The organism is Streptomyces sp. NPDC047841 (assembly GCF_040704085.1).
In the GTDB taxonomy this organism is placed as follows: domain Bacteria; phylum Actinomycetota; class Actinomycetes; order Streptomycetales; family Streptomycetaceae; genus Streptomyces; species Streptomyces argyrophylli.
This window is the reverse complement of record NZ_JBEYRP010000007.1, coordinates 235,872-293,542: the sequence shown is the minus strand read 5'-3', so window position 1 is coordinate 293,542 and position 57,671 is coordinate 235,872. Positions and strand designations below refer to the sequence as shown.

Below are 57,671 nucleotides of genomic sequence, written 5' to 3'. Positions count from 1 at the left end.
GTCACCGCCGCCGCCAACGCCGAGCCGGGCTCCGCGTCCGAGGAGACCATCGCCGGGCTGAACCGGCTGCTGCCCGAGTACAAGGGCCTCATCGAGCGGGCCCGGACGTACAACCGGCAGGGCTATCCGGTCGGCGGCGCCTATCTGCGGTACGCCAACGAGAAGATGCAGAAGGAGATGCTCCCGGCGGCGGAGGACCTCTACACCACGGAGAACCGGCGGCTCGACGCGGACTACGCGGACGCCACGCCGTATCCGTGGGTCGCCATCGGGCTCGGGCTGCTCGCGCTGGCCGCGCTCGGCTGGGCCCAGCACCGCACGTACCGGCGCACCCACCGCGTCCTCAACCACGGCCTGGTCGCCACCAGCGCCGCGACGGCCGTCGCCCTGCTGTGGCTGGTCGTGGGCCACATGGTCGCCCGGTCGGGACTCGACGACTCCTACGAGCACGGCGTCCGCTCGCTCAACGTGCTCCACGACGCCCGGATCGCCTCCCTGAAGGCGCGCGGCAACGAGAACCTGAGCCTGGTGGCGCGCGGCGCCGAGACCGTCACGGTCGACGGCACGACGTACGACGCCTACTACCGCGACTTCGACCAGGACATCGCCGTGCTCGGCAAGGGGCTGACCGAGGCGGCGCGGCTCGCCGACGACCAGGGGGGCACCGCACCGGTCGAGGCGGCCGAGGCCGACATGGCGGTGTGGAAGCAGCGCCACGCCACGGCCCGCGCCGAGGACGAGAACGGCAACTACCAGCAGGCGCTGGACAAGGTGATCGGCGCGAAGGGCGCGACCGCCGAGTGCTTCGACGGCGTCGACCGCAGTCTGGCCCGGGCCATCGCCCATGAGCGGGCCGAGTTCCAGCGGGCGGCCGGGAACGGGCGCGACGCCATGACCGGACTGCCGGAGGGAGCCGCCGTCCTCGCCGTGCTGGGCGCGGCAGGCGCCGTCGCCGGCATCGGACGCAGACTTTCGGAGTACCGGTGACAGGGGGCAAGGCGATGGACGTGAGCCGTGCGCGGTCCGCCCTGCGGGGCTGGGGCGGGGTCGCGGCGATGGCGGTGCTGTGCGCGCTGGCGCTGGCGTTCGTCCTGCTGCTGCCGTGCACCCAGCGGACCCCGGACGGCCCGCGGCACGCCGCGCAGAAGACCGCCACGGGCGTCCAGGCCCGCGCCGACGGCTGCGTGGACGCCGAGGCGCACGAGCGGACGCCGGCGCCGTCCGGCGCGGACGGTCCGACGATCGACGCGATCAAGGCACGCACGGGAGCGAAGCGGAAGCTGATCGTCGGCGTCGACCAGAACAGCTACCGCTGGGGCTACCGCAACCCCAACACCGAGGGCGCCCAGCTGGAGGGCTTCGACATCGACCTCGTCCACCGGATCGCCGAGGACATCCTCGGCGACCCGGACGCGGTGCAGTTCAAGGCCATACCGACCAACCAGCGCATCCCGGCGATCGAGGACGGACGCGTGGACATGGTCGTCCGCACCATGACGATCACCTGTGACCGGCTGAAGCAGGTCGCGTTCTCCGCGCCCTACTTCAAGACCGGCCAGCAGGTCCTCGCCCCCAAGTCCTCCCCGATCACGGGGTACGACGCCTCGCTGGCGCACAAGAAGGTGTGCACGGCGGCCGGTTCGACCGCCCTCGCCAAGCTGGAGGCCGACAGGAAGGACGGCCAGCTGCCCGCCACCACCGACCTGTCCACCACCGTGCCGAACCAGCTGGACTGCCTGGTCCGGCTGCAACTCGGCGAGGTCGACGCGGTGGTGACCGACGGCGCGCTCGCCGCCAGCCAGGCCGCGCAGGACCCGACCGTCGCACTGAAGGGCGAGCCGTTCACGACCGAGTACTACGGCGTGGCGATGAAGAAGGACGCCGTCGATCTGGTACGCCGGGTCAACCGCGTTCTGGTGGACTACCGCGCGCACGGCTGGCAGGCGTCGTACGACGACTGGCTGTCGGCGACACTGGGCAAGGACTCGGCCGCGTCGAAGCCGCCCGCGCCGCGTTACCGGCCTGGCGGCTGAGCCGTACCCGACCCGAACAGACAGCAAGCGAGAGGTGATCGATGGGCGTCACGGACCCCGCCGGGCCGGTGATGGACCGGGACGAGGTGGACCGTGCGCTGGCGCGGCTCGGCCAGGAGCACGAGGCGATCGAGACCTCGCTGCTGGCCCTCCAGGACCACGCGGGCCGCAGACTCCTCGAAGGCGCGCGGCTGACCGGTGTCACCCGGGAACGCTGGCAGGCCACGGAGACGCGGATCACCCGGCTGTGGGCGTACTTCGACGCCTACGCGGACGCGCTGCGCGGCGCCCGCGAGATCCGCGCCCGGCGCCGCTGGTCCAGCCGGGAGGACCTGGCGGAGCTGACCGAGCTGCTGCGCGGCGAGTCCGTGACCGTCCCCGGCGGCGAGACCGGCAGGCTGAGCGAGACCTTCTCGCTGTCCGTGCTGGTGGACCGCATGAACGAGCTGTACGCGACGAGCCTGGACATGATCGTCGCCGCCGACGCGGTCTGGTCGGCGCTGCCCGCACGCATCGATTTACTCGCCGCGGAACTCCAGCGCACCCGGCAGCTCGCCCACTCGGTCGGGGTGCGCCCCGGCGAGCACCCGGCCGGTGACGACCTGGAGCGGATCACCCGCACGCTGACCCGGCTGCGCGAGGACGTCGTCTCGGACCCGCTCGCCTTCTGGGTGCCGGCCGAGGGCAGTTCGGCGCCCGGCGGCGGCCGCCCGGACACGACGGTGTACGACCGTGAGGCGCGTGCCCTGGAGGACGTGCGCCGGGAGATCGACGCGGTGCTGACCGTCCGGCAGGACGCGGAGGCGCGGCTGATCCGGCTGCGGGACGTGCTCTCGCGCGCGGACCGCACCCTGGCCGAGGCGCGGACCGCGCGCGGCGAGGTGCTGGCGAAGATCGCGGCGACCGAGGTGCCGGTGGTGAGCGGACCGCCGACCGCGCTCCAGGAGCAGCTGGCCACCGCCGCCGAGTACCGCAGGCAGGCCCAGTGGCACCGGCTGTCCCCGCTGCTGGAGTCGCTGGAGGAGAAGGCGGAGGACGAACTGCTGCGCGCCCGCGAGTCGCTGACCGCGGTCACCGCGCCGCTCGCGGTCCGCGCCGAGCTGCGCGGCAGGCTCGACGCGTACAAGGCGAAGGTCGCCCGGCACGGCCTCGCGGAGGACCCGCTGCTGGTCGAGCGGTACGACGCGGCCCGCCGCATGCTGTGGAGCGCGCCCTGCGACCTGCGCGTGGCGGAGCAGGCCGTGCTGCGCTACCAGCAGGCGGCGGCGGAACTGCTCGGCAGCGCGAGCGCGCCGGAGGACCGTAAGGGGGACGAGTCGTGAGTCAGCCGGGGCAGAGCTGCCAGCGGCCGGGCTGCGAGGGGTCGTACGAGGACGTCGGCGGCGGCGAGCTGTACTGCGACACGTGCGGTCTGGCGCCGGTCGTCTCGGCCGCGGGTACCCCCTCCGGGGGAGGCATGGTGGGCTCGCCGCCCACCGGGGTGGCCCGGGGGGCGTCCGACAGCGGCAGCTCGCGCAGTGCGCGCGGTTCGGGTACGACCTCGCAGTCGTCGAGGTCGCGCCGCTCGGTGTCCGGGCGGCTGTCCCGGTCGCTGTCGGGGACGCCCACGGGCCGCTCGGTGTCGGTGCGCAGCTCGGGATCGTCCTCCGGGGCCTCCTCGCGGGGGCGGCTGGGCGCGGGGCTGGTCTCGGTGCCGCAGGTGCCGCGGCCCGACCCGCGCGCGATGGTGCTGGAGAACCCGGAGGTGCCGGAGCGCAAGCGGTTCTGCTCGCGGTCGGACTGCGGGGCGCCGGTCGGCCGGGCCCGGGGTGACCGGCCGGGCCGCACGGAAGGTTTCTGTACCAAGTGCGGGCACCCGTACTCCTTCGTGCCCAAGCTGCGGGCCGGGGACATCGTGCACGGCCAGTACGAGGTCGCGGGCTGCCTGGCGCACGGCGGGCTGGGCTGGATCTACCTGGCCGTGGACCGCGCCGTCGCCGACCGGTGGGTGGTGCTCAAGGGCCTGCTCGACACCGGCGACCAGGACGCGATGGCCGCGGCGATCTCCGAGCGGCGGTTCCTCGCGGAGATCGAGCACGCCAACATCGTGCGCATCTACAACTTCGTGGAGCACCTGGACCAGCGCACCGGCTCCCTCGACGGCTACATCGTCATGGAGTACGTCGGCGGCAAGTCCCTGAAGGAGATCGCCAACGCCCGCCGGGCGCCCGACGGCCGCCGCGACCCGCTGCCGGTGGAACAGGCGTGCGCGTACGGCATCGAGGCGCTGGAGGCGCTCGGCCACCTGCACAGCCGGAACCTGCTGTACTGCGACTTCAAGGTCGACAACGCCATCCAGACCGAGGACCAGCTCAAGCTGATCGACATGGGCGCGGTCCGCCGGATGGACGACGACGAGTCGGCGATCTACGGCACGGTGGGCTACCAGGCCCCGGAGGTCGCCGAGTCCGGCCCGTCCGTGGCCAGCGACCTCTACACGGTGGCCCGCACGCTCGCCGTGCTGGCCTTCGACTTCCAGGGCTACACCAACGTCTACGCCGACTGTCTGCCCGATCCCGACACCATCGACGTCTTCCGCCGCTACGAGTCCTTCTACCGGCTCCTGGTGCGCGCCACCGACCCCGACCCGGGCCGCCGGTTCGCCTCCGCGCAGGAGATGGCCGAGCAGCTGACGGGGGTGCTGCGCGAGGTGGTCTCGCTCCAGACCGGCCGGGCGCGGCCCGCGCTGTCGACGCTGTTCGCGCCCGAGACCAAGGTCACGGACACGGAGCTGTTCCCCCGGCTGCACGGGGACGTGTCCCGGCTGGGCGCCCGGCCGGTGCGGAAGGCTCCCGCCGCTCCCGCCCCGCCCCCGCCGGCCCTGGTCCGGCCCGTCGACACGCCGGCCGCCGCGCTCGCCCTGCCGGTCCCGCTGGTCGACCCCGGCGACCCCAGCGCCGGTTTCCTCGCGGGCCTGATGGCCTCGGCGCCGGCCGAGCTGATGAGCGCGCTGGCGGCGGCACCCGCGCAGACCGTGGAGACCCGGCTCCGGCGGATCCGCGCCCGGCTGGAGAGCGGCGACCACCGGGGCGCGCTGGCGAGCCTGGCCGAGCTGGACGAGGAACAGCGCGACGACTGGCGGGTGGTGTGGTACCGGGGTGTGGCCGCGCTGGCCGCCGGCGACTTCGAGCAGGCCGCGCTCGCCTTCGACGCGGTCTACGACGCCTTTCCCGGCGAGGCCGCGCCCAAGCTGGCGCTGGGCCTGTGCGCCGAGGTGCTGGGCCAGCTGGACAACGCGGCCGAGTACTACCGCCTGGTGTGGACGACCGACCCGAGCTTCGTGAGCGCCGCGTTCGGACTGGCGCGGGTGCAGCTCGCGGCCGGGGACCGGCGGGGCGCCGTGACGACGCTGGAGTCGGTGCCGGAGTCCTCCATCCACTACACGGCCGCCCGGGTCGCCGCCGTCCGGGCCCGGCTGAGACAGCGCACCGCGAGCGCGGGTGACGTACCGTTCCTGGACGACCTGACGGCCGCCGCCGGTCAGGTCGAGGCACTCCAGGCGTACGGCCTGGACCCGGCGCGGCGCGAGCTGCTGTCGGCGGAAGTGCTCGGCTGCGCGCTGGACTGGATACTCTCCGGGGGCCAGGGCACCGGGCCCGCCGCCGGCGGCCGGGTGCTGCTGGGCAGCGGTCTGGACGAGCGGGGCCTCCGCTTCGGCCTGGAGCGCGCCTACCGCACGCTGGCCCGGCTGGCGCCCGGCGGCGATGAGAGGATCGAACTGGTGGAACGGGCCAACCGTTACCGCCCCCGGACGTGGGTGTAGTCGATGTCGCAGATGCCCCAGCAGGCCGCACTGGCGAAGTGCCCGAGCTGCGCGGAGCCCGTGGAGTCGGGTGACCTGTTCTGTGGAGCGTGCGGATACGACCTTTCGGTGGTGCCCGCACCGCCGCAGGACCATCCGACGCTCACCATGACGGGCCCCGCCGGTCCCGGGGACGGCCCGGCGTGGCCCGCCCCCGGACCGCCCACGGCCTCGTCCGCCCCCCACCTCCCGACGGACCTGCCGGGCACCGACTCGGGCGGCACACCCCTGTCCGGCGACGCCTCCGGGACCACACCTGCGCCGGCACAGGACGGCGCCCCCGCCGCCGGGCCCGCCCCGCTGTCCGGCCACGGCTCCCACAGCACCCCGGCAGCCGCACCGCTGCCCGGCCAGGAACCCGGCGCCCTACCGCCGGCCGCGCACGGGTTCGGGCCCGCCCCGGACAACGCGTCACCGCCCGGCCAGGAGCCCCACGGCACCCCGGGCGGCACACCGCTCCCCGGCCAGGAACCCGGCGCCCTACCGCCGACGGCACATGAGTCCGGGCCCACCCCGGGAGCCGCCCCGCTGTCCGGCCACGGCTTCCACAGCACCCCGGCAGCCGCACCGCTGCCCGGCCAGGAACCCGGCGCCCTACCGCCGGCCGCGCACGGGTTCGGGCCCGCCCCGGGCAACGCGTCAGCGTCCGGCCAGGGGCCCCACGGCACCCCGGGCGGCACGCCGCTGTCCGCACAGGAGTCCGGACCCACACCGGGAGCCGCCCCGCTGCCCGGCCAGGGATCCGGTTCGGGCGGCGCGTCGCTGCCCCCGGGCGGGAACGGTCCCGTCCCGGGTGACGCGGAGCCGGGCGGGCACGCCTCCGGTTCCGGGGTGCGGTTCGACCGGTCGCACGAGCCAGAGGAGTACCCGTTGCAGGCACCGGACCCCCGGCCGGCCTCCGCACCGACCGACCCGGCGCAGCTCTGCGTGGCCTGCCGGGCGGGCCGGGTGGACAGCGACGGCTACTGCGAGAACTGCGGGCACGCCCAGCCGCGGGAACGCGACCACGTGGAGCGGGAGTCGGGCCCGGTCGCCGCCGTCAGCGACCGCGGTCTGCGCCACCACCGCAACGAGGACGCCTTCGCCGTCGGCCACACCACGCTGTCCGACGGCACCCCGGCCGCGCTGGCCGTCGTCTGCGACGGCGTGTCGTCCGCGACCCGCCCCGACGACGCCTCCCTGGCCGCCTCCCGGGCGGCCGGCGACACTCTGCTGGCCGCACTGCCGCGCGGCACCCACCCGCAGGCGGCGATGCACGAGGCGATCGTCGCCGCCGCGCAGGCCGTCAACGCGCTCGCCGAGGAGCCCGCCACGGCCCGCGAGCACGCCCCGCACCAGAACGCGCCGGCCTGCACGATCGTCGGCGCGGTGGTCACCCCGGGGCTGCTGGTCGTCGGCTGGGTCGGCGACAGCCGCGTCTACTGGGTGCCCACCGACCGCACCGCCCCGCCCGCCCGGCTGACCGAGGACGACTCCTGGGCCGCGCAGATGGTCGCCGCCGGCCTGATGAGCGAGGCCGAGGCGTACGCCGACGCGCGCGCCCACGCGATCACCGGCTGGCTCGGCGCGGACGCCTACGAACTGGAGCCGCACACCGCGTCGTTCGAGCCGGACCGGCCCGGCGCCGTGGTCGTGTGCACCGACGGGCTGTGGAACTACGCCGAGACGGCGGAGGAGATGTCCGAGGTCCTCCCGCCCGACGCGGCGGCCCGCCCGCTGCACGGCGCGCGGGTGCTGGTCGGCCACGCCCTGGACGGCGGGGGCCACGACAACGTAACAGTGGCGGTCCTGCCGTTCCCGCTGCCGCCGCAGGGGGCAGGATCGGCCTGAGGGCCGTATCCGACGGGGGAACGGCACGGGGAAGCCGCGGCGGACCGGAGGGGACCGGTCCGCTCACAGTCGTCGCCTCGCGTCGGCGGGGCGTCCGAGGGGGATGCGAGCAAGCATGGCCAATTTCGCGAAGTCGAACGTGCCGCGGTTCTCGGTGGACGTCTACCAGAACGAGTATTTGCCCGAGGGCGGCAGCGAGGTCAACGCCATCGTCACGGTGACCGCGACCGGCGGCGGCACCCTCGGCAGCGCGGTCACCGCGCCGGTGTACCCGCCGGGCGGGGGGCCGTCCGCCGCCGTGGCGATCATGGTGGACTGCTCGGGCTCCATGGACTACCCGCCGGCCAAGATGCTGGGCGCCCGCGACGCCACGGCCGCCGCGGTCGACACCCTGCGCGACGGCACCCGTTTCGCGGTGATCGGCGGCACGCACGTGGCCAAGGAGGTCTATCCGGGCGGCGGGCGGCTCGCGGTCGCCGACGCCACCACCCGCGAGCAGGCCAAGCAGGCGCTGCGCCGGCTGAGCGCGGGCGGCGGCACGGCCATCGGCACCTGGCTGCGGCTCGCCGACCGGCTGCTGTCCGCAGCGGACGTCACCATCCGGCACGGCATCCTGCTCACCGACGGCCGCAACGAGCACGAGTCGGCGGAGGACCTGCGGGCCACGCTCGACGCCTGTGCCGGCCGCTTTACCTGTGACGCGCGGGGCGTGGGCACCGACTGGGAAGTGAAAGAAGTCACAGGGATCGCCTCGGCGCTGCTCGGCACCGCCGACATCGTCGCCGACCCGGCCGGTCTGGCGGCCGACTTCACGCGGATGATGGAGACGGCGATGGGCAAGGAGGTCGCCGACGTCGCTCTGCGGGTGTGGACGCCGGTCGGCACGACCATCCGGTTCGTCAAGCAAGTCGCGCCCGCCGTCGAGGACTTGACCGGCCGGCGTACCGAGGCCGGGCCGCGCGCCGGGGACTACCCGACCGGCTCCTGGGGCGACGAGTCCCGCGACTACCACCTGTGCGTGACGGTCCCGCCGGCCGGACTGGGCCGGGAGATGCTCGCCGCGCGGGTCTCCCTGGTCGTTCCGGAACCGGGAGGAACCGCGCAGAACCTGGGCGCACAGGGGCTGGTACGGGCCGTGTGGACCGACGACATGACCGCCTCCACCGCGATCAGCCCCCAAGTCGCCCACTACACCGGGCAGGCCGAACTGGCGCAAGCCATCCAGAAGGGCCTGGACCTTCGCAAAGCGGGCGATTTCGATGGAGCAACGGCCAGACTGGGGCGGGCGGTTCAGCTCGCGAACGCCTCGGGCAACGCGGATACTGCGAAACTGCTTGCGAAGGTGGTGGACGTGGTCGACGCCGTGACAGGTACTGTGCGGTTGAAGACGAGGGTCGCGGAGGCGGACGAGATGACTCTGGAGACCCGGTCCACCAAGACCGTCCGTGTGAAGAAGTGACCCTCCAGAGCGCAGGAGAAGGGGAAGCACCGACATGCCGACCTGCCCGAACGGACACCAGTCGGGTTCCGACGACTGGTGCGAGGTCTGCGGTCACCGCATGGCCGGTGCCGTACCTCCGCCCCCTCCGCCGCCCCCGGGCGGTTACGGCTTCCCGCCCCCGCAGGGCGGCCAGGCCGGCACCCGGCCCGGCCCGGCCGGCGGGTCCGCCCCGGAGCCGGAGCTGTGCCCGCAGTGCCGTACGCCCCGCGAGGGCGGCGCGCCGTTCTGCGAGGAGTGCCGGTGGAACTTCCTGACCAACACGGCGACCTCCTACACCCCGGCGGCCCCGCGCCCGCCGCAGCCGCGGTTCCAGCCGCCGAGCTCGACGTTCGGCGGGGGTGACGGGTACGAGTACCAGGGTTCGCGGCCCTCGCAGGTGAACCGGCCCGCCGAGCCGCTCCCGTCCTTCCACAGCGAGCCGTCGGGTCCGACGCCGTTCGGCGGCGACCGGGCCCCGTCCGGCCCGCCGACCTCCCCCGGCCCCTCGGGCGCTCCCCCGTTCGGCACCGGCGACCACCGCCCGCCCGGGGCGCCGCAGGGCTTCGGCCAGGGTCCGGGCCAGGGCGGTCCGGGCCAGGGCGGTCCTGGGCAGGGCGGTCCTGGGCAGGGCCCGGGTGCCGGCAACCCGTCCGGTCCCGGCGGCCCCGGAGGTTTCGGCGGCCGGGGCACGGTGCCGGGCCAGGGCCCCGGCGGCCCGGGTTCCGGCGGCCCGTCCGGCTTCGGCGGCGGTCCCGGGCAGGGACCGGGCGCCGGTGGCCCGGGCGGCCCGTCCGGGTTCGGCGGAGGTCCCGGGCAGGGTCCCGGCGGACCGGGCGGCCCGTCCGGCTTCGGCGGTGGCCGGGGGCAGCGCCCGGGTTCGGGTGACGCGTCCGGCTTCGGCGGCCAGGGACCGGGCGGCCCGGGTTCCGGCGGCCCCTCGGGCTTCGGCGGCAACCCGGGTCAGGGTCAGAGTCAGGGGCCGGGGTCCCAAGGCCCCTCCCCCTTCGGCCGTGAGCCCTCCCGTCCCGGTGGCCCCACGCCGTCCGGTCCCTCCGGCTTCGGCGGTGACCCCTCGGGTCCGGCGCCCGGCGGTCCCGGCGGTGCCCCGCAGGCGTTCCAGCCGTCCGGCGCGTCGGCCCCGCCCGCGTTCCCGGGCGAGACCCGCCGGCCCCCGGCCGCCGACGACGACTGGGTGATCTCCCCGCCGTCGTCGACCGGCCCCGGCGGTCAGGGCGGCGGCTACGGCTACCCGCAGTCCGGCGGCACCCAGACCCCGCCGGGACCCGGCGGACCGGGCGGCTTCCCGCAGGCGCCGCACGCACCGCAGGCTCCCCGGTCGGCCACCTGGACCGCGACCATCGGCCCGGACCGCGAGTACTTCATGGCGATGATGCAGCGCTCCGGCCCCGAGGCCGCGGGCCTGAACCTGCCCGCGTACTCGCCCGAGCAGCAGCGCACGCTGACCGGCAACCAGGTCACCATCGGCCGCCGCCGGCACTCCACCGGCGACACCCCCGACATCGACCTGTCGGTGCCGCCGGAGGACCCGGGTGTCTCGCACCAGCACGCGGTGCTGGTGCAGCAGCCGGACGGCAGCTGGGCGGTCGTCGACCAGAACTCGACGAACGGCACCACGGTCAACATGTCCGAGGAGCCCATCCAGCCGTTCGTGCCGGTCCCGCTCCAGGACGGCGACCGGGTGCACGTGGGCGCCTGGACGACGATCACCGTCCGCCGGGGCTGACCGCGCTCAGGGCAGGGGCCAGGCGTACGGCCCCTGCGGGTCGTCCAGCCACGCCCAGGTGTCCTCGCCGGCGACCGTGACGCCGTACCGTCCGCGCTCCGGCTCGCCCTCGCGGTCCCACAGGGCGTACGCCTCCTGCGGGCCGAGGGCGCCGCGGGTCAGCGTGAGCAGGAAGCGGAACGACTCCTGCTCGCGGGCCCGGCTGGGCAGCCCGGCCAGTGAGACGCCCTCGGGCATCACCCGGCGCCCGCCGCGCAGCGGCACGAAATAGGCGGCCCCGGGCAGGAACGGGCCCTCGGCGTGCTCCGCGTCCCGCACGGTGAGCGTGAGCAGGCCGGTGGCGAGCGGGGTGAGGACGCGCGCGCCGGGGCGGCTCTGGGCGAGCCAGGCGCGCGGCACCGTGGACAGCTCGCAGGTGGCGATGATCCGGTCGAAGGGGGCGCGTTCGGGCACCCCGCGCGCTCCGTCGCCGGTGACGACGAGGGGGTGGTGGCCGGCCGCCGCGAGGTGCTGCCGGGCCGACTCGGTGATCTCCGGTTCCAGGTCGATGGTGGTGACGAGGTCGTCGGCGCCGAGCCGGTGGGCGAGCAGCGCCGCGTTGTATCCGGTGCCGGCGCCCACCTCCAGCACCCGGTCGCCGTCCCCGACGCGCAGGGCGGTCAGCATCCGGGCCATCAGGGAGGGCTGGCTGCTGGAGGAGAGCAGCTCGCCGTCGCGCAGCCGGGTGGCCAGCGGTACGTCCGCGTAGGCGCCGCGCACCCAGCGCTCGCGGGCCCGGCGGTCGGGGCTCTCGCCCCAGCGGCGCTCGTAGCCGCGCGCCCCGGTGACGTAGTAGTACGGCACGAACAGGTGCCGGGGCACCGCCGCGAACGCCTCCCGCCACACCGGGTCGTCCGCCCAGGCCCCGTCCGCGTCGATCTCCCGCACCAGCTCGGCCCGCGCCGCGTCGGCGAGGGCCTCGGTCTCGGTGTCGTAGCCGCCCATGGGTCCACAGTAGGGACGGACGGTCCGCGGACGGGCCGGACGGGCTGGTCCTAAGCCTCGAGTCCTCGGTCACCCGGTCTGAGACGATGGACGGGTGAATGAGATTCGGCGCGGCACGCTTCAGGAGCAGACCTTCTACGAGCAGGTCGGCGGGGAGGAGACCTTCCGCCGGCTCGTCCACCGTTTCTACGAGGGGGTCGCGGCGGACCCGCTCCTGCGCCCGATGTACCCGGAGGAGGACCTGGGCCCGGCCGAGGAGCGGCTGGTCCTGTTCCTGATGCAGTACTGGGGCGGTCCGACGACGTACAGCCAGAACCGCGGCCACCCGCGGCTGCGCATGCGGCACGCCCCGTTCACCGTGGACCGGGCGGCGCACGACGCGTGGCTGCGGCACATGCGGGCGGCCGTCGACGAGCTGGGGTTGTCGGAGGAGCACGAGCGGACGCTGTGGAACTACCTGACGTACGCCGCCGCGTCGATGGTGAACACCTCCGACTGATCATCCGGGCTGACGGGCCGTCACTGAAGGTCGGATTCCGGTCACTCGGCGCCGCATTCCGGTCACGATCCGGTATAGACGGGCTGACAACCGCTTACCCGCCGCCCGGCGCTCTGCCAGCATCGCCCGAAGGTCTGGAAGCGCCGGACACACGGGGGCCGGGTGACGGGGTTCGTCTTCTCACGCGCGCGTGCGCACCGCCTGCTGCTGGGTGCCGCGCTGCTGACGGTGGTGCTGACCACCACCGTGCTGGCGACGCTCACGGCGTACTCGGGGGCGATCGGTGACGCGGCGCTGCGGCATGTGCTCGCCGACCCGCGCAACGCCGCCGACACCGCGCTGATCGTCAAGGCGGACGTGCCCCCGGCCGAGCGGACCGCCGCCGACACCGCCGTACGCCAGGGCGCGCGCCGTACTTTCGCCGGCGCACCGGTGACCGTGCGGACCCTGCGCCGCTCGGGGCCGTACGCCCTGCCCCGCTCCCTCCAGCCGCCCGCGAGCAGGCCGGGCGACCCGGACCTCACGTACTTCGCGGCACTGGACCTCACGCAGGTGCGGGTGACCGCCGGCCGCCTCCCCCGCCGCACCGACGGCGAGCCGGAGGTGGCGCTGCCCGAGACGGCGGCCCGCGCGCTGCGGCTGGAGCCCGGCGCCCGGCTCACCCTGGCGGACCGGCTTCAGGGCCCCGCGGTCCGGGTCCGGGTCGTCGGCGTGTACCGCCCGGTCTCGGTGACGGCACCGTACTGGCGGCTGGACGACCTGCTGGGGCGCGGCGTGAAGGAGTCCGGCTTCACGACGTACGGCCCGCTGCTCGCCGAGCCCGCCGTCCTCACCGGCGGCCGGGTCAGCGCGGGGGCGACGGGCTGGCTGGCGTCGGCGGACATCGCCTCGGTGACGACCGGACGGATCGGGGAGCTGCGCGCGGCGGCCCGGGCCGGCAGCGCGGCCCTGCGCCGGCCGGCCGCGCTGAGCGGTACGACGGTGTCGCAGACCGCGCTGCCGGACGTGCTGGACCGGGTGGACCGTGCGCTGCTGGTGTCCCGCTCCACCCTGCTGATCGTCGCGCTGCAACTGGTGCTGCTCGCCGGATACGCGCTGCTGCTCGTCGCCCGGCTGCTCAGCACCGAACGCGCCGACGAGACCCGGCTGCTGCGGGCCCGGGGCGCCTCCCGCACCCGGATCGCCGCCCTCGCCGGGGCCGAGGCGCTGCTGCTCGCGCTGCCCGCGGCCGTGTGCGCGCCGCTGCTCGCCGGCCCGCTCACCGCCCTGCTGGCCGGGCACGGCCCGCTGGCCCGGCTCGGCCTGCGCCTGGACCTGCCGGCCGCCGGCCGGCCCGCCGTCTGGCTGGTCGCGGCCGGCGTCGCCGTGGGCTGTGCGCTGGCGGTGACCGTGCCGGCGGTGACGGGCACGGGGCCCGAGGCCCGCCCGTCCGCTCCCCGGCGCTCCTGGGCACTGCGGCTGCGCGGGAAGGCGGGCCGGCCGGGCGGCGCGCGGGCCGTGCCGGTCCCGCTGCGGGCCGGCGCCGACCTCGGGCTGCTCGCGATCGCCGGGGTGGCGTACTGGCAGCTGGGCCGGCAGGACTCCGGGGCCGTGGCCGCCGACCGGTCCGGCGCGCTCGGCGTCGACCCGCTGCTGGTGGCCGCGCCCGCGCTGGCCCTGCTCGCCGGGACCGTGCTCACGCTGCGGCTGCTGCCGCCCGTGGCGCGGTTCGCCGAACGCTGGGCGGCCGGCGGGCGGGGGCTGCCGGTGGCGCTGGCCGGCTGGCAGTTCAGCCGGCGCACCGCGCGCGGCGCGGGCCCGGTCCTGCTGCTCGTCCTCGCCGTCGCCCTCGGCGTGCTCGCGATCGGGCAGGCCGCCTCCTGGGACCGCTCGCAGGACGACCAGGCCGACTTCCGGGCGGGGGTGCCGGTGCGGGTCCTGGCCACCGGCGAGGACGAGTTCGGCCGGACCGACCGGTACGCGCGCCTGCCCCGGGTGCGCGAGGCCGCCCCGGCCGTGCGCGCCGCCCAGCCGCTGTCCGGCGACCGCACGGCGACCGTGCTGGCCCTGGACACCGCGCACGCGGCGGACGCGGTCCTCATGCGGCCCGACCTGGCGGACGAACCGGTACGGCGGCTGCTGGGCCGGCTCACCCCGAGGGGCACCCCGACCGGGACCGGCATTCCGGCGGGCACCGCCCGGCTGAAGCTGACGGCCCGGCTGCGCAGTTCGACCGGCCCGGGCACCACGACCGCGCTGACGGCGACCCTGACCGACCGGTACGGGGTGCCGTACCGGTTGCCGGCCGGACTGCTCCCCGCCGACGGGCGCCCGCACACCCTGACCCTCGCCCTCGGCACCGCCACCGGACCGGCGACCCTGACGGGTCTCCGCCTCGACCTGACCCAGCCCGCCGGGCGCGCCGAGCGCCACCGCCTGACGATCGACGGGCTGACCGCGTCGGGCACCGACGGCAGGGACCACCGGCTCACGCTGCCCGCCCGGTGGACCACCACGGCGGAGACCGGTGGCGCCGCCGTACCGAGCGCCGCCACCAGCCCCACCCGCCCCGAGGTCACCGGCACCCACCCGCCGACCTTCACCTACGGCACCGGCTACCTCCCGGACGCCGACGTCTGGACCGTCGCCTCCGTCACCCTGCGGTTCCAGGTCGCCCAGGCCGCGCCCGCCGAGGTCCCGGCCGTCGCCACCGACCGCTACCTGGGCGCGGCGGGCGCCCGCACCGGAGAGCGCGTCGACCTCACCGTCGGCGACCGGCGGGTGCCGGTGCGGATCGTGCGGGCGGTACGGGCGCTGCCGGCCACCGCCGACCCGGCCGCCACCGGCGCGCACGACGGCGGTGCCGTCCTGCTCGACCTGCGCGCTCTGAACCAGCTGCTCCAGGCCCGGTACGGCGAGAACGCCACCCCCACCGAGTGGTGGCTCGCCACCGCACCCGGCGCCTCCGCGCGCGTGGCCGCCGACGTCCGGGCGATGCCGGACGTCGGTCCCGGACAGGTCGTGGTCCGCGACGAGATCGCCGCCGACCTGCGGGACGACCCGTTCGGCGCCGGACCCGAGGCCGCGTTCACGGCGGCGGCCGTGGTCGCGGCGGCGCTCGCCGCGGTCGGCTTCGCGGTCGGCGCCGCCGGTGCGCAGCGGGCGCGCGGCGCCGAGTTCGCCGTCCTGCGCGCCCTCGGCGTACCGCGCCGCCAGCTGACCCGGACGGTCGCCGCCGAACAGGCCGTCCTGGTGGGCCTGGCGCTCGCGGTGGGCCTGGGCCTGGGCGCCGTACTGGCCCGCACCGTCCTGCCCCTGATCGTGCTGACCGGCGAGGCGACCCGCCCGGTGCCGGACCTGCTGGTCCGCCTCCCGCCCGGACCGGTGGCGCTGCTGCTCACCGCCGTCGCGGCGGCACCCCTGGCGATCGCGGCGACGGCCGCCGTACGCCGGACGGACCCGTCACGGGCGCTGCGCGCGCAGGGGGGTGAGTGACATGGGGATCGTGCCTGGTCCCGTCGCCGCGGAGGCGGCCACTCCCTGGACGGTTTCTGCATGCCGACGGCTCCGGCTCCGGCCCGCACCCGGCCCGGCGGCCGCCGCGCGCCGGCCGGCCCCCGGACAGGGGCCGCACGTTCAGGGAGGTGCGTGACATGAGCCGGCCCTCGGCCCGCGTGGTCGCTCCCTGGGTGCGCACCCGGCTGCGGGCCGCGCCCGGCGCCGCCCTCGCCCTCGCGGTACTGGTCGCACTCGCCGCCTGCCTGGCCGGCGCCCTTCCCCGCGCAGTGGACCGGTACGAGGACGCGGGACTACGGCAAACACTCCGCCAGGCCCGCCCGGAACACACCACCGTACGCGTGACCGCCCCCCAGCCCGACCTCGGCCTGCCACCCGAGCGGCGCGCCGCGGCCCTGCGCCCCGGCGCACTGAAGCGGCAGTACGAGAAGGTGCTCGGCACGGTCGGCAGCCCGCTGAGCGTGCGGCGCGCCGAGTCCGCGTACGGCGTCGCCGGCACCGTCAGCCCGGCGGTGCCCGACCCGTGGCTGCCCCGGCCGACCGGACTGCCCGCCCGCATCTCGCTGGCCGCGCAGAACGGCCTCGCCGGCCACGCGCGCGTGCGCACCGGCCGGTTCCCCCGCGCCCCGCGCCCGGTCGACGCCTCGACCCCCGAGGTGGAGGCCGCCGTCACCACCGCCACCGCCAAGGCCCTGCACATCAAGGTGGGCTCGGTCGTCCACATGCCGGCGCCCGGCCGTGCCCCGCTCGCCGTCCGGGTCACCGGCATCCTCGTCCCGCGTGATCCCGGCAGCGCCTACTGGTCCACCGTCCCGCTGCTGCGCACCCCCACCCTGGTGACCCTGCCCACCCCCGGCCCGGACCCGGACAAGTACTGGCTCGGTGCGCTGCTGCTCGCCCCCGAGGCGGCTCCCGCCCTGCTGGGCACCAGCACCGACCCGGCCCGCTACTGGCACCTCGCCCCCGACCTGCGCGGCCTGCGCGCCCACGACCTGGACCGCCTGCGGCCGGCCGTCGCCGCCCTGGAGTCCGGTCCCGGCCTGCAACGCGCCCGCGCCGTCACCGACGACGGCACCGACGTCAGCACCGACCTGGACGACGCCCTCGCCTCCTTCTCCCGGCTGCGCTCCGGCATCGCCCCGCTGGTCTCCGTGGCCGCCGCGGGCGCCGCGACGGTCGTCGCCGTCGTCCTGCTCATGACCGGTGGTCTGGCCGCCGACCGGCGCCGCGCCGAACTCGCCCTGCTGCGCGCCCGCGGCGCCTCCCTGTCCGGGCTCGCCGGGCGGCTGCTCGCCGAGACCGCCGTGATCGCCGTACCGGCCGGCGTCCTCGGCCTGGCGGGGTCCCTGCTCGTGGTCCCCGCCGGCCGGATCACCCCGGCCGTCCTGTGCGCCCTGGCCGTCATCCTGGCCGCCTGCGCCGCCCTCCCCCTGCGCGCCGCCGTCGCCCACCGCACGGTCCGGCTGGCGGCCCCGCGCGAGGACATCACCTCGGTACGGCCGTCCCGGCGCCGTACGGTCGCCGAGCTGACCCTGCTGGTGCTGGCCGCCGGCGCGGTGGCCACCCTGCGCCGGCGCGGCACGTCGGGCGACCAGCTGACGGCCGTGGCCCCCGTCCTGGTCGGTGTCATCGCCGCGTTCGTGCTGCTGCGCGTGTACCCGCTGCTGCTGCGCCGCCTGTCCGGCCCCGCCGGACGGCTCCGCGGCGCGGTCGGCCACCTCTCCCTGGCCCGCGCCGGCCGCACCCAGGGTTCCGCGGTGCTCCCGCTCCTCGCCCTGCTGACCGCGCTGACCACGGCGGCGTTCGGCGGCTCGGTGCTGGCGGGCGTGGCCGAGGCCCGCGACCGGGCGGCCCTCCTCACGGTCGGCGCGGACGCCCGCGCGGACGCGGGCGTCCCCCTGCCCGCCGACGCCCCCGCCCGGGCCCGCGCGGTCCCCGGGGTCCGCGCGGTGACCCCCGTCAGCATCGCGTACGAGGCGAAACCGGAGGACGGCGCTAACGCGGTGCCCCTGGTGGGCGTCGACCCGGGCGGCTATGACGCCCTGACGACGCACACCGGCCTGGGCACGTTCCCGGCCGACCGGCTGACGGCGGGAGGTCGGACCGGCACGGGGCGGGTGACGGCGGGGGGCCGGCCCGGTAGCGGGTACCTGTCCCGCAGCCACTACTCGGCAGACGGGGACCACTCCCGCACCAGCCTCCTGACGCACGGGGACCACGCACGCATCAGCCCCCTGACAGACGGAGACCACTCCCGCACCAGCCCCCCGACAGACGGGGACCACTCCCGCACCAGTCCCCCGGCAGACGGAGACCACTCCCGCACCAGCCCCCTGACGGCCAAGGCCCACCCCGCCACCGGCCCCCTGACGGCCAAGGCCCGCCCCGGCGCCGGCCGCCTCGCGGGCGAGACCCGTTCCGGGCCCCTCCCCGCCGTCGCCTCCCCCTCCGTCGCCTCCTCGTACGGCACCCGGCGGCCGTTCCTGGTGCGGCTGGAGGACGGCAGCGCGGTCACCGTGCGGATCGTCCTGGTCCGCGACCGCACGCCGGCCGTCTCCGGTCCCGACTTCCTCGTCGTGGACCGGGCGGGCCTGCCCGCCCCGGCGAGCCGCCCCACGACCCTGCTGCTCACCGGCGGCCACGTGGACGCGCACGCCCTGCGGAAGGCCGTGGGAGGCTCGGCCACCGTACGGCTGCGGGCCGAGGAACGCGCCCGGTACGCCGACTCGCCCGTCCAGTCCGGCGCCGAGCGCGTCTACACGGCGGCCGTCGTCACGGGGGCCGGCTTCGCCGTGCTGGCCCTGCTGCTGTCGCTGCTCCGGGCCGCCCCCGAACGCTCCGCGCTGCTGGCCCGCCTCCGCACGATGGGCCTCACCCGAACCGAGTCCCGCCGCCTGCTGGTCCTCGAATCCCTGCCCCAGGCCCTCCTGGCGGCCCTGGGCGGCACCCTGACCGGCTGGACCGCGATCCGCCTCCTCGCGCCCGGCGTCGACCTGACAGCCGTCGCCTTCCCGTCCGCCCAGACCCCCGTGACCGGGATCCGCCTCCACCCGGACACCTGGTCGCTGCTGCTCCCGGCACTCGCCGTGGTGACGGTGGCGGTGGGAGTGGCGGCGCTCCAGGCCTGGTGGACGGCGAGGCGGGGCTCGGTGACGGAACTACGGGCGGGGGACGGCCGATGACCCCCCGCAGGGCACCCGGCCGGCACCGGCCGGCGACCCCACCCCCGCCCGGCACGGACACGGCGTACCCGCAGGAGACCCCATGACGACCGACCCGAGCCTGACCGAGCTGGCCAACCGCGTCACCGAGGCCGGAGCGAACCCGGCCTACGGCCACGACGCCCTGATCACCTGCGACCGCCTCGTCCGCGTCTTCACCACCGCCGGGACAGAGGTGCAGGCCCTCCAGGGACTGGACCTCCTCGTCCGCGAGGGCGAACTGATGGCGCTGGTCGGCGCGTCCGGGAGCGGCAAGTCCACCCTGATGAACATCCTCGCCGGCCTGGACACCCCCACCGCCGGCGCGGCCCGCGTCGCCGGCCGCGACCTGCTCACCATGACCGCCGCCGACCGTCTCGCCTACCGCCGCGAGGTCGTCGGCTTCGTCTGGCAGCAGACCGCCCGCAACCTCCTGCCCTACCTCACCGCGGCCCAGAACGTCGCGCTCCCCCTCCAGCTCTCCCGCACCCGCAAGGGCCGCCGCGCCCGTACCGAACGCGCCCTGGAACTCCTGGAGTTGCTCCAGGTGGCCGACTGCCGCGACCGCCGCCCGCAGCAGATGTCCGGCGGCCAGCAGCAGCGCGTGGCGATCGCCGTGGCCCTCGCCAACGGCCCGGCCGTCCTGCTCGCCGACGAACCCACCGGCGAACTCGACTCCCAGACGGCCGCGCAGATCTTCGACGCCTTCCGCACGGCCAACGAGGTCCTGGGCACCACGATCGTCATCGTCACGCACGACCAGGCGGTGGCGGGCGAGGTCCGCCGTACGGTGGCGATCCGGGACGGCCGGACCTCCACCGAGGTGCTGCGCCGCAGCGAGATCGACGCGGCGACCGGCCACGAGACGGTCGTGGCCCGCGAGTACGCCATGCTCGACCGCGCGGGCCGCCTCCAGCTGCCCGCCGACTACCTCCGCGCCCTGGACATGCGCGACCGCGTGGCCCTGGAACTGGAGTCCGACCACATCGGCGTATGGCCCGACGACACACCATGAGCGGAACCACCGGGTTCAGCACACACCGACCCGCCTGGCCCCGCACACGCCGGCCGGCCCTGCTCAGCGCACACTGACCCCGAAGGCCCCGAGCAGTCCCGTCTGCCGCACGGCCACCGAGCCGTACGGCGTACGCAGCCGCAGCCACGCCCCCGAGGAGAACAGCCCGATGCCGCCCGGTTCACCGCCGGGCCGCAGGAAGCCCAGTGACTGGGCCGCGTGCACGGCCCGTACCGGCAGCCGGGTGCCCGCGATCTGCCGGGACCAGATGTCCTGCCCGATCCGGTCCAGCTCCGCGCGGGTACGCCCGTGCGGCCCCAGCTCCTCGGTGCGCGAGCGGAATTCGGCCACCGCGGCGGCGACCGTGGCACGCAGTGCGTCGGGCACCGGCAGTCCCGGCTCGGGCCGCCAGCCGGCGCGCGGCGGCAGCACCCCGGCCCACGGCGGTCCGGTGACCGCGCCGGGGACGGCGGCGGTGGCCGCGCGCTCGTCCACGGACTCCAGGAACTCACCGGCGGAGACGGTCACGTCGAGGGTGACGTCGAGCCCGTCCTCGTAGGGCTTGGCCAGCCGCACCGCGCGGACGGCCAGCACCTCGAAGGACGGTGGCCGGCCGAAGACGGCGAGTGCGGTGCCGGCCGCCTGCAGCCGCACCGCGGCCCCACGGTCGAAGTGGAGCAGCCGGGAGAGGAAGGCGGCGAGGTCCGCCGCCTCCGTCTCGTCGGCCAGGTGCAGCACGGTCATGCCGCGACGGCCTCGCCTTCGGGATCGGGCTCTGCGTCCGCGGGGCCCTCGGCGGTGTCCATGTACTCGCGGAGGAACTCACGCTCCTCCGCGGTGATCCGCCGCGGGCGCTGGGCGTCGAAGTCGAACGGCACGATGACCGTCGACGCCCGCACGTACACGAGGTCCCCGTCCTTCACCTCGTAGGTGAGCGTGAAGGACGCGGCCTTGATCTCGGTGACCCACAGCTCGACGTCCACCGGCTCGTGCCGGTGGACGAGCTGCCGCTTGTAGTCGATCTCGTGGCGCGCCACCACGGACCCCTGCTTGAAGTCCTTGTCCGGGCGGAACAGGAAGTCGATCCGGGCTTCCTCCAGGTAGCGGAGGAACACCACGTTGTTGACGTGGCCGTACGCGTCCATGTCCGCCCAGCGCAACGGGCAGCGGTAGATGTGGCGCAAGACCGATCAGCCCCGGGTCAGCTTCTTGTAGGTGGCGCGGTGCGGACGCGCGGCGTCGGCACCGAGCCGCTCGATCTTGTTCTTCTCGTACGACTCGAAGTTGCCCTCGAACCAGAACCACTTCGACTCGCCCTCGTAGGCGAGGATGTGCGTCGCCACGCGGTCGAGGAACCACCGGTCGTGGGAGACGACGACGGCGCAGCCGGGGAAGTCCAGCAGGGCGTTCTCCAGGCTGGAGAGCGTCTCGACGTCGAGGTCGTTGGTGGGCTCGTCGAGGAGCAGCAGGTTGCCGCCCTGCTTCAGGGTCAGCGCCAGGTTGAGCCGGTTGCGCTCACCGCCGGAGAGGACCCCGGCCGGCTTCTGCTGGTCCGGGCCCTTGAACCCGAAGGCCGACACGTACGCCCGGCTCGGCATCTCGACCTGGCCGACGTTGATGTAGTCGAGCCCGTCGGACACGACCTCCCACAGCGTCTTCTTCGGGTCGATGTTCTCGCGGCTCTGGTCGACGTAGGAGATCTTGACGGTGTCGCCGACCTTGATGTCACCCGAGTCAGGCGTCTCCAGGCCCTGGATCATCTTGAAGAGGGTGGTCTTGCCGGCGCCGTTCGGACCGATCACCCCCACGATGCCGTTGCGCGGCAGCGTGAAGGACAGCCCGTCCACGAGGATCTTCTCGCCGAAGCCCTTGTGCAGGTCGTTGACCTCGACGACGACGTTGCCCAGGCGCGGGCCCGGCGGGATCTGGATCTCCTCGAAGTCCAGCTTCCGCATCTTGTCGGCCTCGGCGGCCATCTCCTCGTACCGCGCGAGACGGGCCTTGGACTTGGCCTGGCGCCCCTTGGCGTTCGACCGCACCCACTCCAGCTCTTCCTTGAGCCGCTTCTGGCGCTTGGCGTCCTTCTGGCCCTCGACCTTGAGGCGGGCGGCCTTGGTCTCCAGGTAGGTGGAGTAGTTGCCCTGGTACGGGTAGGCGCGCCCGCGGTCGAGCTCCAGGATCCACTCGGCCACGTTGTCCAGGAAGTACCGGTCGTGGGTGATCGCCACGACGGTGCCCGGGTACTTGGCCAGGTGCTGCTCCAGCCAGTTCACCGACTCGGCGTCGAGGTGGTTGGTGGGCTCGTCCAGGAGCAGCAGGTCGGGCTGTTCCAGCAGCAGCTTGCAGAGCGCGACGCGGCGCTTCTCACCACCGGAGAGGTTGGTCACGGCCCAGTCGCCGGGCGGGCAGCCCAGCGCGTCCATGGCCTGCTCGAGCTGGGCGTCGAGGTCCCACGCGTTCGCGTGGTCCAGGTCCTCCTGGAGCTTGCCCATCTCGTCGAGCAGCGCGTCGGAGTAGTCGGTCGCCATCAGCTCGGCGATCTCGTTGAACCGGTCGAGCTTGCCCTTGATCTCGGCGACACCCTCCTGGACGTTCTCCAGGACGGTCTTCTCCTCGTTCAACGGGGGCTCCTGGAGCAGGATGCCGACGCTGTAGCCGGGCGAGAGGAAGGCGTCACCGTTGGACGGCTGCTCCAGCCCCGCCATGATCTTCAGCACGGTCGACTTACCGGCACCGTTCGGGCCGACGACGCCGATCTTCGCCCCGGGGAGGAAGTTCAGGGTGACGTCATCGAGGATCACCTTGTCGCCGTGCGCCTTGCGCGCCTTGCGCATGGTGTAAATGAACTCAGCCAAGAGAAACCGTCCGGCAGCTTGAAATCTGGCAGTGGGCAGATACACCCCATCTTGCCTGACGGCTACCCCTGGGGGGAAACCCGTCGGGCCCGGGCGTGCTGACCTGGGGTTTCGCTGCTGCGGGCTGCGGCTCGTCTGTCACTGCCGGTCGCCGTTGGCCGGCCTCGGGGCTCTGGCACGGCCCACGCCCGGGTGAGTCTCTGCTGTCAGTACGTGCGGCTGTGGTCCGTTCGCCGTCGGGGGCCACGCTCTGGAGAGGGGCTTTGGGAGCCAAGCCGGGACTGCTGGTGACGCCGACGGGGACGTGCCGCGGTTGCCGCGGCAGGCGGTCGTCCGGACCGCGCCCCGGACGACCGCCCTTATGCGGCGGCTCCACCCGGCTGGGAGACCGAGGAACGCGCGGGCTCGGATCTCGGGGCCGGCGTCTCTCCCCCCGGAGGGAACGGCGTGCGTGGCCAGCCCGCCGGGCGTGGACGTCATCGGCGACCAGCGAGTGATGATCGACGTCCCGTCCGGGCTCCCGGAACACCTCGTGGCGGCGGACAGCGGGATCATCGAGAACACCGGCGAACCCCTCCCCTGCGAACTGCCCTGCTCGGCCGGCGACCGCCATCGAGCGGTACGGGTTCCACGTTCGGGACGGCTCATTGACCGAGCGCGACGGCCTCTGACTCACGACCAGGTAGCGCTGTCGTACGCGGTAGCGCGGTCGTGCGCGACACGAGGCTGCTTCCGAACTATCGCGAACTCACTCCAGCGTCCTGGTGCCGCCCCGTCTTCGCCGAGGACGCCGCCGCGCGCCGCCGCCCGCTCATCAGTCGTGCCATCACCGTGCCCACCAGGACCGGAACGGTCGCGAGCACGGTCCACCACGGGAGGTCGAGCCACACCGAGACGGCCCCCACCCCGACGCCGACGCCGATGTTGGTGAAGGCCAGCCACCTGCCGTACGGCTCCCAGACGAGGGGCGCGTAGGCGGTGGGCTTGGCCAGGCGGACCGCGCCGAACACCAGCGACTGGGCCGCGAGGAGTGCGAGGAGGACGCCCAGGGCGGCGTTTCCCGAGAGCTCGTCGCGGGGTGCGTCGGAGGTGTGCTGGCGGACGCCGTCCTTGCTGAGGGCGACGATGTCGCCGCGCCAGCCGGTGGCGGTGACCTCGTCGCCCCGGTGCAGCGTGTCGAAGAGGGGCCTGGAGTCGCTGAACCGCACGATCGTCTGCCGCGAGGCGTCGCCCTGCTCCCTGAGGGTCGCCTCGTAGACCGTGACCTTTCCCGTGAACGTGGACTCGGTCCTCGTGACGGTGAACTGCCCGGTCAGGAGGCAGTCCGCCGCAGCCGCCGCACGCGGTGACGCCTGCGCGGGGCACGGCTCAGCCGCCCGGTACTGCTCGTAGCGCTCCTGCTGACCCGGCACCCACACCGTGAACGCCAAATAGCTCAGCGCGGCCGCCGTCAGGGACAGCACGATCAGCGCCGCGCCCGTGAGCCGCACCCGGCTCGCTGACTCCCTGTCGGGACTGCCCTTCTCGCCGGCAGTGGCCCACGCCCGCTCTTCCATCGCCGCCCCCTCGCTCCTGCGTCCATGAGCTGAAGCAGGCATAGCACGGGGGTGGGGGCAGAGGGTGACGAGGTACACGTTCCCCGTGGCTGCTCACACGGTCTGGTACGACCGCCCGCCAGACCCTCCCTGACTCACGCGCCGGGAGCGCGGAAGGCGACCTGCCGGCCGGCGGCCTCGTCGACCTCCTCCAGTGTGAGGAGGGGAGTGGCCCGGGTGTGCAGGGCACCGCTCGCCTTGACGGTGAGGCTGACGGCGGCCATCGACACCGGGTCGGGGAGGTCGATGAAACACCAGGTCGTCCTCGCCGAAGGCGAAGTACATGGCCTCCACCGTCCCGCCGAGGTCGGCGACGACTCGGTCGACGGCGTCGCGACGGCCGCTGGCGCCTTCCTTGAGCAGCCCCTTCGTACCCTCTGGCGTGTAGGTGGCCTGGATGAGGAACTTCGGCATAGGACTGCTCCCTGTCCGCTTCTTGTCCGACAGCACCATGCCCTACCCGCTGCCACGCCGGTCGCCGCGCACCGAACGGCTCCATTCACCCGGAAGCGCCGCACTCCGCTGCTGCACCTCAGCATCACCACTGGAAGCGCCGCCCGGTGCGGACTTGCCGGAACACTCGACAGGGCTGTCAACCCGCGGCAGCGCTTCCGTCATGCCGCCGAGGGGGGCGGGCTGTGGCGGGGCGAAGCCGTACCCGACCGCGGCGAGTGGACCGTCATCCAGCAGGCCGGGCCCGCGGGTCATCCGCCGTGGGTCGACTCCCTCTTGCGCAGCACGATCAGGACCACGCCGCCGATCACCACCAGCCCGATGGCCACGCCCGCGATCATGGGAGTGATCATCGAGCCACCGGTGGCGGCCAGGTTGGTGGTGTCCGCGGTGTTTCCGCCCACGGTGACCGGGCTGGGCTCGGTGTGGAGCTGGGCCGTCTCCGTCGTGATCGTGCCCTGCGTCTTGCAGTCCAGGACGCCGGTGAAGCGGTGGCTGAAGCCATGGGGGCCGGTGATCGTGAAGTCGTACGCCTGGTCCTCCTGGAGCGGTACGGTCACCGTGCGGGACGCATGCGCGGGGATCGTGTGCTCGGTGCCCATCAGGCGGAAGGTGAACGGCTCGCCGCCCGTGTTGGCCGTGGTGATGTCCACGCCGCCCTTGGCGCAGTTCTTGCGGGCCGACACCGCCGGTATGGAGCCCTTCTCCGCCCAGCCCGCCGTCGCGGTCGCGGAGACCGTGGACTCGCTGGAGCCGGCCAGGATCTGGGTCTGGCTGCGGCTCTCGGAGGCGAAGGCCCGACCCACCGGCACGGTCGTCGACGCCTGCACGCTCAGCTGGGCCGTTCCGTCCGCCGCGTCCTCGGGGATGTCGAAGAACAGCTGGCTGCCGTTCCCGGCCGAAGTGATCACCTTGCCGGTCTTGTCGATGATCCGCACCCCGCTGGTGGCCGCGTCCGCCGGCGGGCTCACCGTGACGGCGCCCGCGTTGGTGTGCACGGTCACCGGCCCGAGCAGGTCGCCCGGCCGGCCGGAGACCGCGGGCGGGTCCAGGGTGAGCGAGGCCTGCGGCTCGGCGACGCTCCGGGCGCTCTTCTCCAGATAGTCGGCGAGCTTCTCGGCCCGCGGGTCCACGGCGTCGACCTTCGCGCCGTCGGAGTAGCGCCAGATGGCCACCTGGGTGCCGGCCGCCGCGTCCTGCTCGGTCAGCCCGCTCGTTCCCGCGCGCCGCGCGAGTGCGGCGAGGTCGTTGACCTGGGGGTAGGAGTTCTGCAGGATCCACCGGATCCGGCCCGCGTCCTTGTTGGTGCCCAGCGAGGTGCCGCTCCAGGGCGTCTCCTGGTATCTGGCGTCCCGCTGGGTCGGGTTGTGGAGGTCCACGCAGTACGTCTGCAGGGTGCCGCCACCGTCCACGGACATCTCGAAAAGCCCTGCGGACACCCGCTGGTCGCCGCCGTCCTCGTGGATCACGGCCTCGCCGTAGGTCTTCAGACCGTTGATCGTCGCCGTCGCGCCGCCCTGGGTCTGCGGTGTGTCCACGGCCACGGCCGTACCGGCGCCGGACAGCACGCCGGCCGCCACCAGGCCGGTCACCGTGGCGGCGGCGGCCATGCGGGCCGTTCCCGTGGACCGGCAGAACCCAGAGAGCGCAGCAAGCACAGAATTCCCCTTCGAGCAGGACCCGTTGGACGTGGGGGACGGTCCCACCAGCAGAATCGGCAGCCCCAAGGGGCACGCCCGGCATCCTATGGATCAGGCGGAGCCTCACCCGGCGGTCGGATCATCCGATGGCCGATCCGATCCGTAATCGTTATCGCCGGGACCGTCCGCGAGCTGGCCGTATCGACAAATCCACCGGTTCGTACGGCCTGTTCGGGCCGTGCGCGGGAACTTTGGGGACGGACCAGCGACAACGCGCCCAAGTGCGACCATCGCTGACGTCATGTCACCACCGCCGCTTGCTGTTCCTGTGCCTCGACTCCTCCTTCTCCCGCGCCTTGTTCCTGCTGTTCCTGGCCGTGCTGCCCCGGCTGTCCGTCCAACGGTTCCGTCGGCCGCGGTGTCTCCCAGTTCGGCTCCGGGCGGGCCGCCGTCGATGGCGCCTCCGGTTTGACCGCGCGCTGGAAGAACGCCATACCGCGCGACAGGTCGTGGCCGATCGCCACGGCGTCGATGTCGGCGGAGGCCCACTGCTGCTGTCCCTGCACCTCCGTGCGCACCTTGAGCCGGCCCTGGACGACGACCGGCTGGCCCACCTCCACGCACGCGGCCACGTTGACCGCGAGCTGCCGGTTGGCCCACACGGTGAAGAAGTTGGTGTGCCCGTCCGTCCAGGCGTTCTTCTCCCGGTCCCAGTAGCGCGCGGTCACCGCGAGCCGGAACCGGGCCGACGGTCCCGTCGCCAGCTCTCGGTAGGCCGGCCGGGTCGCCACGTTCCCCACGACACAGACAGTGGTCTCGTTCACTTCGATCGCTCCCCTCCCCCGCCCTGCCCCTTCCGGCCGGACGGGCACGCGTACGGGCCCGTCCCGTACGGCTGCGTCTGCCGTGCCGGCGCGTACCTATGCCGTACGCGCCGGCACCACCCGACGACCGCCCGCACCGCCCGCCGCCTTCTCCTGGCCGGACCCGCCGTGCGATCGCCGTGCCCTCAGACTGCCTCCGCCGGGCCGAGCCCGCTGAGCGCTGTGGAGGACCGCTCCCCTGTGGAAAACCTCGCCACCCGCAGGGGTGACCACCGGCCGGCAACCGGGGTCACCCACCACGAGCGCTCGCGACACCCACCCCCAGCGCTCCCGTAACCCCCGGTCAGCCACCTCCCCCGCGCTGACCAGGCTTTCTCACCTCACCTCACCTCACCCCGCTCCCGGTCCGCACGACCCTCCCGTACTGTTCACGCACCTCCCGGTACCGCAGCAGTTCCGCCGCCACCGGATCGAGCACCCGGGCCCGGCCGCAGCTCGCCGCCGCCTCCCGTAGTCGGCGTTCCGCTTCCTGGCCGTAGCGCCGCGCGGGCCCCCGTGCCGCCATCCGGCAGGCCCACTCCACCAGCGGCCCGCCGATGATCCCGCACACCATCAGCAGCACCGGGACACCCAGGTTGGGCGCCATCACCCCGGCGATCTGGCCCACGAGCCACGCACCGCCCGTGATCTGCAGCAGGGTCATCGCCGCCTGGACGAGTACGGCCACCGGCCACCAGCCCGGCCGGGGCGGACGGCCAGGCGGCAGTCCGGCCCGGGCCGCCAGGTCGTCCAGCGCCTCGGACAGCCCGTGGGAACCGCGGACGGCCGCCTCCCGCACCGCCTGGGCCCAGGGAGCGGGCAGCCCGGCCGAGGCACGGTCGGACACCGTACGCACCGCCTGCTCGACGCTCTGCCGGGCCGTCGCCTCCTCGTCGGCCTGGGCGCGCACCGCGTGGCGGCCCGTCGTGGAATCGGCACGGCCCTGGTACCAGCGCCACAGCCGCAGCCAGGGCGTGCCGCAGGCGCGGTTGGCGTTGCGCAGCCAGGCGCGCTCGGCTGCCTCGCCCGCCGCGGTGGCGCCGACCGCGTCCGCGAGCCGCGCGGCGAAGTCCTCGCGCGCCTCCTCGCTGAGGCCGGCCCGTCGTCCGGTGGCGTAGACGGGCCGCAGCTCGGCGGCGGCGGTGTCGACGTCGGCCGCCACCCGGCGGGCCGCCGCGCCGCGCTCCGCCACGAACTGGCCGAGCGCCTCGCGCAGATCGCCGACACCCTCCCCGGTGAGCGCGGACAGCGCGAGCACGGTGGCGCCGGGTTCGCCGTGCTCGCCGAGCGCGATGCCGTCCTCGTCCAGCAGTCGCCGCAGGTCGTCCAGGACCTGGTCGGCGGCGTCCCCGGGCAGCCGGTCCACCTGGTTGAGGACGATGAACATGATCTCGGCGTGACCGGCCATCGGCCGCAGGTACCGCTCGTGCAGGACGGCATCGGCGTACTTCTCCGGGTCCACGACCCAGATGACCGCGTCGACCAGTTTCAGGATCCGGTCCACCTGTTCCCGGTGCTGTACGGCGGCCGAGTCGTGGTCGGGCAGGTCCACCAGGACCAGTCCGCGAAGCTGCCCCTCGGTGTCGGGGCCGTGCAGCGGGCGGCGGCGCAGCCGGCCCGGGATGCCCAGCCGGTCGATGAGGCCCGCCGCGCCGTCGCTCCAGCTGCACGCGATGGGTGCGGCCGTGGTCGGGCGTCGTACGCCGGTCTCCGAGATGGGCACTCCGGCGAGCGCGTTGAACAGCTGGGACTTGCCGCTGCCGGTCGCTCCGGCGAGGGCGACGACGGTGTGCCGCCCGGAGAGCTTGCGGCGCGCGGCGGCCTCGTCCAGGACGCGCCCGGCCTCGGCGAGGGTGCTGCTGTCCAGTCGGGTGCGGGAGAGCCCGACGAGTTCGCGCAGGGCGTCCAGGCGGGAGCGCAGCGGGCCGTCGTACGCCAGCGGGGCGGGGGTGTGGCTGCCCGGCCCGCGGTGCGCGGGTTCCGCGGCGGAGGCGCGCTCGGCGGCGAGGGCGGCGGCGCTGGCGTCGGTGACGCGCCGCGCGATGAGACCGTCGTCCCAGGCACCGGCGGAGTCGGCCTTGCCGTCGGCACTGCTGTCGGTGCCTTTCGTGGTGTCGGCGCTTTTCGTGGTGCTGGTCCCGTGCGCCGTACCCGTGCCGTTCGCCGTACCCGTGCCGTTCGCCGTAACGGTGCCGTCCGCGGTAGCGGAGTCGGTCGTGGCGGTGGTCTTGGGAGGCGTGCCGTCGGGGGCGGGGCGGGGCTTCGGCGAGTGGGGCTGTGACCGGGGTACGGAGACGCCGCCGTCCTCGGCGCTGTGCCCGCGCGCGCGGCGGTCACGATCGGGGGTGCGGTCGCGTGCGCCGTGCGCGCCTTGCGCGCCGTGTCCACCGCCTGCACCGTCTCGGTCGCGTTCGTCGCGGCCGGCGCTCTCGTCCTTCACGCGCGCGGGGGCCCCGCCGCCGGCGTCCGGGCCCTGGCCGCGCGCCCCTTCCAGACCCTTGACCTGGCCTCCACCCAGGCCCTTCGACCCCCTGCTGTGGCCCCTTTCCGGACCGTCGTCCTCGCCTCTGCCGCCGCCCTCCCCGTTCCCCTCGCCCTCGTCCCCGGAGAGGGCGACGGTGGCCGGTCGTGGGGCGACCGCGCGGTGATCGGTGCCGGGACCGTCGTCACCGCGCTTGCCTTTGACGAGGTCCAGCCGGGCTTCCGGGAGGCCACCCGCGCGCTCGGCGCCGCCCTCGGGCCCGCGCTCGGCACCGCCCCCGGGGCCCGAGCCGGGGTGACCACCGTGCTCCCCGGGCTCCGCGTCACCGCTGTCGCTGCCGTGGTCGATGCGCCTCCTGTGATCGGTGTGATCGGTGTGGTCGTGGTCAGTGACGGCGGTCACCGGTCACCTCTCCTTCTGCAGTACGGACAGCGCGGCGATGAGTTCGGCCTGGGGCTCGGGATGGACGTCCAGGGCGTCGAGCGGGGCGAGGCGCCGCTCGCGTTCGCGCTGCATGACGCGGTCCACGTGTTCGACGAGCAGCCGGCCGGCCCGGTCGCGCAGCCGCAGCACGCCGTGGGCCCCGAGCCGCTCGGCGAGCCCCTCGCCCGCGGTGCGCGCCCGGCGCCCGCCGAGCACGGCCGTGGCGACGAGGGCGGAGACGACCTCCGGGTCGGGTGCGCCGGTCCGCTCCAGCACGCGTACCTCGTCCTCGGCGTACTCCTCCAGCTCGCGCCGCCAGCGCCGGGCCGCGAGCCCGATGCGGTGCTCGGCGCTCTCCAGGGAGGCCTTCCGCTCGGCGAGCCTCGGGGCGTCGGCGGCGGGCTCGCGCCGCCAGGCGTCGTCGACGCGCTCGTCGGCGGCGGTCACGGCGCACAGCAGCAGGGCGGCCAGGCTGTCCACGAGGGCGTCCAGGAGTTCCCCGGCGGTGCAGTCCAGGGGGAAGGCGCGCCAGCGTTTGAGGGCGTCCCCGGCGAGTACGGCGCCGGACTGGAGCCGGGCCCGCACGCGCGCGTGCTCCTTGTCGTACGCGGTCTCGACGGCGGAGGTGAGCCGGCAGGCCGCGGCGTACTGGGCGGCGGCGGCGCCGGCCAGCTCGGGCAGGCGGGACTTGAGCGAGTCGAGGACGCCGTAGGCCGTACGGGCCACGACGTGGTGGCGGGCCGCGGGATCCTGGGCGTGGTGGACGAGCCAGCTCTTCAGGGGCGCGACGGCGGTGGTGGGCAGCAGCCCGGCGCCCCAGGCGGATTCGGGCAGTTCGGGCACGGTGAAGCGGGGTACGTCACCGAGCCCGGCCTTGGTGAGCAGGGCCGCGTACTGCCGGGAGACCTCGGAGACGACCTGGTGGGGCACCCGGTCCAGGACGGTGACCAGGGTCGCGTCGTACTCCTTGGCGGTGCGCAGCAGGTGCCAGGGGACGGCGTCGGCGTAGCGGGCGGCGGTCGTGACCATGATCCAGATGTCGGCGGCGCAGATCAGCTCGGCGGCGAGAACGCGGTTCTCGGCGATCAGCGAGTCGACGTCCGGGGCGTCGAGGAGGGCGAGCCCGCGCGGGAGGGTGTCGGCGGTCTCGACGCGCAGCACGCGCGCGGGGTCCTCGTCGGTGAGCAGAAGCTCGTCGGCGGGGTCCTGGTGGGGCACCCACACGCGGGTGAGGTGGGGCAGCACACGCATCCCGCTGAACCAGTGATGATCCTCCGGATGGCAGACAAGGACCGGCGTCCGGGTGGTCGGCCGGAGCACACCGGCCTCGCTGACCCGCCGGCCGACCAGGGAGTTCACGAGCGTGGACTTGCCCGCGCCGGTGGAGCCGCCGATGACGGCCAGCAGCGGTGCCTCGGGCTGCCGTAGGCGGGGTACCAGATAGTCGTCGAGTTGCGCGAGGAGTTCGTCGCGGTTGGCACGCGCGCGTGGCGCCCCCGCGAGGGGCAGCGGAAAGCGTGCGGCGGCGACACGGTCGCGCAGAGCGGAGAGTGTGTCGAGCAGCTGAGGCCGTACGTCCAAGGTCACCACATGCGAAGAATGCCCAATTTTAGGGGAATTCTGAAGCATATAGACATGTCTGCGCGCCGACGGAACAGAACGGACGGAAGGGATGACCGGGACACGCGCACAGTCCAGGCATAACGAGTGCACAACACCCGGTGCGTCAGGCGCCAAAAGCGGTGCACGATTCGTACCTGCCTGCGATTATCAGGACCGCTTCACCGAACCTCCACATCGAGCCACGGAGGCGAAGCGACAGGGTCGAGGAACCGGGAGCCCTATCCTTGACCCCGGCAACGTCACGGGTCAGCCCTCACCAGGGCACCAAGCACGAGGCCACCCCACCGGCCCCCGTAGCTCAGTGGATAGAGCAGGCGCCTTCTAAGCGCTTGGCCGCAGGTTCGAGTCCTGCCGGGGGCGCCAGTCTCCGCCCTCCCGCTCGGGAGGGCTTTTTGCAGGTCAGAGCGGATGTCCGTGGGTACGACGAAGCCCCAGACACCCTCTTGATGATCAAGGGCAGACTCCGGGGCTGTCCGGCTGTCACCGTGTTTTCGCGGGTGGCCGTGTCGAATACGTGTCGAAGTTCTCGACCGGCCGAAGATCAGCCGGCGCCCGGCACCTCCGCCTCCGGAAGGTCACCCGCAGCTTCCAGCCGCCGCTTCAGGTCCGGCAGCTGCCCGTCGATGCACCGGGCGTAAGTCGCCAGCAGCACGGCGACGCTGTTCCCGGCCCACTCGGCCACCTGAGCGGGCGGGATGCCGTCGTTGAGCCACTTCGTCAGGCGCGTGATCCGGTTGTCGTAAACGCGTCGTCCGGTGGGTGACTCAAAGACGTGCGGGGGCAGTACGGCCTTACGCGCACTGCGCCACGCCCGGCGGATGACGGAGCCGGCGAGGATCCCACCGAACTCACCCTGGAAGAGCAGATCACCCGGCTGGAGCTGTTCATCGGCGATGTGCTGCCGCAGGATGCGCGTGAGGGCCGGATGCCCTGGCACGGTGCGTGTCTCGCCCTCCGCGCGGCCTTTGAGGTCGCGTTGCTCGTGGATCTCCCCCGTATCGGTCCACTGCCTCCCGACCTCAGGGGTAGCTGTGTGGATCAGCAGCTCGCACCACTGGTCGTCGGCGTCGGATTCCGGCAGGGTCACGTCCTCCACCCGCATGGCTACGGCTTCCTCGGGCCGGGGGCCGCAGTAGTACAGCGTGGCGAAGAAGGCGTGGAGCCGCTTGCCGCCCCGCGGCCGACGCCGGATCCAGTCGAGGATGGCCGCCGCCTGCTCGGGATTCAGCAAGGACCGCTTGTCCACGGCGTTCGTGGTTTTCGTGACCGCCGTCGACTCCTTGCCCTTGGGAAGGGGGTTGGCCCGAAGGATGCGCCGCCGGATCGCGTACTTCATGGCGACGTTGAGGATCCGGCGGTTGCGCTTCCGGGACCAGGCCGCCGCTTGCTTGCCGTCGAGGCGGGTGTCGATGGCTTGCAGGACCTGGTCGACCTTCTCCGGGTCCTCCCAGGCGGAGACGGGCAGGGAATTCCGCTCGACCCACTTCAGGATGGCCACCACGTCTCGGGGCGCGTCCGGGCGTCGGTTCGTGTTGAACGCCCACTCACGCAGCGCGGTGCGTACGGCCGCAGGGGCGAACTGGGTGGGCTTGGCCCGCAGCAGCGCGATGGTGGTCGCCGTCATGGTCTTGGCGATGTTCTTGCGACTGTTGCCGCCGAGTTGAGACCAGCGGGCGTCCACGTACTCGACGGCGAACTTGTACCAGCTCATGGCAGCCGACTTGGAGCGATGGGACACCGGGAGACCCGTGGCGACGACGAAGGCCTCGCCCTTGCCCGTGGCCCGGATGAGTTCCGAGCGGAAGCCCTCGGCGAGCGCGACGGTGTTGAAGGGCTCACGCCAGCGCTTGCCCGCGACCACCCAACGCACGGTGTACGTGGTCTTCCGGGCGCCCTTGTAGGTGAGGATCTTGTAGATCTTCACGTCGTACGTCGTCTCCATCAGGCGGCGTCCTCGCGGTCGTCGAGCCAGTGATCGAGGTCGCTCCGCCGGATCCGGAGGTCGCCGTTCGGGAGCTTGATGCAGCGCGGCGCACGGCGCTTGGCCCGCCAGTCGTAGAAGGTCGAGCGGGAGATGGCCAGTTCCTCGCAGACCTCCGCGAGGGTGAGCATGGTGCGTCGTGACCGGATGGCCGTGGTCATTCCGTGCTCCCTTCGTGCAGGAGGGCGTCGCGGGCGGTTTCGCGGTTGGTCTGGAGGTCACGGGCGATGGTCGCGGCGAGTGCGGCTTCACCCGGGGTGTGGCCGTGGCCGGCGTACTGCCAGTCCGCCAGGACGAGGACGGTGTCCGGCTCGCGGTCGTCGAGGCCGAGGACGGATGCCTCTTGGGCTGCGCGGTAGTCGGCTCGTTCCTGACGGAGGGCGCCGAGGGTGGTGGAGTAGGTGCGCGACTTGGACGAGAAGTGCCCGCGGAAGCCGAGCATGTGGGCCCAGGCCCAGAGGCGCCGGTCCGGGTAGAGGCTGTCCAGGTCGCGGCACGCGGTGATGAGCCGCCGGGTGTGGTCGGGGACCTGGTGGCGGTCGAGTTCGGCGAGTTCGCCGATACGGCGGTCCAGGGTGCCGGTGTTCTCGGCGGCCTTGGTCGCGTACTTGGCCACATACGAGGCGACGGCCTGCTCGGTGATGTCGGAGCCGTCACCGAACGCCTTGACCGGGCGGACGTCAAACTGTCGGCCCCAGCGGAAGGTACGGGCGGGCTCGTCACCGGCAGCCGGGACCGACACGGACGTGTACGAGTGCGCTGCGGCGGCACGAACCGCGTCCGTGAGGAGGTCGATCGTGGCCCAGACGGGCGGGGGTGTCCCGGGCCCCTCCGGGCCGTCGAGGCGTACGACGGCGTGGAAGTGCAGGGCGCCGCGCTTCTGGAACTCGGCAACCTTGCCGTACGAGACGCGGAGGTGTTCGGAGAGTTCCCGGCGGGGCAGGCCGACGCGGGCGGCGAGTTCGCGGCGGAGTCGCGTCGTGAAGCGCTGCCAGAGCTGACCGGCGTGGTTGTTGAACAGCACGGCGCCCGCGTAGTCGTAGCTGTCCGGGTCGAGGGCGGTGCCCAGCTCCGGAGCGTCGGACGCGTGCGGGGTGCCGCAGCGGCAGGTGCCGTGATCGGGGCGGTTGTGGACCGTGCCGAACGAGGGGGCCGTGAGGGTGGCGAAGACGCGCGGGTGATCGCGGACGGTGGCGGGGATGTCGCGGCGGTCGTCTCCGGCCAGGCCGGCGCGGATCAGGTGGTACGTGTCGCCCGCGTAGGTCCAGGCGCAGGACGGGCAGCGGGAGGCGCGGCGGTTGCCGCAGGCGAGGCGGAGGCGTCCGCCCGGCTCCTTCTCGGTGGAGTAGTGGTGCAGGGTCTCGCCGGTGGTCTTGTCCTTGTGGAGAACCCAGCCGGTGAGGTGGATCGGGTCGGAGCAGCCGCCGGTGCGGCGGATCTGGTCCTCCCAGCGGGTGTAGTCCGAGGCCGAGGCCACCCGGAGCACGTCCCCGAGAGTGATCGGGTCAAGCAATGTGTCGGGCATGGGCGCACTCGGTGTCGCGGGTGAGGCGCGGTGGGCCATGCTTGGGGTTCCTTCCGGTTGCGAGATCGGACAGGGACGGCGCCCGGGCGGCGGATGCTTGGCGGTATCGAGGCCGCCCGGGTGCCGGTCAGCGACGCTTGGCGTCGGAGGCGAGCAGGGAGCGCAGGACGACCGCGCAGACGGCGACCGAGGCTCCGGTGATGGCGACCGCCAGGAGCAGGGAGACCAGGACGGCTCCGAGCACCAGGACGACGGCCGTGCCGCCGCCGACGAGGGCGAGGGCGGTGCCGGGGGTGAGCTGGACCGTGGGCCGGACCGGCGTGGGAGGCGTCGGGGCGACCGGCGGGGTCCCCGCGTTCGAGATGATGGCGGTCGGCTCGACGACGGGCGGTGTGCCGAGCCCGGTCGGCGTGGGCATGGTCGGGATCTTCGGGCGGAACATCGGTGGTCTCCTCTCGCGGGCTGGTTACTTGACGAGGGCGTTGATGGCCGGGGCGAGGACGCTGTCGGCGAGGAGGAAGCCGCCGAGCAGGAGGACGGCGATGAGCCAGGCGGGCGGGCGGATGAGCTTGACGCCGAGGTAGCCGACGACGAGCAGCGCGAGCCAGAGCGGGACCTGCATGGCGGATGTCTCCTAGCGGACGCGGCAGCGGTGGGTGCGGGCGGCGAGCTGGGCCGCGGACTGGCTGGAGTAGTCGGCGGACCAGCCGCAGCCGTCGGAGCTGCACACGGCGGCGTGCTTGGTGTGGCCGTTGCGGTCGCGGTGCGTGCCGATCTGCACCGGGCCGATGCGCATCACGGAGTGGAAGTGGTCGCGGGCGGGCATGTCAGTCGGTTTCCTCTCGGGTCGTGGTCGGGCCGGGGAAGCCGGCACGGATGCCGGCGGCGGTGGCCGGGTCGGCGGTGAGGCGGGCGGCTTCCTCGGCGAGCAGGTGGGCGAGGAAGGGCCGGTTGGCGGCGGCCATCTCACGGGCGCCGTCGAGGTAGTCGGAGGCGGTCAGGTCGGCCGGGTCACGGATCACTGGTCTTCCTCTCTCGCCGATCAGGCGAGGTGGGCGGCGATGGCGTCGGCGAGGTGGGGCGGGACGCCGAGGCGGGAGCGCAGGGTGTCGGGGTCGATCGGGGCCCCGGTACGGGCGCGGTACTCGTCGGCGACTTTGCGGGCGTGGTCGACGAGGACGGCGGGGACCTGTGGGGCGGAGGCCGGGGCGGGAGCTTGGTCCGAAGGGGACGGGGCCGCGTCAGGCTCGGGTACGGCGTCTGTGGCCGAAGCGGCTTCGGCGTCCGGTACCGGCTGCTGAGCCGGAGGCTCCGCGCCCTCGGCCTCCGCGACGGGTGCCGGCGGAAGCGGCTCCGACTCCGCAGCCGACGAGTGAGCGAGGAGCGTGCCGCCGAGGAAGGCAAGAGCAGGCCATCCGGCGATGCCGAGGCGGAGCAAGGCGGGCGGGTCGGTCAGGTCGAGGAACCCGGCGGTGGCGACATTGGCACCGAGCGAGGCGCAGAGCGCGACCAGGAACCAGCACCAGGCCAGCCGGGACGGGCCCTCACTGCGCAGGCGCCGCCAGGCAGCCACCAGGAGGAGATCGACGCTGACCGGGTAGGCCCATGTCTTCCACCCGTTCTGTCCGGCGGCGGAGGCCAGGTCGTGCAGATGCGCGAAGGACAGGGCGCCGGCGATGACGGCCTGCACCAGGACCGCGTCGACGCGGAGGCCGTGACGGGCGCCCATCAGGAGTCACCCGGGTAGGCGGGGCCGCCGTCGGGGTCGTAGCCGTCCGGGAACACGCCGGGCGGCGGCTCCGGCAGGGAGACGGCGAGGGACGGACTGACAGCTTCCACGAAATCGAGGTCGGCGCCGGCCGTGTCGGCGTAGAGGGCGAGTTGGCCGAGCAGGAGTACGGTCCGGGCGAAGTCCTCGCAGTTCGGGCACACAGCGGGATCTCCCTTCTTCGGGCATGGCGGGGGTAGGGACTTGACGCGAAGGCGGTCACGCCGACCGGTGTGAATCCGAGAAGTCAGGCGGTGGCCGGGGACGGCTTGGCCATCGGCGAGGAAGCGTCGGCCGAGCCGGAGAGAGTGGGCCGGAACGGAGCCAGCTCGGGCAGGTCCGGAGTCCGATCGGCATGCCGGTTGCAGATGTTCACGGCCTGTCGAAGCGAGGTGTGCGGGGCACGGATGCGGTGCCACCCTCCGGACGAGTCGCCCGCGATGGCGAGCCCCCGCATCTCCGCCGGGATCTGGATGGCGGCGAGCACGGCGTCCGGGGCGATGTCGCCGAAGGCCATGTTGGCGGAGGTCTCGTCGTTGACACGGTGCGCGGTACGCCCGGTGAGCTGGGCGCGGAGCATGGTGATGCCCTTGCCGAGTTCGGAGCCGAAGCGCTGCCCACAGATTTCGAGATAGATACCGGCCGCTCGGCCGAGCTGGGCGAGGCGGACCAGGGCGGTGATGATGCGGTCTCGGCGCTTCTCCTCCTCCTTGTTGGCGTAGAGGGCGAGTTCGGCAACCTCGTCGACCAGGACCACGACCGGGGTCGGGCGCAGCTCGGACGGCAGGTCCCAGATGTCGGCGGCGATCTCCGCGTCCGGCACGTCCGCGGCGAGGCGCTGCTGAGCCCGGATGACCTGATAGATGCGCTCCATCCGGACCACGAGCGCGTCCAGCACGTCGGCAGCGGTGTCGGGGTCATCGGCCAGCGCGGAGAACCGGCGGGCCAGTGGGAACAGTTCAACCCCCTGCTTGCAGTCGATGCCGACGAGGGCGACGTCCATCGGGGCAAGCCCGGCGACCAGGTTGCGCTGGTAGACGGACTTTCCGGACTCCGTGGCCCCGAGGGTGAGGGCATGAGGTATTGCCCGGTAGTCGCGGTAGTGCACCGAGCCGTCCTGCCGCAGGGCGACCGGTACCCGCATCGGCCGGGTGTCGGTCTTGGCCGGCATCTGCACCCGCTTGAGCACGTCGTAGCCGGTCATCCGCACCTCCACGACGCCGGAGCGCAGTTCCCGCGAGGTCACGCCGTACATCGAGAAGGAATGCCGGAGCCGATCCGAGGCGGCGGCGACGTCGAAGGCGTCTTGCCCAGGCCGGAGCTTGAGCCGCAGGACCAGGCCGGTACGAGTCGGCCGCAGCCGCAGGATGCGCGGAGCGCGTGGCCCCGGTATGGGCCGGTTGGTGGCACGAGCGAGGGCGAGCCGCCACCGTGCGGGTGGAACGGTCAGCCCGCACGCGTCCATGACCGAGCCGTACCGGACCAGGACCCGCACCACGGCCAGCGTGACCCCAAAGGTCAACCAGTACCAGGCGGGGCGCCGCCACCGCAGAACACCTACGGTGGCGGCGACGAGCACCAGGGCGACCGTTAAGGCGGTCATGATCAGGCCGCCTTGGGCCTTGCGGCGGCGTCGGCAAGCGAGGTGACCGCGACCGCGCGGAACGCGATGCCGTGCCGCTTCTGGCCGTTGAAGTCATTTTCCCAGGGCCGGGCGATCAGGCCGGTAAGCGCGACCGGCGTGCCCATGGCCAGTTCGCCGGTGATGCCGGGCTCCGGGACGGTGATGGAGAGGATCTCCACCTCCTCGTTCGCCGCGAACATCACGTCGACCGTCATCAGCTTGGCCCCGGTGTCGGCGTCGGTGGCGATCTCACCGGTACGACGGTCACGGACCTTGATCTGCGGGGACTTGGCAACCATCACGACCGCGCCGGAGGTGTCAACGGGAATCTGACGCACGGAGTTCACTCCTCTATAGATGCTGGACACCGCCACTCATGTATATGAGTGACGGGAAGAAGAGTGCCCGACAACTCGTGACGGGTTGACGAGAGTTGAGTGCGCGTCAGTCGACGGCGGGGATCCGATACTCGAAAACGAACTGGTCAGCGGCCATGAGGGTGTCGCACACCTCGGCCACGAGACCCGCGGTCGTACGAGCCTCACGGATCAGATGAACCACGGGCGCCCCCGGACTCAGCGCCAGCTCCGAGGCTTCCGCCTTGGAGGCCGGCCGCGCTTGCAGCGTCTCGACGAACTCCGCGAACTCGTGTCCGTGGTTTTCGAGTCGGGCGTAGATGCCACCTCCGCCGGGATTCTCGGCGAACAGCTCCGGGATGTCCTTGACGACGTCCCAGGGCAGATACGACGTCGCGGTCTCGACCGGTGTGCCGTTACGGAAGTAGAGACGCCGGCGAGCCAGCACCTGCGTACCGGCCGGAACGCCCAGCCGCTGGGCCGCATCCTCGGGCGCCTCCGTGGGCCCGATGTAGAGAACGCTGACCTTGGCGGTGGCGCCGGACTGCGCGGACTCCGCAAGATAGGCCGCCTGTCCACCCCGCCGGAGCGAACGCCGGAAGCGATCGGACGAGCGGTGCCGCACCGGAGGCCGGTTCTTCACGATCGAGCCCTTGCCGTGCCGAGTCTCGACAAGCCCACTCGCCCGCACCTCGACCATGGCTTTACGGATCGTCCCGCCGGACACGCCGTAGCGCTCGACCAGCTCAGACTCACTCGGCACCATGTCGCCAGGCTTGAGAACTCCCGCCCGGATCTGTTGCACGATCTCGTCCGCGATCTGCACGTACCGAGGTCCGGACCCGACCCCTCCAGCCGCAGTTCCCATAGTCCTTCTCTGCCTCCTATGCTCCTCTACATGAGTCAAGCACAGGAAGCGACGCCGTCTCCCCTGCACTCCGTATCCGTAGCCGGAGTGGTGGTGCGCGAGGACGGCCGCCTCCTGGCGATCCGCCGAGCCGACAACGGCACTTGGGAACTCCCCGGCGGCATCCTCGAACTCAACGAGACCCCCGAGGCCGGCGTAGCCCGTGAGGTCCTGGAGGAGACAGGCATTCACGTCGAGGTAGACGAGCTGACCGGCGTCTACAAGAACCTCACCCGCGGCATCGTGGCCCTGGTCTTCCGCTGCAAACCGTCCGGCGGCACCGAGCGCACGTCGAGCGAGTCAACGGCGGTTTCCTGGCTCACGCCCGACGAGGTCAGCGAGCGCATGTCCGAGGCCTTCGCGGTCAGACTCCTGGACGCCCTGGACGGCAACGGCCCTCACGTACGCAGCCACGACGGCAAGCGCCTCATCCCAGCGGGATAAAACCTTCTCTCCTTCATCAAGGCGGCTCGCTCCGCTCACCGCGCGCAGCCCGGCCGGTGCCCGTGCCGCGCACAGAGCAGGCAGCCACCTGATGCCAGAGAAGGGGTACGTCGTGGCTGGGGCGGTCGGCTCCGCGGCTTTACGGAGCCACTTTGGCGCGAGCCTCGAAGATCATGGCCCCAACGTCGTGCTTTACCGGGCAGGTCCACAGACTGCCCGACGCGCCGGAAGCTTACGGGGCCATGATCACTCGCGCCAAAGCAGCGCCACCCCAAAGCCGCTCCACCGACCTCTGTTTATGACGTGTCCGCGTTCCAAGCACGGCAGGCGGCCAACCAACCCGTCACATGCCGAGAGCTTGCCTAATCGCGGCTTCCGCCACCGATGTGCCAATCCGGCTAGCTACGTCGAGTGCCCACCGGCCCGCGTTCGCCAAGTGCTGGCCGACACCGCCCTCGTCTCCCTCATCTGCAGCCTCCCTTGCGGCTTGAATTTCAGCTACGGCTTGGTAATCCGATGAACTGCTTGCTGCGAGGACAAGCTGTTCCTTCAGCCGCTCGAGCTCTAGGGCCAATGCCGGCATGTCAGCAGCCAGCTGACGCTGATCTGCCTGCTGAGTGAAACCTTCGGCCTTTGCATTAGGCCCTTGAGCACCCACCTGATTCTGGGTGTTCTGAAAGTATCCGCCCGAGTATTCGTTCGCCATGACAACCTTTCCTATATTCATCGGGAAGCCCCGACTGATTAGCTGCTCAAGCTTCTCAATCCGATCGACCAGCTCTGACTCCCCCCGAGCACTTAGCTGTCCAGAAATGTTAGCCATTTCTTGTTTCACGTTACTGGCCACTCGACGCATTTGAGCCAGAGTAGCTTCCCGCTCCTCCAAGAGTGCCTCGTTTTCCCGTACAAGTTCCTCCTGGATGATCCGCTCAAATGTTCCGTCCCGCCTATCGGCTTCTTTCACTCGCGACATAAGCAAGTCATTCGCAAGAAGCTTTGTCGCGGTTTCCTCTGGCAAGTCTGCATAGGTTGCAAGATAGGCGGCGACCCGGCTAACGATCTCGTTGCGGTCGTGTCCAATTCCGCGAAACTCCGGCATTGCGAAAATTTGGGAAAACGCAGCATCAGACTGTCGACTGGAGGCCAGAAATAGCCGCAGGGCCCGCGCCAATGTGTCGGGACGCGTAACGATCCACGTACCTGATCCGTACGCTGGCGAGAGGACGTCCCGATCAAATCTACGGAGTATGTTATCTGCGCTGACGAGCAGTGCACCCGAGAATAGCGGACCCTTCCCCCTGGGCTTCTGTCGATTAGCTGTTGCTAGCCAGACAGCGACGTCATGGTCCAGAGTCGCGTACGGCTTCTCTCTGTGGGATGGGTACTTATCGGCCATGTAGGCCTTGTACTCCGCCACTAGCTCGGCCCGCTTGCGACTCTCTTCCTGCGATGTGTCCGACTCACGAAAAATAGTGAATCCCTGCTGCGCCAGAAGAAGAGGAAGGTTTGAATAACGCCCGAGGAAGATATCCACTGAGGTGGCGACTTCACTGTTGAGCTGATGGTACCTCATCTCGATACTAGACATGGCTCTTGGGTAGCTCAGCCGCGCCCGACTGAGGGCGGGAGTGTAATGCAATTGGCGCAGCCGATCCCCGGCGGCCGACATGGTCTTTTCCAGCTCGTTCAGCGTCTTTTCGTGATAGAACACCTTGAATGGGAGTTCATTTTCTTTGAGCAGGGCAAATAGCTCTGTTGAAATTGCATCATGAGGATTCGCGTGCGCCCCAATTATGCTGTAGATTACATTAGTGTCGACAAAAATGGTCAGCGCGGGAGCGTTCTTCGCAAGGCTTCCACGCGTCTCATCATCAAGGCCGAGGGCCAGAAAATTGAAGGTACTATTTACAAGTTCTGAGACATACTCTACGCGATCAACATTACGCCCGTCGAAGAATACTGCAATCGCTTGAGATATTTCAGGAAGAAGACTGTCGGCTAGGCCAGATTCGGATAGTGCCGCCTTAAGTAGGGCTTCTGGTGCATCAGTACCCGTTAGATCCGCGAATTCACTAGCAGATGGGTCGAGGAGTCTCACCGCGTCCATCCCGTGACTTAGAAATGCTTTCCCCGCGTACGCGAGCAAGCAAGACCACAGAGCATCGCTCGACTGATCCGAAACAAAATGTTCCACCTCTGCAAGCCAGGATGCCTGTGCTCTACGTTCTAGATCCTCGCCCGACTGAATCTGGTCCATTGTGGCACCATGCGCCTCGGAGCTCAAAACGTATTGGCTGCGAAAGGTGCTGTAGATCAAAGTCTTTGCTTGGACGGCACGGTCGCGTGCAGCCAAAATATCAGCCTCTGGTAGAGACAAACCAAACAGCGACTCAATGGCGCTAATCCAGTCTTCCGGCTCCCGCCAAGGCCCGTCGCCATAGACCATGGCAACGGGGAGGAGTCCATCCACCACCTGCTGGCTTCGGCCGGTTCCGGATATGGCAGCAACTTGGCACAAGCGACGAAAACGTTTAGTAAAGCGCGGGGCAACGAGCGGTGCCACTTCAGTCGCGCCTCCCCTCGTATGCACCTATGAGACAGGCTGCAACGTATGTCCACCCAGTCTCAGTCTAGGGCTTAAGTGAACATCCGTCAGCTGGACTGCCGAGTTTCGATGACCGTTGAGCGCGATGGATCACGGAGCTGTGTCTCCCTGCCGAGAGTTCGGAAGGAAGGCCGCCCAGAGTTGCGGGAAGAGCGGGAACGCCGGGGAGCCAGTCGGCCACCCATGAGGTCCCGGCAACGCTCCACCTCAGGTCAGCCGCGGAGCAAACCGCAGTTGCCTTACCCTCCCAAGCAGATCGCGTCGACGTGCGCCCGCGCGCACCCAACGATCCGGAACGCGCCTTGCCTGCTGATGGCAACCGAGACACGGTTCCTACAGCTCCGCATACTGCGTCGAGACCGAGGGGGGAAGCAGCGTGGCCAAGTGTGACGCGCCGAACAAGACTGGCGGGTGATGTCAGCGGAAGGTGGTGCCCGGCACCTCCCGATGTCCAGTCCACCAGGGACCGTGGTCAGCGTACGGTGCCACGCAACGCAAGGAGAAGAAGCGCAGAATCCGCGCGTCCAGTCATCGACGGGTTCCGATGGCGACGCCGCTGCGCTGGATCCATGTAGCTTAGGTTCTGACACAAGTTGTAGCTCAGCTTGCAGCTCGATGTCATTTCCCGCGAGGACAGCTCCGGACCACGGTCCGGCCTGGGTGCCGCCAAGCCGGACCTGTGCCCACGGAGCAGAGAGTGAGCCCGGCCGTTTAGAGGGCGGCCGGGCTCACCGCCTCACTTGCTCCACGAGAGCAACGACGGCTACGGCGAGGCTCAGCGCGGACAATGTGACTTGCCAGCGATCCGGCCCAGGCCAGTGCTTCCCTGGCCCTCTATACCGTCGGTCCCGCATTCGCTCGTTCCCTTCTTCCCAGTGCACCCTCAGCGGGTGCTCCAGTCGGTCTCTTGCCAACCGGAGGTCCATGAGGAAGGGGAACCAGCGCGTAGAGCGTAGCGCGTCAACTCGGCACTTAACGCGCTGTCTTGGCCATCGCACTCCCGTCGCACACCACGGGCAATACGTTCTCGAGGATTCGCTTGAAAACTCTCGAGCTTCCGGGATCATTTTTGACCTCCGGGTACCGGAACGGCCGTTAGACAGCCACACAGCGCTTGAGCGTGACAAGACAAGAACTTGCTCGTGAGAGTGTGATGCTCGCCACACTGTGCGGGCCGCATGGTAGAGCAGGCGCAAGAAGCACAATGAGCGAGCCTCTGGCATGGCGATCACCGGCTGATCGAATGTCAGTGCCAGGTGCTAGCTTTCGCTGCCGAAGCGAGGAAGAGGGGGACCCGTGCCGCGTCAGACCGCCGGCATCGCATGTCATAGGGAGAGCCTGGCCGCTCCTGCGCTGCAGAACCTGGTCCAGCGGACAGTGAGGGTCATCGGTGTCGCCCAGCTGCAGAGGCGAGACAAGAACCCCAGCCGCACGCGCTGGGCGAACTCCTCGCATGCCGTCAACGCGTTCGGTGGGGTGATATGTGTGCGATCTGGTCATGTGCTGCGGGTCAGTGGCACAGGGGCTTCCGTCGAACACACTCTGCGTCTCTCTGCAGAGCGTCAGCGCAGGCTAGAAGGGTGTGTTGATAAGAGTCCCACCGAGCCAGATCTCACCCGCGTGTTCTGCGTTGCTTGCCGGCCACGAACCCTAGCGAGAGCAGCCCGAGCTGCCAGCCAACGGACCCGACGCGACGCTCCCCACAAGCTAGGCTCCCTCACGTGACGAGCAAGATGAGGCAACTCCCGAACCCCAGCGCAATCCCAGCCGAGTCCATTAACCACGGTGAGGTGTACACGCAGCGCTGGGTCGTTGATCTTATCCTTGATCTTGTCGACTACACACCGGACAGAGATCTTTCCGAGGTCGTAATCACGGACCCTGCCTGTGGCAGTGGGGCCTTCCTAGTGGGAATCACTGAGCGCCTCAGCGAGTCATGCAGGAAGTACGGCAAAGAACTTCCCGTCGACGGCATCCGAGCCTTTGACATCCTGGCCCGGAACGTGACTTCAAGCCGCGAAAAGATCAGCTCAATCCTTACAGCAGACGGCTGGGGACAAGGTAGCGTCGAGATGCTCACAGAAAAGTGGGTCACTCAAGGCGATTACCTACTTTCAGATGCCACACCAGTCGACATTGTGGTCGGCAATCCACCATATATCCGTCTGGAAGATGTTCCCGCAGATAGAATGCAGAGCTACCGCGCTCGAAATCTAACCATGACGGGCCGCTCGGACATCTATGTCGGATTTTTCGAGCGCGGTCTTGAATCCCTCAAGGAAGGTGGGGTCCTGGGCTTCATCTGCGCTGACCGCTGGATGAGAAATCAGTATGGCCGTGAACTCAGGAAGCTAATCGCAAGCAGATTCAGCGTAGACTCCGTCGTTATCATGCATGACGTTGACGCCTTTGAGGACCGAGTAGCGGCCTATCCTGCAGTCACGATCATTCGCAATAGCCCTCAAAGTGACACGATGGTGGCAGACACCTCAAAAGAACTCGGGCCGAAACAAGCAAGAAGACTGCTCTCATGGCTTCAGAAAAGGGAGCCTACAGAAGTGAGTGATGTAGGATTTACGGCCGCCTGCCTTCCTCATTGGTTTTCTGGAGACGAATCCTGGCCGACAGGAAGCCCGGCCCGACTGGCGCTCCTGGAACATCTCAACGACACATTCCCCGTACTTGAAGACACTGATACCAAAGTTGGCATCGGCGTCGCCACCGGTGCAGATTCTGTTTTCTTGACCACCGATGCGAATCTCGTGGAATCAGACCGCCTTCTCCCACTCTCCATGGTTAAGGATGCTCGGTCTGGCGTCTTTGACTGGACCGGCTCGTACCTCGTGAACCCGTGGACGGCTGATGGCGATTTGGTTTCGCTGGATAGCTACCCTCGGCTCAACAGTTATCTACAGAAGAATCGTGATCTGTTGAGCCGCCGGCACGTCGCGAAGAAACGCACAGATCAGTGGTATCGCACGATCGACAAGGTTGATGCGAGCCTAGTTGGCAAGCCCAAACTGCTTCTGCCCGATATGCGACTCACTATCCACCCCACCTTGGAACAGGGAGGCCACTACCCCCACCACAATCTCTATTACGTAACTTCGGGTAGTTGGGATTTGGAAGTACTGGGAGGGTTGTTGCTTTCCCGTGTCGCTCAACTTTTCGTGGAATCTTATGCCGTACGCATGCGAGGTGGCACTCTGAGGTTCCAAGCTCAATACCTGCGTAGGATTCGGGTGCCACAACCAGATTCGTTGAGTGCAAGGAATCGGCAGGACCTGATCGCAGCTTTCCGTAATCGAGACGTTGAGGCGGCAACAAGTGCCGCCCTACGCGCCTACGGAATTTTTACGAGCCTTCCGAAGTAGTTTCCTCCGGGTGATGCGCTGCTACGTCCTCGTCCTGCACAGGCAACTCGCGGATTTCCCTTCTCTCTCTCACCTGCACATGCATGTCAATCGGCGTCCGCGCCAGCACCGCATCGATAGACACACTAAAGAATTGATTGATGCTCAGGTCTTCCGGCACCAAGTCATGACGAACATGCACACTCGATCCGTCTCCCGGGGTCCAATCTGCCATCAAGACAGCTGTGGAGTCGTAGACGTCATATTCAGCTCGCAGTTTGCGCAGCATATCTAGCGCACGCTCATAGGATGCCGGCTCGTTGGCCGCAACCGAGGAGTGAAGGAGGAAAACAAATCCTATCGCTGCTAGCGGGTGCCGCCCCCGAAGATTTTTTGCATCTCCGTAAGCTTCCTCAAAGCGATTAGGGAGGTTTTTTGCGAATGATGACGCCATAGTCTTCGTTGAGATGAGGATCTCTGGACCACGCGCCCATTGGGCAACTACTACATCGACCTGCTTAACATAAGCTTTCCCCAGAATGCTAGCGTTCGAAGGTGCTGTAGCTTTATCTTTCACCAAGTAATGCTGCGCTTGCGCGCGCAATTTGTGCGGCAGCTTACTGATGAAGATTCCCACCTCACGCGGCAAGACCCTGGGGGCGTCCCGCCGTGGCCATACCTCGTCCGCGTCGAATCCGGCCCTCCGGAGCTCGTGAGCTACCCAGGCATCTAGAGCCTTCGCGAGGCGACCACTTTGCGAGTCAGCGTCCTCCTCGACGGGGATGGCAAGCAACTTCTCAAGAAGGGCAGTGTCGGCCTCATAGGACGGCCCCGTGTCCGTCATCGTCCATGGGGACGCCGACGAGGCTCCTGACAAAATGGGATGTACTAGGTCAAAGATATTGTCCAGCTTCTCAGGCACTCAGATTCCTACGCATGATGGCTCCGATGAATGGGCTGGGCCCCTCGGCACGCTAGAGGATCTTCAGTCCTAGCGACAGCCAAACCGTGGACTAGGTGTGGACTGGTCCCCCAAAGACCGGGTCCAGCGCCCCGTGTGAGCTGTACAGATGCGAGCACGTCAAGCCCCCTCCGGAGCCGGTGCAGTCCAACTGCCTAACGATCAACACGGGCGCGGCCATTTGTCGCGCCGTCCTGAAGGCTGTCAAGCGGCTGCGCACGAGTCGCAAACGCCCGTCGAGGGCAGTTGGACGAAGCAGCGCTTACAGACCTGTGGGGGCTTTTCGACGCGCTGACGACGACGCTCGACGGTGGCTTGCAGCCTGGGTGCGAGTGCCGGCGTGCCGCCGTCGGGCGGCAGGCTGCGGCAGAAGCGACGGTAGCAAGCAAGGCGTGCCTCGGCGGCGTGGTGCTCGCGTTCCATTTCGCCCTCCACCGGTGGCTTCCCAGCAACCGTCAGAACTTCCTCGTAGCCCGTCCCGACTTTGCCGTCACCGGTGTGGACTACCAGCGCTGTGAGGGGCGGATCGCCGCGACGGTGTGCCTCACGGACTACCCGGCCCAAGACCGGAGTGATCCAGTTCTGCAGGAGAGCTTTGGTCCGGATGCCCGTCCTGCTCTGGATCTTCTCGCCCAACTCCTTGTAAGTGATCACCGCGTGGTACGTCTGCGCCACGCCTATCAGAATCGAGTACGCCTCCGCAGCCCACGCTTCCCGCGCCTCCCGAGCGGTCGGCTTGGCGGCATCAGCCACACTCTCAGGCTCTCCCTGCGTCATCCCCACCCCGCATGCTCTCCTTCACCGGTACTGCCAGCATCCTGCCCCATGGCCGGCACGGGGCACCATGACTCGGCTCGCGGTTGCCGTGCTACGCCGACAGCAGCACAACGGCGACGGGTCCGTGCACATGGCACAACTTCGAAAGCCGGACCTCTCGCAGCCATACCGCAATGGATGGACCGCCCGGCCCTCGGGGCCTGCGTCAGGGTGAGGACATCTGACACGTCGTCCACAACTACCAGGGTGAAGGTCCGGCTCTTAGTGGCGGGCAGCCTACGAGTGATCTTCGCTGGGCCGCCCCTGGGCCGTCCGAGGCCGCTCAGTGACGACCGGCGACGACTACTAACCACAGTCGTAGCCCGTGACAGCCGTAGGTCACCCGACTGGATCTGCGACACTGGATGCACCATGCCCAAGCCCGGAGATTGCTCATCGCTAGGCATACTCACCGACGAACTCCGGGCGGTACGTGGCTTGGTAATCGTCGAGCGCCCGCCGAAGCATGGCGGCCCCGCGAGGGACGCCGGCCGCGAGCTGCTCCCAGCCAAGGAAGCTCACATGATCCGGGATGTTGACCAGACCGGTGATGGCGTCCCAGAAGGCATCCCAGTTCATGCCGTAGAAGTCCGGGAAGCCCAGCTCTCGCTTTAGAAGCAGGTGCAGGGCGCGCTCGTCAGTCACCTCACTGACGTCAATGGTGATCATGGCGCCATGCTTGCACGTGGTTGCACCGTTCTGACATCCACGAGTGACATCAACGACGCCGGATGCCAGCAGTCCTAGGCGGCCCTGCATGGCCAACGTGGCCCGGTGGCTCCCCGGCAACGCCGTGGAGCGATCGAACTCCTAAGGCGGTGCTCACATGGCGGGTTTCACGGGCTTGACGGTGACGGCTGCGGCCGAGCACACCGCAGCCCAAATCTCCGTAGCCGAGACTGACCGTAGAGAGACTGTCTCCGTGTAGCCGTCATAGGTAAGGCCGTTGTCCAGTACCGGAGGCCAGCCACGAGCACGCCACGACTCGACAGTGGCTTGCTCAACAGCTCGTGCATCACGCCCAAGCGAGAAGCTTTTCATGTTCAGGACAGTCCAGCCGTTGCGGCCATGCTCATACAACCGGCTGTTTTTAGGGGAGTGCTCGCAAATACCGATCTTGGCGGCAGCGAGAGTCGACTTGATCACCAGGTACAGCAGCGCCGGCCGGTCAGGCTTGAACCCATGGTTGGCACATCCTGCACATGGTCCGCCACTGAAGCGGGCGTTCAGGGACGGGTCACAATAGTGCCCCCTTGCCAGGCAACGACCTGGCCACCGGGTCGTATCATTCGTGTATGGGACCCCCGGGTCAGGCTCATAGCCCCACGCACGGGCCATCTTTCGTGCCTTCTCGTCGGGGAACCGGGCCTTACCGCCGCAGTACTCACAACCGCTTTGGCCCGACCGCAAGTTGTCTAGACGAGGACGGACAACGTTCCAGCAGCGGAGGCACCAAGCGCGGACCGACTGCTTTACATCATGGATGACCTCCATCGGCAGCACACGGCCACGGGCGATCATGTCCGCACGACGCTCATCCGCTCGCCGCTTCTTGCGACAGTGCCCACAACCAGCGCCCCCGTATACCGGGTTACGGATGTAGCTGAGGTACACGTTGAACGGGGTCTCATGGCCAGGGCAACGCCTGTTGAGGCACCGCGCCCGCCAGGGTAACGATGTGCGCCCCGGGTAAGGCTCAATTGGTTCGCACCCAGCCTCCCTGAGTTCCGTCGCTGCTGCGGCTTCATCGGTCTTAGATCTTTTTGGCACAGGCGCATCCTGGCATCGAGCACTGACACAAGGCCACCGAGGCGGTCTCCTGGGAGACAGCGGACTGAGCCGTGGTTGAGGCATACGGTCAATGCCTCCGAACGCACGTGAGTGTCTAGCTGCGTGACAACGCCCACGGACAGCGGCGGACAAGCACGGACGCCAGCGGACCATCGCAGCAGGTGGAGGACACACTGGCCGCTGGTCGAGCCCCCGCCCAAGTTGCTTCGGGACGAAGCGGTCGTGCCCTTAAGGTGCGCTGCATGACCACCGACACCCCAGCCTGTCCCGAGTGCAACCATGCGGTCCGGCGGCCTTGTTCTCTCCGAACGGGAGGACGACGGCCGGCGGACCTGCCGGACACTATGGCGGTGTACCGGTCGGCATCTGTGGTTGCGCTGGGCCGACCGGCCAGACGAGCCTTTTGAGGTCTCCCAGTCCCAGGGCTGTTCCGCTGACGTCCAGCGCTGACATCAGCGACCCTGGACAGCGGCAACCAGTTGTGGCTCCGGCTCACGAGGCAAGCCCCGACCAGGGCAATGGCAAAGCAGAGACGCGCTGCGGCAGCCGAGCCGTCTCCGGGCCGTCCGAGGCCAACCCCGCATGGCAGAAGCCCACGGCATGGTGTTCAGAACCGTGGGCTTCGTCGAGCTTCTTGTTCGGCGGGACCGGCAACTAGGAGACCGGCATCTCAGGTCGCACGCAGCAGGCCGCAGCAGAGGAAGCTGCCTCAGCCTCTGAGACGACGCAGCGACCCCCTTCAGGGTCGATGAGGGTCGCTTACCGCCAGGAGGTGACCGCGGCTGACCGCAACGCGGAGAACATCCCGCAACGCCTTGGTCAGTTCCCTCGCCAGCCGTTGCAAGTCTTCCGGGCCGGCGTCCTGGTCGTCGAGGGTGGCGGAGGCATGCTCCAGCAACCTGGCCGCCGTCCCCAGTTGCACCGCTTCGATGTTGTCCGCCAGGCGGGACATGTAGCCGGCCTTGTCGTCGGTGTCCAAGTAGCAGGGCTTCCCCTCCGGCCCCGACCACGGGAGGAGCCGCAGTTCGTTCGGTGCCGTCATCGTTGGGATCCCTTCTCATTGGTGACGTCGTGGGTGGTGAAGACCGCGTCGACGCGATCTCCTGGGAACACGAGTAGCGCGGCCTCGACGACTCGACCAGTGGAGTCGGTCGCGACCCGCGTGATCGCGAGGGCTGCCGCAGTTGGGCCGATCCGCAGGGCGGATGACTCGTCCGGAGTCGGTAGACGAGCACGTACCGTCTCCCGGACAGTTGCCGGTGCCGAGCCAAGGACGGCGAATCGCGTGGCCGTGTCCCGCCACGAGGAGTCGTCACCCAGCACGCCGGCCGGTGCCAGGTCGCGCGGGATGTAGATGCGGGCCAGACCGTGCGGCGAGTCTCCCTCATGGCTGATGCAGAAGAACTCAGCGAGAGGGCTGCCCGTCGGCACCCTCAGCAAGGACGTCAGATGGCCGTCTGCCTGCACGGTGGCGGTGCGAACGGTCACGCGCATGGCCGCTTCAGCGGCGGTCCATGGGTCCAGCGTTCCCCACCCCCCGACGTACACGACCTTGCGGAGGCAGCGGCGAACAAAGTTGCCCTTCCCGTGGACCTTCTCGACAAGGCCTTCGCCCTGGAGGACTGCGAGCGCACTTCGCAGTGTGGCTGTACTGACCTTGTATCGGTCGGCGAGGTCTGCCTCGGACGGCAGGCGTTCACCCGGTTTGACTGTGCCGGTTGTGATCTGGCGCCGGAGATCGTCGGCGATGTCGTGATGGCGTGAAGGCACGGACCGGGTCACCGCCTTCTTTGTACGCGAACGGCGGCGAGTCGGGTTCGCGTGTGTATGGTCAGCAGCTCGCCCGACTCGAAGAGGAGTCGTTTGGCGCCTTGAGGGAGTTGGATGAGGTCCATAACCCGGCACGCTCTGCCGCCCAGTTGAATGACGTCGCCACGCTGCACGGTGGTCGCCGTGACCTCGACCGTGGAGACCAGCGCGCCGCCCGGTGCCCAGCCGCTCACCGCTGCACCTCCGGCCTTGAGTCGCCCGGGACCGAGTGACACGGGCACGCGCACGTCTCGTAGACAACCGGCAGGTCGATCGGCGCGGAGACGGGAGAGGACTCCGTGCAGAGCGGGTGTGTGCCGATTCGGCAGGCGGTCGAACAGTAGGGGACGGCGGAGGCTTCGGTGACGCGGAGCTGTTGGCGTGGAGACATCAGCAGGCCCCCGCCAGGGTCGACCAGGCTTCAGCCGGCAGATGGGAAGCGATGACCAGCGCTCGTGGCCGTACTCGTTGCTCCCAGGCCAGCACGTAGGGGCGGACGAGCGCGTTGTCCTCCCCTGCGAGCGGGAGTCGATGGTTGGCGATGTCGGACACCCGGCCCAGTGGCCGCCTCGACGCATCGGCGGACGGCGGGCAGGCTGGGACCACCGTCGAGCGGGACGTCGTTAAGGGGCGGCGGTGCCTGCCCTTGGGGGCGTACCGCGCTCTGGTGAGCGAGACGGCACGGCGGATACGGTTGAGCACGCTGCTCAGCTCCTATCGCTGATGGCTCGGTCCCCCGCCATCGCCCGTCGCGGGGACCGCTTTGTGTACGACCGCCCAGAGGGTGCGGCCGTTCAGGCTGGTGGCGAGGAGTCCGAACCGATCGGCCTCGGCCACTACTTCCAGGGCCTCCCGCCATAAGTCAGCGGAGAGCGCTTCTGGAATCTCCGCTTCGACCGACGTGTAGCGGTCGTACTCCTCCACGCGCGTGGGAAGTCCGACGGCGGACAGCCGGGCGACGATGGCCGCCACGCGAGATCCCGAAGCGGGCACAGGGCAGCCTCCGTCAACCGGCGATCACTTTCAGTGAAGCTAGTTAACTAGATTAGAGCTAGTGGACTAGATTTTCCATATGCCTGAGCAGCCGCCCTATCTCCGCATCGCCGACGAACTCCGGCGCCGCATCGCGGAGCACGTATGGGAGCCCGGGGACCGTCTGCCGTCCCGCGCCCAGATCGGCCAGGAGTACGGGGTCGGCGAGAACGTAGTCCGCCGGGCTCAGGAGCTGCTGATCTCCCAGGGTGTGCTGGAGGGCCGCGCCGGTTCGGGCACGTACGTCACCGAGCCCCGGCAGCGAGTGCGGGTGGTCCGTTCGTCCGCCCGTGAGCGGCCCAACGGGTCTCCGTTCCGGGCGGACATGAAGGCCGTGGGCAGACAAGGGGACTGGGAAAGCCGGACTGAGGCCAAGGTGCCGGCCCCGGCGGACATCGCGACGCGGCTCGGCATCGCCGAGGGCGACCTGTGCGTCCGGACCACGTACGAGTTCCTGGCCGACGGCAGGCCCGTGCAGCTGTCCACGAGCTGGGAGCCGTACGACCTCACCGCCGGCAGTCTCGTCGTCCTCCCAGAAGGAGGGCCGCACGCCGGGGCCGGGGTCGTGAACCGCATGGCCGCGATCGGAGTTACCGTCAGCCACGCCGTGGAGCAGCCGGAACCGCGGACGGCGACCGCCGAAGAGGCATCACTACTTGGTATCCAGAAAGCGGCACTCGTGACGCACATCCGGCGGACCTATTACAGCGACGACGGTCGGCCGGTAGAGACGGCTGACATCGTCGTGCCCGCCGCTCACTGCGAGGTCGTCTACGAGATCCCGATCAACCGCTGACGAACGGATCGCTGACCGCCGGTTGGATACTCGGAACCCGTGCCCCGGCGTACCCCAGTGAGGGCCAGTGCGTATATGACGGGACAGGTGTTGAACCGTGCTGGGGCGGACCCCACCGACGGCAAGGGTGGCCAACGAGATGACCGGTCCAGGCCCCCATCTCGTCGGCCCCCGAGTCGATAGCAGCTGGCCCAGAAGGCTAGCCCCGAGAGCGGACCTGGCAGGTGCGAAGCCGTGACCGGTCATCGGGTTGTCAGTAATGCCACCGATTGGCGCCGGCTTCATAGTCGCAGGTGATCTCGCGCCCTGCTGCGTCCGTAGTCGTCGCCCCCACGTCGATGTTCCGGCAGAACTGGCCAGCGTGGTAGCAATTACCGGCGTTGGATCGGATGCCGCACAGTTCCGTCGCGTTGGAGCTGTCCGATGCAGGCGAGCTGCCAGCCGTCGACGTGCTTCCAGCCGAGCTGGAGTCAGAACTGCCCTTTGAAGACGATTCGTGATGAGAGCGAGGCCGCGGCGGCGAGGCGCACGCCTCGTTCGTCTTCAGAACCGCGAGCGTGAGAGTCCCGGCGCTCTTGGCGCCAGGAGCAGGAACCTGCCGGCACACTTTCCAGCTGCCGAGGTGAGACGGACTGCGGTTCAGGTGGCTGAGGTCTGAGTACGTCACCGCCCTGACGTGGTGCTTGCGGGCGTCCGCCACAGCCTTTGCAAGGTTCCAGTGCTGGTAGTCGCGCAACGGCTCCCAAAGCGGCGGGGTCACCGAGGATCTACCCGAGGGAGAGGCAGTCAGGCTAGGCAGCGTTGTGGGCTTGGCGGATGCGCTCCTGACGTGGTCACCGCCACTGCCCCCCGCTCCGATGGCGAAGCAAGCCACAGTTCCTACCGCCAAGGCTCCGTAGGCCAAAAGTCGCTTCTTCGCTCTGCTCTTCGCGCTCCGAGCAGCGTTGGACTTGGTGAGCTTCCTGTCACCAACATGCTCGACAAGTCGCTCTCGTTCCGTCTTCGGGCGACGCGGCGGAGGCGGCACGATCCGCTCGGGAATCTTGACCTGTATGGTCTGTTCGCTGCGTGGTACCCAGTCGAGTCGCCGCGCGTCCCTCTCTGCGCGGAGTGCTTCCCAAGCCTCCTGCTTCGCCAGCTGCGGATCCGGTGCAGAGAACGGGAACCGGCGGGACCAGTCACTCTTGTGGCAACGCGCGCAGTTGGAAACGCCTTCGCCGCTGACGCGCATCAACCGGCCTACGCCGTGTCCACAATGCGGGCACGTGTGCCTCACTTCGAACATGGTCCCCCTCCCCTGACCTGCACATATTAGGGCTGCACTTCAACGCCCTTCTGCTTGGGCGCCAGTTGTTCGCTGGGGCGGCGATGACGAAGCACGAAACCTCTAATAGATCACCTGTACGAGATGATCATGACGCCGCGCGGTGCGGCCCACCTCAGCGGGCGGGCCACCATGTCCAGCAAGGCTCGTTTGCGAACCTCGCCGGACTTGGGAGGAGGCCGCTGCTGGCTGCTACGTGGGGGGTAAGTGGCAGGTCCGTGCAACTGCCGACAAGTGGGAGCCGTACGCCTCACCGGTGGCACTTTCGTCGCACTGCCGGAGGGCGGAGAGCACACTGGTGCGGAGTCCTGTCGAATGCGTGTCGAAGGACGGTAGCCAAGGCGCCAGGCGCGACAAGAGGTGCAGGTCAGCAGCCGTGCGCTGCTCGTCTTACCCAGCGCCTTCTAAGCGCTTGGCCGCAGGTTCGAGTCCTGCCGGGGGCGCCAGTATCCGCCCTCCCGCTCGGGAGGGCTTTTCGCTGGTCAGAGCGGCTGTCAGCGGGTACAACGAAGCCCCGGGCGCCTCCTCGATGATCAAGGGCGGGATCCGGGGCTGTCAGCCGGCGCCCGGCACCTCCGCCTCCCTAAGGTCACCCGCGGCTTCCAGCCGCCGCTTCAGGTCCGGCAGCTGCCCGTCGATGCACCGGGCGTAAGTCGCCAGCAGCACGGCGACGCTGTTCCCGGCCCACTCGGCCACCTGAGCAGGCGGGATCCCGTCGTTGAGCCACTTCGTCAGGCGCGTGTTCCGGTTGTCGTAAACGCGCCGTCCGTGGGTGACTCAAAGACGTGCGGGGGCAGTACGGCCTTACGCGCGCTGCGCCACGCCCGGCGGATGACGGAGCCGGCGAGGATCCCACCGAACTCACCCTGGAAGAGCAGATCACCCGGCTGGAGCTGTTCATCGGCGATGTGCTGCCGCAGGATGCGCGTAAGGGCCGGATATCCCGGCACCGTACGCGTCTCGCCCTCCGCCCGGCCCCTCGTGGATCTCACCCGCATCGGTCTACTGCTTCCCGACCTCCGGCGTCGCCGTGTGAATCAGCAGCTCGCACCACTGGTCGGAGGCATCGGGTTCCGGCAGGGTCACGTCCTCCACCCGCATGGCTACGGCTTCCTCGGGCCGGGGACCCCAGCAGTACAGCGTGGCGAAGAAGACGTGGAGCCGCTCGCCGCCCCCGCCATCAACGCCTTGGACGGCAACGGCCCTCACGTACGCAGCCACGACGGCAAAACGCCTCATTCCAGCGGGATAAAACCTTCCCTACCTCATCAAGCCCCGGCTGCGCTCCGCTGCGCCGACGCGCGCCCACATGTGTATAGGGCCGGGACATGAGTCGATCACCGCAGAGAAGCGGCCACGGTCAGACCAGCCGCCGGCGGGGGCGCCGTTCGCGGGTGCCGGCGAGCGGTGGCGTGCGTGGGGTGCTGGGGTGAGTGGTGGGTCGAGGAGGTAAGCGGATGCGCCTTGGCGGATGTTTTACGGCACCTCGAGGCGGCAACACACACTCGTGCAGTAGCCTCCGCACGGAGGGGTGCCATGTCTGCGTGGATCGTTTTCGGTTCCGGCTGCTTTGTCGTAGTCCTGGGTGTGTTGACCTTGACCGGCAGCCGGGGAATCGCAGCGTACGCGCGGTCGCCCAGGGCTGGTTGGGGGCGGATAGCGATGGGTGGCGGCTTCGTCCTGGACGGCGGGGCTAAACTCCTCGGCTTCTCTTCCGGAGCGGGGATGGTTGTTTCCACCATTGCCCTGGGGTTCGTCGTACTCGGTGCGGTGCTTCAGCTCCGGGCTGGAGCGTTCGGCAAGGCTCGTCATGCTGACGACGCAAATTGAGCAGTGCCCCTGCTCCCCGGCCAGGGCGACCGTCAAGTGAGCCACTGGTGTCCGACACCAGCGGCTGACACCAACAGCCGCGAACACGGTCGGATCCCGGCGTACTCCAGCGGCCGGATGACACCGTGATCGACCTGATAAGGATGAGGCCAGACCTCGCAGCAGATTCCTAGACCGTCGCCCGCCGGACCTGGTAGTTCCAGCGTGTGAGCGACCGGACGACGGTCTCGGCGCCAATGGGGTTGGCGCTGTGCACGAAGACCGTGCCGATTCGGAAGGGCCGCCCGTTGAAAGCTGCTTCTTCCAGGAGGGTCACCACGGGCAAGATGCTGTCGTCGCCGCCGAGGTCGTGGTCGAGCCAGAGTTCATCGATGAAGCTGTCGCGGTGCTCTTGCAGGAGCTTGACACCTTCGCCGCTGCTGCGCGCGATCCGCGTGGTCCAAGGCAGTGATCGGAGATCGTCTATGCCAAGGATCACCGGCGACGGTACGAGCGGACCTTCTTTCACCCGACCATCATCAGATCCAGCGGGGAGCCACGGGGAACGACAGTGGCCGACGGGTGGCTGATCCCACGTCCGCCGACGTAGGCGCTTCGCAGGTCAGACCAGCAATTGCCTCACCTCGCGCCTGAAGTGGTCCTCAGTTCTCACCGTGCAGTGCGCTACTGATCTCCAGAAGGCGCCCCTCGGGCA

General features: G+C 70.5%; 46 protein-coding genes, 1 tRNA gene and 1 pseudogene (1 of these 48 only partly in view). 15 read left to right on the top strand and 33 right to left on the bottom strand.

The annotated features are described in order from the left end of the window. The 7 genes from AB0947_RS13760 to AB0947_RS13730 all read left to right on the top strand — a co-directional run. Nucleotides 1–987, top strand: the 3' portion of a protein-coding gene (locus tag AB0947_RS13760; RefSeq protein WP_366750611.1) for a hypothetical protein. It extends 339 nt beyond the left edge of the window; the window shows 987 of its 1,326 coding nt (coding positions 340–1,326); the start codon falls outside the window, past its left edge; the stop codon is at nt 985–987. A gap of 14 nt (nt 988–1,001) precedes the next feature. Further along, nucleotides 1,002–2,033, top strand: coding sequence for a glutamate ABC transporter substrate-binding protein (locus AB0947_RS13755; protein ID WP_366750536.1), 1,032 nt, complete (start codon nt 1,002–1,004; stop codon nt 2,031–2,033). Nucleotides 2,034–2,074: 41 nt separating this feature from the next. Next, a complete protein-coding gene (locus AB0947_RS13750) occupies nt 2,075–3,355 on the top strand; it encodes a hypothetical protein (RefSeq protein WP_366750535.1) in 1,281 nt (426 codons plus the stop codon). Beyond that, entirely contained in the window at nt 3,352–5,835 is a 2,484-nt protein-coding gene (locus AB0947_RS13745) for a tetratricopeptide repeat protein (RefSeq protein WP_366750534.1), read from the top strand. The genes AB0947_RS13750 and AB0947_RS13745 overlap by 4 nt, the downstream gene beginning before the upstream one ends. A 609-nt stretch (nt 5,836–6,444) precedes the next feature. Beyond that, nucleotides 6,445–7,704: a PP2C family protein-serine/threonine phosphatase gene (locus AB0947_RS13740; protein ID WP_366750610.1), complete on the top strand. Its 1,260-nt coding sequence runs from the start codon at nt 6,445–6,447 to the stop codon at nt 7,702–7,704. 115 nt (nt 7,705–7,819) lie between these two features. Then, nucleotides 7,820–9,163 carry a VWA domain-containing protein gene (locus tag AB0947_RS13735; RefSeq protein WP_366750533.1) on the top strand — a complete coding sequence of 448 codons (1,344 nt, stop codon included), beginning with the start codon at nt 7,820–7,822 and terminating at the stop codon, nt 9,161–9,163. A gap of 34 nt (nt 9,164–9,197) precedes the next feature. Further along, nucleotides 9,198–10,928, top strand: a complete 1,731-nt coding sequence (locus AB0947_RS13730) for an FHA domain-containing protein (protein ID WP_366750532.1) — start codon at nt 9,198–9,200, stop codon at nt 10,926–10,928. A gap of 6 nt (nt 10,929–10,934) precedes the next feature. Here the strand turns inward: AB0947_RS13730 and AB0947_RS13725 are convergent, their stop codons facing one another. Further along, on the bottom strand, nt 10,935–11,912 hold the full coding sequence (locus AB0947_RS13725; protein ID WP_366750531.1) for a methyltransferase domain-containing protein: 978 nt from the start codon (nt 11,910–11,912) through the stop codon (nt 10,935–10,937). Nucleotides 11,913–12,006: 94 nt separating this feature from the next. Between AB0947_RS13725 and AB0947_RS13720 the strand changes: the two genes are divergently transcribed. The 4 genes from AB0947_RS13720 (at nt 12,007) to AB0947_RS13705 (ending at nt 20,121) form a co-directional block, all read left to right on the top strand. Further along, nucleotides 12,007–12,411 carry a globin gene (locus AB0947_RS13720; protein WP_366750530.1) on the top strand — a complete coding sequence of 135 codons (405 nt, stop codon included), beginning with the start codon at nt 12,007–12,009 and terminating at the stop codon, nt 12,409–12,411. A gap of 162 nt (nt 12,412–12,573) precedes the next feature. After that, nucleotides 12,574–15,885: an ABC transporter permease gene (locus AB0947_RS13715; RefSeq protein WP_366750529.1), complete on the top strand. Its 3,312-nt coding sequence runs from the start codon at nt 12,574–12,576 to the stop codon at nt 15,883–15,885. A gap of 158 nt (nt 15,886–16,043) precedes the next feature. Continuing rightward, the gene (locus AB0947_RS13710; protein WP_366750528.1) at nt 16,044–19,088 is read left to right on the top strand and encodes an FtsX-like permease family protein; all 3,045 of its coding nucleotides are present in this window, start codon (nt 16,044–16,046) and stop codon (nt 19,086–19,088) included. An 82-nt stretch (nt 19,089–19,170) separates the two neighbouring features. Beyond that, complete coding sequence (locus AB0947_RS13705; protein ID WP_366750527.1) at nt 19,171–20,121, top strand: ABC transporter ATP-binding protein; 951 nt, start codon at nt 19,171–19,173, stop codon at nt 20,119–20,121. Between the two features lie 63 nt (nt 20,122–20,184). Here the strand turns inward: AB0947_RS13705 and AB0947_RS13700 are convergent, their stop codons facing one another. The 10 genes and pseudogenes from AB0947_RS13700 to AB0947_RS13655 all read right to left on the bottom strand — a co-directional run bounded on the left by AB0947_RS13700 (nt 20,185) and on the right by AB0947_RS13655 (nt 32,022). Beyond that, nucleotides 20,185–20,865: a hypothetical protein gene (locus tag AB0947_RS13700; protein ID WP_366750526.1), complete on the bottom strand. Its 681-nt coding sequence runs from the start codon at nt 20,863–20,865 to the stop codon at nt 20,185–20,187. Next, nucleotides 20,862–21,305, bottom strand: a complete 444-nt coding sequence (locus AB0947_RS13695) for a thioesterase family protein (protein WP_366750525.1) — start codon at nt 21,303–21,305, stop codon at nt 20,862–20,864. Before AB0947_RS13695 ends, AB0947_RS13700 begins: the two co-directional genes overlap by 4 nt. 6 nt (nt 21,306–21,311) lie before the next feature. Next, nucleotides 21,312–22,976 (bottom strand): energy-dependent translational throttle protein EttA, encoded by a 1,665-nt coding sequence (gene ettA, locus AB0947_RS13690; protein WP_366750524.1) that lies wholly within the window; start codon nt 22,974–22,976, stop codon nt 21,312–21,314. A gap of 737 nt (nt 22,977–23,713) precedes the next feature. Continuing rightward, nucleotides 23,714–24,532: a hypothetical protein gene (locus AB0947_RS13685; protein ID WP_366750523.1), complete on the bottom strand. Its 819-nt coding sequence runs from the start codon at nt 24,530–24,532 to the stop codon at nt 23,714–23,716. Between the two features lie 134 nt (nt 24,533–24,666). After that, nucleotides 24,667–24,795 (bottom strand): hypothetical protein, encoded by a 129-nt coding sequence (locus tag AB0947_RS13680; RefSeq protein WP_366750617.1) that lies wholly within the window; start codon nt 24,793–24,795, stop codon nt 24,667–24,669. Between the two features lie 88 nt (nt 24,796–24,883). After that, nucleotides 24,884–24,985 (bottom strand): annotated as a pseudogene (locus AB0947_RS13675) (GYD domain protein); the annotation flags it as partial. A 290-nt stretch (nt 24,986–25,275) separates the two neighbouring features. Next, nucleotides 25,276–26,634, bottom strand: coding sequence for a Cys-Gln thioester bond-forming surface protein (locus AB0947_RS13670; protein WP_366750522.1), 1,359 nt, complete (start codon nt 26,632–26,634; stop codon nt 25,276–25,278). Nucleotides 26,635–26,963: 329 nt separating this feature from the next. Beyond that, the gene (locus AB0947_RS13665; RefSeq protein ID WP_366750521.1) at nt 26,964–27,488 is read right to left on the bottom strand and encodes a single-stranded DNA-binding protein; all 525 of its coding nucleotides are present in this window, start codon (nt 27,486–27,488) and stop codon (nt 26,964–26,966) included. A 385-nt stretch (nt 27,489–27,873) separates the two neighbouring features. After that, on the bottom strand, nt 27,874–30,411 hold the full coding sequence (locus tag AB0947_RS13660) for a YfjP family GTPase (protein WP_366750520.1): 2,538 nt from the start codon (nt 30,409–30,411) through the stop codon (nt 27,874–27,876). A 3-nt stretch (nt 30,412–30,414) separates the two neighbouring features. Continuing rightward, nucleotides 30,415–32,022 (bottom strand): dynamin family protein, encoded by a 1,608-nt coding sequence (locus AB0947_RS13655; protein ID WP_366750519.1) that lies wholly within the window; start codon nt 32,020–32,022, stop codon nt 30,415–30,417. 320 nt (nt 32,023–32,342) lie between these two features. Between AB0947_RS13655 and AB0947_RS13650 the strand changes: the two genes are divergently transcribed. Further along, nucleotides 32,343–32,418 (top strand) — tRNA-Arg (locus AB0947_RS13650). Between the two features lie 178 nt (nt 32,419–32,596). Here the strand turns inward: AB0947_RS13650 and AB0947_RS13645 are convergent. The 12 genes from AB0947_RS13645 to AB0947_RS13590 form a co-directional block, all read right to left on the bottom strand. Next, nucleotides 32,597–33,997 carry a site-specific integrase gene (locus tag AB0947_RS13645; protein WP_366750518.1) on the bottom strand — a complete coding sequence of 467 codons (1,401 nt, stop codon included), beginning with the start codon at nt 33,995–33,997 and terminating at the stop codon, nt 32,597–32,599. Then, nucleotides 33,997–34,197, bottom strand: a complete 201-nt coding sequence (locus AB0947_RS13640) for a helix-turn-helix domain-containing protein (protein WP_171156200.1) — start codon at nt 34,195–34,197, stop codon at nt 33,997–33,999. The genes AB0947_RS13645 and AB0947_RS13640 overlap by 1 nt, the downstream gene beginning before the upstream one ends. Continuing rightward, a complete protein-coding gene (gene repSA / locus AB0947_RS13635; protein ID WP_366750517.1) occupies nt 34,194–35,561 on the bottom strand; it encodes a replication initiator protein RepSA in 1,368 nt (455 codons plus the stop codon). Before repSA ends, AB0947_RS13640 begins: the two co-directional genes overlap by 4 nt. A 127-nt stretch (nt 35,562–35,688) precedes the next feature. Beyond that, nucleotides 35,689–36,003: a SpdD-like protein gene (locus AB0947_RS13630; protein WP_366750516.1), complete on the bottom strand. Its 315-nt coding sequence runs from the start codon at nt 36,001–36,003 to the stop codon at nt 35,689–35,691. Between the two features lie 24 nt (nt 36,004–36,027). Beyond that, nucleotides 36,028–36,183, bottom strand: a complete 156-nt coding sequence (locus tag AB0947_RS13625) for a hypothetical protein (RefSeq protein ID WP_101417603.1) — start codon at nt 36,181–36,183, stop codon at nt 36,028–36,030. A 12-nt stretch (nt 36,184–36,195) separates the two neighbouring features. Next, entirely contained in the window at nt 36,196–36,387 is a 192-nt protein-coding gene (locus AB0947_RS13620; protein ID WP_189813409.1) for a mobile element transfer protein, read from the bottom strand. 1 nt (nt 36,388) lies between these two features. Next, nucleotides 36,389–36,583 carry a hypothetical protein gene (locus tag AB0947_RS13615; protein ID WP_366750515.1) on the bottom strand — a complete coding sequence of 65 codons (195 nt, stop codon included), beginning with the start codon at nt 36,581–36,583 and terminating at the stop codon, nt 36,389–36,391. Nucleotides 36,584–36,603: 20 nt separating this feature from the next. Further along, complete coding sequence (locus AB0947_RS13610; RefSeq protein WP_366750514.1) at nt 36,604–37,290, bottom strand: DUF2637 domain-containing protein; 687 nt, start codon at nt 37,288–37,290, stop codon at nt 36,604–36,606. Further along, a complete protein-coding gene (locus AB0947_RS13605) occupies nt 37,290–37,493 on the bottom strand; it encodes a hypothetical protein (RefSeq protein ID WP_366750513.1) in 204 nt (67 codons plus the stop codon). The genes AB0947_RS13610 and AB0947_RS13605 overlap by 1 nt, the downstream gene beginning before the upstream one ends. Nucleotides 37,494–37,576: 83 nt before the next feature. After that, nucleotides 37,577–38,932, bottom strand: coding sequence for an FtsK/SpoIIIE domain-containing protein (locus AB0947_RS13600; protein ID WP_366750512.1), 1,356 nt, complete (start codon nt 38,930–38,932; stop codon nt 37,577–37,579). A 2-nt stretch (nt 38,933–38,934) separates the two neighbouring features. After that, nucleotides 38,935–39,291, bottom strand: coding sequence for a hypothetical protein (locus tag AB0947_RS13595; protein ID WP_366750609.1), 357 nt, complete (start codon nt 39,289–39,291; stop codon nt 38,935–38,937). A gap of 106 nt (nt 39,292–39,397) precedes the next feature. After that, nucleotides 39,398–40,177, bottom strand: coding sequence for a GntR family transcriptional regulator (locus tag AB0947_RS13590; RefSeq protein WP_366750511.1), 780 nt, complete (start codon nt 40,175–40,177; stop codon nt 39,398–39,400). An 18-nt stretch (nt 40,178–40,195) separates the two neighbouring features. Here AB0947_RS13590 and AB0947_RS13585 point away from each other — a divergent pair, with 18 nt between their 5' ends. Then, nucleotides 40,196–40,660, top strand: coding sequence for an NUDIX domain-containing protein (locus AB0947_RS13585; RefSeq protein WP_366750510.1), 465 nt, complete (start codon nt 40,196–40,198; stop codon nt 40,658–40,660). 343 nt (nt 40,661–41,003) lie between these two features. Here AB0947_RS13585 and AB0947_RS13580 read toward each other — a convergent pair whose 3' ends face one another. Further along, nucleotides 41,004–43,223 carry a hypothetical protein gene (locus AB0947_RS13580; RefSeq protein WP_366750509.1) on the bottom strand — a complete coding sequence of 740 codons (2,220 nt, stop codon included), beginning with the start codon at nt 43,221–43,223 and terminating at the stop codon, nt 41,004–41,006. A gap of 1,763 nt (nt 43,224–44,986) precedes the next feature. On the opposite strand from AB0947_RS13580, the gene AB0947_RS13575 reads away from it, so the two are divergent. Further along, nucleotides 44,987–46,639: an N-6 DNA methylase gene (locus AB0947_RS13575; RefSeq protein ID WP_366750508.1), complete on the top strand. Its 1,653-nt coding sequence runs from the start codon at nt 44,987–44,989 to the stop codon at nt 46,637–46,639. On the opposite strand, the gene AB0947_RS13570 is transcribed toward AB0947_RS13575, so the two are convergent. From AB0947_RS13570 to AB0947_RS13540, 7 genes are all read right to left on the bottom strand, one after another. Beyond that, entirely contained in the window at nt 46,620–47,540 is a 921-nt protein-coding gene (locus AB0947_RS13570; RefSeq protein ID WP_366750507.1) for a hypothetical protein, read from the bottom strand. The genes AB0947_RS13575 and AB0947_RS13570 overlap by 20 nt on opposite strands. Nucleotides 47,541–47,783: 243 nt before the next feature. Further along, the gene (locus tag AB0947_RS13565; protein ID WP_366750608.1) at nt 47,784–48,356 is read right to left on the bottom strand and encodes a hypothetical protein; all 573 of its coding nucleotides are present in this window, start codon (nt 48,354–48,356) and stop codon (nt 47,784–47,786) included. Nucleotides 48,357–48,794: 438 nt separating this feature from the next. After that, nucleotides 48,795–49,064: a barstar family protein gene (locus AB0947_RS13560; protein ID WP_366750506.1), complete on the bottom strand. Its 270-nt coding sequence runs from the start codon at nt 49,062–49,064 to the stop codon at nt 48,795–48,797. Between the two features lie 1,861 nt (nt 49,065–50,925). Beyond that, a complete protein-coding gene (locus tag AB0947_RS13555; protein WP_366750505.1) occupies nt 50,926–51,228 on the bottom strand; it encodes a hypothetical protein in 303 nt (100 codons plus the stop codon). Then, complete coding sequence (locus AB0947_RS13550; RefSeq protein ID WP_366750504.1) at nt 51,225–51,968, bottom strand: GntR family transcriptional regulator; 744 nt, start codon at nt 51,966–51,968, stop codon at nt 51,225–51,227. Before AB0947_RS13550 ends, AB0947_RS13555 begins: the two co-directional genes overlap by 4 nt. Continuing rightward, entirely contained in the window at nt 51,965–52,189 is a 225-nt protein-coding gene (locus tag AB0947_RS13545) for a hypothetical protein (RefSeq protein WP_366750503.1), read from the bottom strand. The genes AB0947_RS13550 and AB0947_RS13545 overlap by 4 nt, the downstream gene beginning before the upstream one ends. Before the next feature lie 520 nt (nt 52,190–52,709). After that, complete coding sequence (locus AB0947_RS13540; RefSeq protein WP_366750502.1) at nt 52,710–52,988, bottom strand: hypothetical protein; 279 nt, start codon at nt 52,986–52,988, stop codon at nt 52,710–52,712. 79 nt (nt 52,989–53,067) lie between these two features. On the opposite strand from AB0947_RS13540, the gene AB0947_RS13535 reads away from it, so the two are divergent. Then, nucleotides 53,068–53,823 (top strand): GntR family transcriptional regulator, encoded by a 756-nt coding sequence (locus AB0947_RS13535; RefSeq protein WP_366750501.1) that lies wholly within the window; start codon nt 53,068–53,070, stop codon nt 53,821–53,823. Nucleotides 53,824–56,149: 2,326 nt separating this feature from the next. On the opposite strand, the gene AB0947_RS13530 is transcribed toward AB0947_RS13535, so the two are convergent. After that, on the bottom strand, nt 56,150–56,368 hold the full coding sequence (locus tag AB0947_RS13530) for a hypothetical protein (RefSeq protein ID WP_366750500.1): 219 nt from the start codon (nt 56,366–56,368) through the stop codon (nt 56,150–56,152). 778 nt (nt 56,369–57,146) lie between these two features. Next, nucleotides 57,147–57,485 (bottom strand): cyclic-phosphate processing receiver domain-containing protein, encoded by a 339-nt coding sequence (locus tag AB0947_RS13525; RefSeq protein WP_366750499.1) that lies wholly within the window; start codon nt 57,483–57,485, stop codon nt 57,147–57,149. Between the last annotated feature and the right edge of the window lie 186 nt (nt 57,486–57,671).

Bases quoted from the DNA above. Each gene is read 5' to 3' on its own strand.
- AB0947_RS13610 (WP_366750514.1), bottom strand. From the start codon at position 37,290: ATGGGCGCCCGTCACGGCCTCCGCGTCGACGCGGTCCTGGTGCAGGCC.
- AB0947_RS13710 (WP_366750528.1), top strand. From the start codon at position 16,044: ATGAGCCGGCCCTCGGCCCGCGTGGTCGCTCCCTGGGTGCGCACCCGG.
- AB0947_RS13750 (WP_366750535.1), top strand. From the start codon at position 2,075: ATGGGCGTCACGGACCCCGCCGGGCCGGTGATGGACCGGGACGAGGTG.
- AB0947_RS13600 (WP_366750512.1), bottom strand. From the start codon at position 38,932: ATGACCGCCTTAACGGTCGCCCTGGTGCTCGTCGCCGCCACCGTAGGT.
- AB0947_RS13555 (WP_366750505.1), bottom strand. From the start codon at position 51,228: ATGACGGCACCGAACGAACTGCGGCTCCTCCCGTGGTCGGGGCCGGAG.
- AB0947_RS13755 (WP_366750536.1), top strand. From the start codon at position 1,002: ATGGACGTGAGCCGTGCGCGGTCCGCCCTGCGGGGCTGGGGCGGGGTC.
- AB0947_RS13680 (WP_366750617.1), bottom strand. From the start codon at position 24,795: ATGGCCGCCGTCAGCCTCACCGTCAAGGCGAGCGGTGCCCTGCACACC.
- AB0947_RS13620 (WP_189813409.1), bottom strand. From the start codon at position 36,387: ATGCCCGCCCGCGACCACTTCCACTCCGTGATGCGCATCGGCCCGGTG.
- AB0947_RS13590 (WP_366750511.1), bottom strand. From the start codon at position 40,177: ATGGGAACTGCGGCTGGAGGGGTCGGGTCCGGACCTCGGTACGTGCAG.
- AB0947_RS13625 (WP_101417603.1), bottom strand. From the start codon at position 36,183: ATGCAGGTCCCGCTCTGGCTCGCGCTGCTCGTCGTCGGCTACCTCGGC.
- AB0947_RS13645 (WP_366750518.1), bottom strand. From the start codon at position 33,997: ATGGAGACGACGTACGACGTGAAGATCTACAAGATCCTCACCTACAAG.
- AB0947_RS13670 (WP_366750522.1), bottom strand. From the start codon at position 26,634: ATGGCCGCCGCCGCCACGGTGACCGGCCTGGTGGCGGCCGGCGTGCTG.
- AB0947_RS13560 (WP_366750506.1), bottom strand. From the start codon at position 49,064: ATGATCACCATTGACGTCAGTGAGGTGACTGACGAGCGCGCCCTGCAC.
- AB0947_RS13735 (WP_366750533.1), top strand. From the start codon at position 7,820: ATGGCCAATTTCGCGAAGTCGAACGTGCCGCGGTTCTCGGTGGACGTC.
- AB0947_RS13725 (WP_366750531.1), bottom strand. From the start codon at position 11,912: ATGGGCGGCTACGACACCGAGACCGAGGCCCTCGCCGACGCGGCGCGG.
- AB0947_RS13685 (WP_366750523.1), bottom strand. From the start codon at position 24,532: ATGGAAGAGCGGGCGTGGGCCACTGCCGGCGAGAAGGGCAGTCCCGAC.
- AB0947_RS13705 (WP_366750527.1), top strand. From the start codon at position 19,171: ATGACGACCGACCCGAGCCTGACCGAGCTGGCCAACCGCGTCACCGAG.
- AB0947_RS13700 (WP_366750526.1), bottom strand. From the start codon at position 20,865: ATGACCGTGCTGCACCTGGCCGACGAGACGGAGGCGGCGGACCTCGCC.
- AB0947_RS13730 (WP_366750532.1), top strand. From the start codon at position 9,198: ATGCCGACCTGCCCGAACGGACACCAGTCGGGTTCCGACGACTGGTGC.
- AB0947_RS13565 (WP_366750608.1), bottom strand. From the start codon at position 48,356: ATGACGCAGGGAGAGCCTGAGAGTGTGGCTGATGCCGCCAAGCCGACC.
- AB0947_RS13585 (WP_366750510.1), top strand. From the start codon at position 40,196: ATGCTCCTCTACATGAGTCAAGCACAGGAAGCGACGCCGTCTCCCCTG.
- AB0947_RS13630 (WP_366750516.1), bottom strand. From the start codon at position 36,003: ATGTTCCGCCCGAAGATCCCGACCATGCCCACGCCGACCGGGCTCGGC.
- repSA (WP_366750517.1), bottom strand. From the start codon at position 35,561: ATGCCCGACACATTGCTTGACCCGATCACTCTCGGGGACGTGCTCCGG.
- AB0947_RS13640 (WP_171156200.1), bottom strand. From the start codon at position 34,197: ATGACCACGGCCATCCGGTCACGACGCACCATGCTCACCCTCGCGGAG.
- AB0947_RS13535 (WP_366750501.1), top strand. From the start codon at position 53,068: ATGCCTGAGCAGCCGCCCTATCTCCGCATCGCCGACGAACTCCGGCGC.